This is a genomic window from Micromonospora sp. NPDC005220 (genome assembly GCF_040607895.1).
In the GTDB taxonomy this organism is placed as follows: Bacteria; Actinomycetota; Actinomycetes; order Mycobacteriales; family Micromonosporaceae; genus Micromonospora.
Window position 1 is genome coordinate 1 of the sequence record NZ_JBEXHP010000002.1, and the last position, 57,311, is coordinate 57,311.

At 72.3% G+C, this 57,311-nt stretch carries 48 protein-coding genes, 1 tRNA gene and 1 pseudogene (1 of these 50 running past the window's edge); 26 read left to right on the top strand and 24 right to left on the bottom strand.

The window, feature by feature from the left end:
- Positions 1-226: 226 nt before the first annotated feature.
- Positions 227-1,510: an MFS transporter gene (locus ABZU52_RS01000; RefSeq protein WP_354969055.1), complete on the bottom strand. Its 1,284-nt coding sequence runs from the start codon at positions 1,508-1,510 to the stop codon at positions 227-229.
- Between the two features lie 149 nt (positions 1,511-1,659).
- Between ABZU52_RS01000 and ABZU52_RS01005 the strand changes: the two genes are divergently transcribed.
- Entirely contained in the window at positions 1,660-2,133 is a 474-nt protein-coding gene (locus ABZU52_RS01005; RefSeq protein WP_354969056.1) for a hypothetical protein, read from the top strand.
- Positions 2,134-2,274: 141 nt separating this feature from the next.
- Here the strand turns inward: ABZU52_RS01005 and ABZU52_RS01010 are convergent, their stop codons facing one another.
- The 3 genes from ABZU52_RS01010 to ABZU52_RS01020 all read right to left on the bottom strand — a co-directional run bounded on the left by ABZU52_RS01010 (position 2,275) and on the right by ABZU52_RS01020 (position 4,447).
- Entirely contained in the window at positions 2,275-3,099 is an 825-nt protein-coding gene (locus ABZU52_RS01010; RefSeq protein WP_354969057.1) for a class I SAM-dependent methyltransferase, read from the bottom strand.
- A 164-nt stretch (positions 3,100-3,263) separates the two neighbouring features.
- Positions 3,264-3,340, bottom strand: a tRNA-Pro gene (locus ABZU52_RS01015).
- A 213-nt stretch (positions 3,341-3,553) separates the two neighbouring features.
- The gene (locus tag ABZU52_RS01020) at positions 3,554-4,447 is read right to left on the bottom strand and encodes a metallophosphoesterase (protein ID WP_354969058.1); all 894 of its coding nucleotides are present in this window, start codon (positions 4,445-4,447) and stop codon (positions 3,554-3,556) included.
- Between the two features lie 25 nt (positions 4,448-4,472).
- Here ABZU52_RS01020 and ABZU52_RS01025 point away from each other — a divergent pair, with 25 nt between their 5' ends.
- The gene (locus ABZU52_RS01025; RefSeq protein WP_354969059.1) at positions 4,473-4,928 is read left to right on the top strand and encodes a GatB/YqeY domain-containing protein; all 456 of its coding nucleotides are present in this window, start codon (positions 4,473-4,475) and stop codon (positions 4,926-4,928) included.
- A 115-nt stretch (positions 4,929-5,043) separates the two neighbouring features.
- Here the strand turns inward: ABZU52_RS01025 and ABZU52_RS01030 are convergent, their stop codons facing one another.
- A complete protein-coding gene (locus tag ABZU52_RS01030) occupies positions 5,044-7,476 on the bottom strand; it encodes a transglycosylase domain-containing protein (RefSeq protein WP_354969060.1) in 2,433 nt (810 codons plus the stop codon).
- 407 nt (positions 7,477-7,883) lie between these two features.
- Here ABZU52_RS01030 and ABZU52_RS01035 point away from each other — a divergent pair, with 407 nt between their 5' ends.
- The gene (locus ABZU52_RS01035) at positions 7,884-8,204 is read left to right on the top strand and encodes a WhiB family transcriptional regulator (RefSeq protein WP_030328078.1); all 321 of its coding nucleotides are present in this window, start codon (positions 7,884-7,886) and stop codon (positions 8,202-8,204) included.
- Between the two features lie 5 nt (positions 8,205-8,209).
- Here ABZU52_RS01035 and ABZU52_RS01040 read toward each other — a convergent pair whose 3' ends face one another.
- From ABZU52_RS01040 to ABZU52_RS01050, 3 genes and pseudogenes are all read right to left on the bottom strand, one after another.
- The gene (locus ABZU52_RS01040) at positions 8,210-9,361 is read right to left on the bottom strand and encodes an ArsA-related P-loop ATPase (protein ID WP_354969061.1); all 1,152 of its coding nucleotides are present in this window, start codon (positions 9,359-9,361) and stop codon (positions 8,210-8,212) included.
- Positions 9,362-9,414: 53 nt separating this feature from the next.
- Positions 9,415-10,392, bottom strand: coding sequence for an ArsA-related P-loop ATPase (locus ABZU52_RS01045; protein ID WP_354969062.1), 978 nt, complete (start codon positions 10,390-10,392; stop codon positions 9,415-9,417).
- A gap of 26 nt (positions 10,393-10,418) precedes the next feature.
- Positions 10,419-11,015, bottom strand: a pseudogene (locus ABZU52_RS01050) (hypothetical protein); the annotation flags it as partial.
- Positions 11,016-11,565: 550 nt separating this feature from the next.
- Between ABZU52_RS01050 and ABZU52_RS01055 the strand changes: the two are divergent.
- From ABZU52_RS01055 to ABZU52_RS01085, 7 genes are all read left to right on the top strand, one after another.
- Positions 11,566-12,048: a hypothetical protein gene (locus tag ABZU52_RS01055; protein ID WP_354969063.1), complete on the top strand. Its 483-nt coding sequence runs from the start codon at positions 11,566-11,568 to the stop codon at positions 12,046-12,048.
- A gap of 44 nt (positions 12,049-12,092) precedes the next feature.
- Entirely contained in the window at positions 12,093-12,248 is a 156-nt protein-coding gene (locus tag ABZU52_RS01060; RefSeq protein WP_007466198.1) for a DUF4177 domain-containing protein, read from the top strand.
- Positions 12,249-12,294: 46 nt separating this feature from the next.
- Positions 12,295-12,756 carry a RidA family protein gene (locus tag ABZU52_RS01065; protein ID WP_354969064.1) on the top strand — a complete coding sequence of 154 codons (462 nt, stop codon included), beginning with the start codon at positions 12,295-12,297 and terminating at the stop codon, positions 12,754-12,756.
- Between the two features lie 125 nt (positions 12,757-12,881).
- Positions 12,882-13,718 (top strand): MBL fold metallo-hydrolase, encoded by an 837-nt coding sequence (locus ABZU52_RS01070; RefSeq protein ID WP_354969065.1) that lies wholly within the window; start codon positions 12,882-12,884, stop codon positions 13,716-13,718.
- Entirely contained in the window at positions 13,715-17,350 is a 3,636-nt protein-coding gene (locus ABZU52_RS01075) for an adenylate/guanylate cyclase domain-containing protein (protein WP_354969066.1), read from the top strand. The genes ABZU52_RS01070 and ABZU52_RS01075 overlap by 4 nt, the downstream gene beginning before the upstream one ends.
- Positions 17,351-17,578: 228 nt before the next feature.
- Entirely contained in the window at positions 17,579-18,082 is a 504-nt protein-coding gene (locus ABZU52_RS01080) for a hypothetical protein (RefSeq protein ID WP_354969067.1), read from the top strand.
- Positions 18,083-18,112: 30 nt separating this feature from the next.
- Positions 18,113-19,609, top strand: a complete 1,497-nt coding sequence (locus tag ABZU52_RS01085) for a serine/threonine-protein kinase (RefSeq protein WP_354969068.1) — start codon at positions 18,113-18,115, stop codon at positions 19,607-19,609.
- On the opposite strand, the gene ABZU52_RS01090 is transcribed toward ABZU52_RS01085, so the two are convergent.
- Positions 19,596-19,937, bottom strand: coding sequence for a hypothetical protein (locus ABZU52_RS01090; RefSeq protein WP_354969069.1), 342 nt, complete (start codon positions 19,935-19,937; stop codon positions 19,596-19,598). The genes ABZU52_RS01085 and ABZU52_RS01090 overlap by 14 nt on opposite strands.
- Positions 19,938-20,104: 167 nt before the next feature.
- Here ABZU52_RS01090 and ABZU52_RS01095 point away from each other — a divergent pair, with 167 nt between their 5' ends.
- Positions 20,105-21,046 (top strand): transporter substrate-binding domain-containing protein, encoded by a 942-nt coding sequence (locus ABZU52_RS01095; RefSeq protein ID WP_354969070.1) that lies wholly within the window; start codon positions 20,105-20,107, stop codon positions 21,044-21,046.
- The gene (locus tag ABZU52_RS01100) at positions 21,043-22,257 is read left to right on the top strand and encodes a hypothetical protein (protein ID WP_354969071.1); all 1,215 of its coding nucleotides are present in this window, start codon (positions 21,043-21,045) and stop codon (positions 22,255-22,257) included. Before ABZU52_RS01095 ends, ABZU52_RS01100 begins: the two co-directional genes overlap by 4 nt.
- A 149-nt stretch (positions 22,258-22,406) precedes the next feature.
- Here ABZU52_RS01100 and ABZU52_RS01105 read toward each other — a convergent pair whose 3' ends face one another.
- The 9 genes from ABZU52_RS01105 to ABZU52_RS01145 form a co-directional block, all read right to left on the bottom strand.
- Complete coding sequence (locus ABZU52_RS01105) at positions 22,407-23,570, bottom strand: acyl-CoA dehydrogenase (protein WP_354969072.1); 1,164 nt, start codon at positions 23,568-23,570, stop codon at positions 22,407-22,409.
- On the bottom strand, positions 23,567-25,630 hold the full coding sequence (locus tag ABZU52_RS01110; RefSeq protein ID WP_354969073.1) for a biotin carboxylase N-terminal domain-containing protein: 2,064 nt from the start codon (positions 25,628-25,630) through the stop codon (positions 23,567-23,569). The genes ABZU52_RS01105 and ABZU52_RS01110 overlap by 4 nt, the downstream gene beginning before the upstream one ends.
- A gap of 68 nt (positions 25,631-25,698) precedes the next feature.
- Complete coding sequence (locus ABZU52_RS01115; protein WP_354969074.1) at positions 25,699-27,300, bottom strand: carboxyl transferase domain-containing protein; 1,602 nt, start codon at positions 27,298-27,300, stop codon at positions 25,699-25,701.
- Positions 27,301-27,355: 55 nt separating this feature from the next.
- Entirely contained in the window at positions 27,356-28,552 is a 1,197-nt protein-coding gene (locus ABZU52_RS01120) for an acyl-CoA dehydrogenase family protein (protein ID WP_354969075.1), read from the bottom strand.
- Positions 28,549-30,213: an acyclic terpene utilization AtuA family protein gene (locus ABZU52_RS01125; RefSeq protein WP_354969076.1), complete on the bottom strand. Its 1,665-nt coding sequence runs from the start codon at positions 30,211-30,213 to the stop codon at positions 28,549-28,551. Before ABZU52_RS01125 ends, ABZU52_RS01120 begins: the two co-directional genes overlap by 4 nt.
- On the bottom strand, positions 30,210-31,007 hold the full coding sequence (locus ABZU52_RS01130; protein ID WP_354969077.1) for a TIGR03084 family metal-binding protein: 798 nt from the start codon (positions 31,005-31,007) through the stop codon (positions 30,210-30,212). Before ABZU52_RS01130 ends, ABZU52_RS01125 begins: the two co-directional genes overlap by 4 nt.
- A gap of 37 nt (positions 31,008-31,044) precedes the next feature.
- A complete protein-coding gene (locus ABZU52_RS01135) occupies positions 31,045-31,650 on the bottom strand; it encodes a TetR/AcrR family transcriptional regulator (protein ID WP_091403316.1) in 606 nt (201 codons plus the stop codon).
- Positions 31,651-32,212: 562 nt separating this feature from the next.
- The gene (locus ABZU52_RS01140) at positions 32,213-32,956 is read right to left on the bottom strand and encodes a metallophosphoesterase family protein (RefSeq protein WP_354969078.1); all 744 of its coding nucleotides are present in this window, start codon (positions 32,954-32,956) and stop codon (positions 32,213-32,215) included.
- Positions 32,957-33,066: 110 nt separating this feature from the next.
- On the bottom strand, positions 33,067-33,744 hold the full coding sequence (locus tag ABZU52_RS01145; RefSeq protein WP_007466162.1) for a Crp/Fnr family transcriptional regulator: 678 nt from the start codon (positions 33,742-33,744) through the stop codon (positions 33,067-33,069).
- A 143-nt stretch (positions 33,745-33,887) separates the two neighbouring features.
- On the opposite strand from ABZU52_RS01145, the gene ABZU52_RS01150 reads away from it, so the two are divergent.
- The 6 genes from ABZU52_RS01150 to ABZU52_RS01175 all read left to right on the top strand — a co-directional run bounded on the left by ABZU52_RS01150 (position 33,888) and on the right by ABZU52_RS01175 (position 39,220).
- Positions 33,888-34,595, top strand: coding sequence for an adenosylcobinamide amidohydrolase (locus tag ABZU52_RS01150; protein ID WP_354969079.1), 708 nt, complete (start codon positions 33,888-33,890; stop codon positions 34,593-34,595).
- 11 nt (positions 34,596-34,606) lie between these two features.
- On the top strand, positions 34,607-35,785 hold the full coding sequence (locus ABZU52_RS01155; RefSeq protein ID WP_354969080.1) for a CapA family protein: 1,179 nt from the start codon (positions 34,607-34,609) through the stop codon (positions 35,783-35,785).
- Positions 35,786-35,826: 41 nt separating this feature from the next.
- A complete protein-coding gene (gene nth, locus ABZU52_RS01160; RefSeq protein WP_354969081.1) occupies positions 35,827-36,615 on the top strand; it encodes an endonuclease III in 789 nt (262 codons plus the stop codon).
- Positions 36,612-37,289, top strand: coding sequence for a redoxin family protein (locus tag ABZU52_RS01165; RefSeq protein WP_354969082.1), 678 nt, complete (start codon positions 36,612-36,614; stop codon positions 37,287-37,289). The genes nth and ABZU52_RS01165 overlap by 4 nt, the downstream gene beginning before the upstream one ends.
- Positions 37,286-37,978: a CoA pyrophosphatase gene (locus ABZU52_RS01170; protein WP_354969083.1), complete on the top strand. Its 693-nt coding sequence runs from the start codon at positions 37,286-37,288 to the stop codon at positions 37,976-37,978. The genes ABZU52_RS01165 and ABZU52_RS01170 overlap by 4 nt, the downstream gene beginning before the upstream one ends.
- A 63-nt stretch (positions 37,979-38,041) precedes the next feature.
- Positions 38,042-39,220: a MarP family serine protease gene (locus ABZU52_RS01175; RefSeq protein WP_354969084.1), complete on the top strand. Its 1,179-nt coding sequence runs from the start codon at positions 38,042-38,044 to the stop codon at positions 39,218-39,220.
- Between the two features lie 19 nt (positions 39,221-39,239).
- Here the strand turns inward: ABZU52_RS01175 and ABZU52_RS01180 are convergent, their stop codons facing one another.
- The 4 genes from ABZU52_RS01180 to eccCa all read right to left on the bottom strand — a co-directional run bounded on the left by ABZU52_RS01180 (position 39,240) and on the right by eccCa (position 46,227).
- A complete protein-coding gene (locus ABZU52_RS01180; RefSeq protein WP_354969085.1) occupies positions 39,240-39,950 on the bottom strand; it encodes a phosphatase PAP2 family protein in 711 nt (236 codons plus the stop codon).
- A 37-nt stretch (positions 39,951-39,987) separates the two neighbouring features.
- Positions 39,988-40,779 (bottom strand): phosphatase PAP2 family protein, encoded by a 792-nt coding sequence (locus ABZU52_RS01185; protein ID WP_354969086.1) that lies wholly within the window; start codon positions 40,777-40,779, stop codon positions 39,988-39,990.
- A 52-nt stretch (positions 40,780-40,831) separates the two neighbouring features.
- A complete protein-coding gene (gene mycP / locus ABZU52_RS01190) occupies positions 40,832-42,172 on the bottom strand; it encodes a type VII secretion-associated serine protease mycosin (protein ID WP_354969087.1) in 1,341 nt (446 codons plus the stop codon).
- A 74-nt stretch (positions 42,173-42,246) separates the two neighbouring features.
- The gene (eccCa, locus tag ABZU52_RS01195; protein WP_354969088.1) at positions 42,247-46,227 is read right to left on the bottom strand and encodes a type VII secretion protein EccCa; all 3,981 of its coding nucleotides are present in this window, start codon (positions 46,225-46,227) and stop codon (positions 42,247-42,249) included.
- Positions 46,228-46,328: 101 nt separating this feature from the next.
- Between eccCa and eccD the strand changes: the two genes are divergently transcribed.
- Positions 46,329-47,732 (top strand): type VII secretion integral membrane protein EccD, encoded by a 1,404-nt coding sequence (gene eccD / locus ABZU52_RS01200; protein ID WP_354969089.1) that lies wholly within the window; start codon positions 46,329-46,331, stop codon positions 47,730-47,732.
- 31 nt (positions 47,733-47,763) lie between these two features.
- Here eccD and ABZU52_RS01205 read toward each other — a convergent pair whose 3' ends face one another.
- The gene (locus ABZU52_RS01205; RefSeq protein ID WP_210780802.1) at positions 47,764-48,270 is read right to left on the bottom strand and encodes an inorganic diphosphatase; all 507 of its coding nucleotides are present in this window, start codon (positions 48,268-48,270) and stop codon (positions 47,764-47,766) included.
- Between the two features lie 515 nt (positions 48,271-48,785).
- Here ABZU52_RS01205 and dacB point away from each other — a divergent pair.
- The 3 genes from dacB to tilS all read left to right on the top strand — a co-directional run bounded on the left by dacB (position 48,786) and on the right by tilS (position 52,412).
- Complete coding sequence (gene dacB / locus ABZU52_RS01210; protein WP_354969227.1) at positions 48,786-50,255, top strand: D-alanyl-D-alanine carboxypeptidase/D-alanyl-D-alanine-endopeptidase; 1,470 nt, start codon at positions 48,786-48,788, stop codon at positions 50,253-50,255.
- Positions 50,256-50,347: 92 nt separating this feature from the next.
- Complete coding sequence (locus ABZU52_RS01215) at positions 50,348-51,418, top strand: zinc-dependent metalloprotease (protein ID WP_354969090.1); 1,071 nt, start codon at positions 50,348-50,350, stop codon at positions 51,416-51,418.
- Between the two features lie 10 nt (positions 51,419-51,428).
- A complete protein-coding gene (gene tilS, locus ABZU52_RS01220) occupies positions 51,429-52,412 on the top strand; it encodes a tRNA lysidine(34) synthetase TilS (RefSeq protein WP_354969091.1) in 984 nt (327 codons plus the stop codon).
- Between the two features lie 9 nt (positions 52,413-52,421).
- Here the strand turns inward: tilS and ABZU52_RS01225 are convergent, their stop codons facing one another.
- Positions 52,422-53,384: a helix-turn-helix domain-containing protein gene (locus ABZU52_RS01225; RefSeq protein ID WP_354969092.1), complete on the bottom strand. Its 963-nt coding sequence runs from the start codon at positions 53,382-53,384 to the stop codon at positions 52,422-52,424.
- 150 nt (positions 53,385-53,534) lie between these two features.
- On the opposite strand from ABZU52_RS01225, the gene ABZU52_RS01230 reads away from it, so the two are divergent.
- From ABZU52_RS01230 to folE, 4 genes are all read left to right on the top strand, one after another.
- Positions 53,535-53,672, top strand: a complete 138-nt coding sequence (locus ABZU52_RS01230) for a hypothetical protein (RefSeq protein ID WP_354969093.1) — start codon at positions 53,535-53,537, stop codon at positions 53,670-53,672.
- A gap of 100 nt (positions 53,673-53,772) precedes the next feature.
- Positions 53,773-54,348, top strand: a complete 576-nt coding sequence (gene hpt / locus ABZU52_RS01235) for a hypoxanthine phosphoribosyltransferase (protein ID WP_354969094.1) — start codon at positions 53,773-53,775, stop codon at positions 54,346-54,348.
- Positions 54,349-54,876: 528 nt separating this feature from the next.
- Positions 54,877-56,895 carry an ATP-dependent zinc metalloprotease FtsH gene (ftsH, locus tag ABZU52_RS01240; protein ID WP_354969095.1) on the top strand — a complete coding sequence of 673 codons (2,019 nt, stop codon included), beginning with the start codon at positions 54,877-54,879 and terminating at the stop codon, positions 56,893-56,895.
- Positions 56,896-56,930: 35 nt separating this feature from the next.
- On the top strand, positions 56,931-57,311 hold the 5' portion of the coding sequence (gene folE / locus ABZU52_RS01245) for a GTP cyclohydrolase I FolE (protein WP_354969228.1). It continues 285 nt past the right edge of the window; 381 of the gene's 666 nt are visible here — the first part of the coding sequence; it begins with the start codon at positions 56,931-56,933; its stop codon lies off the right edge, out of view.

The following is a 57,311-nucleotide window of genomic DNA, read 5'->3' on the forward strand; positions in this document are numbered from 1 at the left end:
GCGCGGGGCGCGGGGCGCACGGCGCGGGGGTAGCGGGTTGCGGGGGTAGCGGGGCGTGGGTGCGCGGTGCGGGGTGCGGTGCGGGGTGCGTGCGCGGTGCGCGGTGCGGGGGGTAGTGGGGACGGTTGGCGGCCGGCGGGGCGGTGCGGGACACACGGCAGGGCCGGGCGGTGCCCGGTGTGGCGCGCGAGGGTTGGGCATGTCAGGTGACTCGAGGAGGGGATGCTCAGGCGTGGGCGGGCGCGGCGGTGGGGGACGCCGGGGCGGGCGTCGCTAGGCCGTCCTGCTCGGCGGTGAGCAGTCGGCGCAGGGAGAGCGCGACCAGTGAGGCGACCAGGCAGCCACCGACCACCGTCGCCACCCAGACCATGCCGTTGGCGGCGCCGATGAGCGGGCCGGCGGTCACCGGGCCGATCACACCGCTGATTCCGAAGATCATCGAACTCATCGCGTTGTACCGGCCGCGCAGCTCGTCGGTGGCCAGCGCGTTGGTCAGGGCGGGCATCACCGGGGACAGCATCGTCTCGCCGAAGCCGAAGATCGCGGAGCAGAGCACCACGCACAGGGCGGCCAGCACAGCGCTCTCGCCGCTGACCAGGCCGGCCGCGCCGAGCACCAGCCAGGCGGCGGCGAAGACCGCTCCCACCACGGCCAACGCCCGGGTGCGACTGCGACCTTCGATCCGGCGGATCACGAGCAGTTGGGCGAGCACGATCATTACGGTGTTGGCCGCGAGCGCCCAGGCCACGACCCGAGGGTTCACCTCGGCCACCCGCACCGCGTACGCGGCGAAGCCCACCTCCACCTGTGCGTACCCGCAGGTGGTGAGGATCAGCCCGAAGATCACCAGCCGCCGGAACGGGCGGTCACGGAGCACCGTCAGGTAGCCGCCGGGTGATGGCTCGTCGACGCCTCGACGTTTGCCGAGTCGGTGCCCGACGCCGGGCAGGGTGAGCAGGATCAGCGCCGGCATCAGGTAGGTCACCGCGTCCAGCAGGTAGATCGTCTGGAAGGTGCCGGGCCGGGCGGTGTCGACGATCGCGCCGGAGGTCATGCCGCCGATGCCGATGCCGAGGTTGAGCAGGGCGAAGTTCAGCCCGAAGACGCGTTGCCGCTCATCGTCGTCGGTCAACGACGCGAGGATGGTGTTCTGCCCGGACCAGATCGCCGAACTGCCGATGGCGATCACCGTCATCACCAGCAGGGCCGAACCGGTCGAGTGAACCAGCGCGAGTGAGCCGGTGCCGATCGCTTCGATCACCAGGCAGGGCACCACCACCCGGCGGGCGCCGATTCGGTCGATCAGCGTCCCGCCCAGCGGTGACAGGGCCAGGGTGACCACGCCGTACCAGCCGATCACGAGCCCGGCGCGGGTGTCGGTGAGGCCGCGTACGTCGGTCAGGTAGATGAAGAGGAACGGCAGGGTCAGACCGCGCCCGATCGCCGACAGCAGGGTGCCGATCAGGAGTCGGCGAGCTTCCGAACGGCGGGGCAGGGCGCGACGCAGCATGCCGGCATTCTGTTCGGTGGGTCTGACGCCGCGCGATCCGTTTTGGCCCGCCTCGCGGTCATCAGGACCGCCGAGTGACCAAGCCCACGTTGATCCACTCGCCGTGATCGCGGCCGGTCGGTGTCCGCCGGGTCTGCGATGCTGGCTCGATGACCGGCACCTGGCGACATCTGCCCGCTACCGCCCGCGCCATCGCGGTGACCGCCACGACGGCCGTCGCCGCAGCCCAGGCACGTGACGCTCGGGCGTACGACGAGGCGGTCGGCGGGCTCGCCGCGGATGAGCGTTCCGGCCTGGTGCTCGGCGCGGTGGTCCGGTTGTTGCTGGAGGAGAGCCATCCGGACGGGTTGACCGGCGACGACATCCGCCAGGTGCTGACCCGCTGCGTGCAGGGCGCGACGCGCTGGCGTCCGGACCTCGACCCGCACGTGGTGCTCGTCCTGCTGGCCGGCGCGTTGGGCGTGTACGACCCCGACGGCGACGAGTCTCCGCCGGACGCGTCAGCGCTGGCCCGACACGCCCCGCTGCTCGTGGCCGATCTGTTGGCGGTGACGGGCGCGCCGTTGGACGACTACCTGGCCGCCGCGTTCACCGAGATCGAACGCACCGAACGGCAGGACTGACAGCGCAACGTGCCCGAGGGCGGCCACCCGGTGGGATGGCCGCCCTCGTCGACGCGTCAGGCGGCGGAGGCGGCCACCTCGAAGGAGTACCAGTTGGCGTAGTAGCTGACCGTGCCGTCGTCGTGGCGGACCGGCACACTGTCAGGCGGAGGTGGTCGTCCGCTGGGCCACCACCTCCAGGTACTCCGCCGGAATTCGTACGGTGGCGTCGGTGGACCGGTTGCGCGACCGCGCCAACTCCACCAGGTCGGCGTGCAGCTGCGGTCGCTGTTCGGCGGGCATGGCCTCGAACGCCTTCAGCGTCGGCCCGTAGTTGGCCCGGAAGAAATCGGCGAACTCCTCCGGTGCGCCGAAACGGAAGACGAACTCGCGGCGTACCGCTCGCAGTTCGTCCACGGACTCGCCGAGCAACTCGCGGACCCGTACCTCGTCGCCCCACTGCACCGGCGGGCGAAGCCCTGCCGGTGGCGGTACGTGCCGCCCCACGGTGCGGAACAGCTCGCCGATGAACCCCTGGGGTGTCCACGATGCCAGCGCCAGCGTGCCGCCAGGGCGGCAGACCCGGACCAGCTCCGCCGCGGCCCGCTCCTGGTCCGGCGCGAACATCACGCCGACCACGGAGAGCACCGCGTCGAACGACCCGTCGTCGTACGCCAGGCGCTCCGCGTCGCCGGTCACGAACGTGACGGGCAGTCGCTCCGCCGCCGCCCGGGCGTGGCCCCGCTGCAACAGTTCGGGTACGTAGTCGACGCCGGTCACGACGCAGCCGCAGCGGGCGGCGGCGATGGCGGCGTTGCCGGTGCCGGTGGCGACGTCCAGCACCTGGGCGCCGGCCGACAGGTCCGCCGCCGCCACCAGCGACTCGGCGATGGGGTGGATGAGTGCGGCGACCGCGCCGTAGTCGCCGCTGGCCCAGGTCACCTGCTGGCGGGCCTTGACGGCGGTGAGATCGATCTCGATGGTCATCGGTGCTCCCCTCGAAGGGATCGTGTGTCACCGGTGACGCTAGAAAACGAGCGAGTGCCGGGGATCCGCAGAAACACCTATTTGACGGCACCGACCCCTGCTGACTGGGCCGATCGGGAAACGCCAGAGGGCACACCCACCAAGTGGATGTGCCCTCTTACCTCTGGTCGGGGTGGCCGGATTCGAACCGACGACCTCTTCGTCCCGAACGAAGCGCGCTACCAAGCTGCGCCACACCCCGAGGCGTGCCGACAAATAGTAGCCCACCCGCCCCGATGGTCAAACTCGGTACCCCCGCCGCTCGTCCCGCCCGGTGCAGCCAAGATCCGCACAACTTCCGGGATGTTGCTGCCTCACGACGCGCCGAGACAGCAACATCCCTGAAGGTGCGCGGATCTTGAAGCGGGCTGCGGGCCGCGGGACGCGAGCAGCGAGGGCGGCGGGGCGAATGCGGTCAGCGGGGAATGAGGGTGAGGATGCTGGCCTCCGGGGGGCAGGCGAAGCGGACCGGGGCGGTCGGGTGGGTGCCGAGGCCGGCGGAGACGTGCAGCCAGGAGTCCGAGCCCGGCCACCGGTGCAGACCCTGCGCCATCGAGCGGGGCAGACCGCAGTTGGTCACCAGCGCCCCGAAGCCCGGTACGCAGACCTGACCACCGTGGGTGTGCCCGGCCAGCAGCAGCCCGAAGCCGTCCGCCGCCATCTGGTCGAGCACCCGTGGCTCGGGTGAGTGGGTCAGCGCGATGGAGAGGTCCGCCGAGGAGGACACCGCGCCGGCCACGGAGGGGTAGTCGTCCCGTTCGATGTGCGGGTCGTCGACGCCGACCAGGTCGAGTTGTCGGCCGCCAGCCTTGAGCATGGTCCGGGCGTTGTTGAGGTCGGCCCAGCCGGCGCCGGTGAAGACCTGACGCAGCTCCTCGTAGGGCAGCTCGACGCCCTCGGTGTACTCACGGTCGGGCAGGAAGTAGGTGAAGGGGTTCTTCAACACCGGCCCGGTGTAGTCGTTGGAGCCGAAAACGAACGCCCCCGGGTAGTCCAGCAGCGGTTGCAGGGCCCGCAGCACCCCGGGCACCGCGCCGGGGTGCGCCATGTTGTCGCCGGTCACCACCACCAGGTCGGGGTCGAGGGCGGCCAGCGACGCCACCCAGCGCTGCTTGCGCGCCTGGTCGGGCATCATGTGCAGGTCCGACAGATGCAGTACGCGCAGCGGCTCCGCGTCGGCCGGGAGCACCGGCACGTCGTACCGCCGCAGGGTGAACATGTTGCGCTCGATGAGCGACGCGTACGCGAGGGTGGCCGCGCCGACCGTGGCGGTTCCGGCGGCGAGCCGGAATAGTGTGCGCTTTCGCATGGCGTTCAGGGTAGTTTGACCGTCCATGAGCACGCTGAAGGACCGCCTCACTGCCGACATGCGTTCCGCGCTCAAGGCGCGCGACGAGCTGACCACCTCCACGCTGCGGATGGCCCTGGCCGCCGTCGGCACCGCCGAGGTCGCCGGCAAGGCCAAGCGCGAGCTCACCGATGACGAGGTGCTCGCGGTGCTGACCAAGGAAGCCAAGAAGCGTCGGGAGGCGGCCACCGCCTTCGCCGACGCCGGCCGCGCCGAGCAGGCCGCGAAGGAGAGCGCCGAGGGTGAGGTGTTGGACCGCTACCTGCCCAGGCAGCTCTCGGACGCCGAGCTGACCGAGCTGGTGTCGGGGGCGCTCGCCGCGGGCGGCTTCACCGGTAAGGCCCAGATGGGCCCGGCGATGAAGGCAGCCCAGGCCGCGGTGGCGGGCCAGGCCGAGGGTGGCCGGGTGGCCGCCGAGGTACGCCGACAGCTCGGTCTCTGACCAGCGGGGTCAGCGGCGCGGCAGGACGCTTGTCGTAGCCGCTCGCCGGTCCGGACAGACGAAACGGGGCGGGCACCCGAGGAGGGTGCCCGCCCGTTGTGTGCTACTGGTCGGCTCAGCCGTTCGGACGGCCGTTGCCTGGTCGGCCGGGTGAATTGCCGGGCGGGTTGCCCGGATTGCCGTCGGTGTTGCCCGGCGTGCCGCCGCTGCCGCTGCTGACCTCGATGGTGACCAGGCCACCCTTGATCGTGCGTCCGTCCGGGCTGGTGCCGGCCGCGTCGCCCGCCTTGCAGGAGGACGGCACCCTCGCGCTGGAGACGACCGGCTCGAAGCCGGCGCCCTTGAGCCGGGACTTCGCCTGATCCACCGACACGCACTTCACGTCGGGGATGCTGCGCTGGTCACCCTGGGAGATCTTCTGGCCCGGCGCCTCGAAGTCGATCTTCGGTTTGCCCTTCATGGCGTCCCGCAGCGTCTCCCAGACCGGCGGGTTGATGCCGTCCTTCTCCCCGTGCTTCATTTTCACGTTGGTCTGCGGCCAGTCCGGGTCGGCCATGATGCCGGCGACCGCGTACTGCTTGGTCATCGCGACCAGGGCGGCGGTCTTTTCCGAGTCGGTGGTACCGGACTTGCCGGCCACCGGGTAGCCGACGTCGTCGCGCACGTTGCCGGCGGTGGCCCCGGCGCACTTCGAGGACGACGACCTGTCACCGACCGGGCAGCGGGCGGCGTCCACGGCGGCGCGGGCCACGTCGGTGCTGAACCGCTTCTCGCACCGTGGGTTGGCGATGTCCAGCTTGTTGCCCTCCGGGTCGCGGATCTCCTGCACCGGGATCGGTTCGCAGTACTTGCCGTCGGCGGCCAGGGTGGCGTAGGCGTTGGCCAGGTCCAGCGGGGTGGTCTGTGAGACGCCCAGGGTGAAGGCGCCCCACTGGTGCGCACCCTTCTCCAGGTCCAGGTCTTCCTGGGCCCGGAAGTTGATGCCCAGCCGCTTGGCGGCCTTGACCACGTTCTCGGCGCCGACCTGCTGTTGCAGCGGCACGAAGAAGGTGTTCACCGACCGGCCGAACGCGCTCCACATGTTGTGGACGCCGGCCATGCTCTCGGTCGAGTTGGTGGGGCAGTAGAAGCTGGTCCCCGGGCAGGCCGCCGGGCCGGGCCGGATGATGTATTCCGACTTGAACTGCTTCGGCGCGTTGATGGTGTAACTGAGCGGGATGCCCTTCTCCAGCGCCGCGACGATGGTGAATATCTTGAACGTCGACCCGGCCTGGTAACCGGTGATGCCGTCCCCACCGGTGAGCAGCGGGTTGACCGTCGCCGGGTAGTTGCCCCGGATCTTCTTCCTGCTCTTCGCCGGATCGCTGGAGAGCTTGTTCTTCGGGTTCTTCGGGTCGTCCAGCTTGAACTGCCGGTTGACCGCGAGCGCCCGGACCCGACCGGTGCCCGGCTCGACCACCGCGACCATGGCCGCTTCCTTGCTGTTCACGCTCTTGGCCTTGCGGACCGCCTTGTCCGCGGCGCGCTGCGCCTGGACGTCGATCGTGGTCACCACGTTGTAGCCGCCGCTCTTCAGCCGGCGCTCACGGTCGTACCTGGTCGAGCCGAACGTCTCCTGATCCATCCACCAGCGGTAGAAGTAGTCGCAGAAGAAGCCCCACTCGTTGACGTTCGCGGCGACGCAGCCGTTCGGAGTGCGCTTGTCCTTCACCACCAGCTTGACCGCCTTGGCGGCGTCCGCCTCCTGCTGGGTGATGGCCTTGATGTCGACCATGTTCTGGATGACGTAGTCGCGCCGATCCAGTGCGAGCGGGTAACCCGCCTCGGTGGTCGGATCGTTCGTCGTCGGCGCCTTGACCATGCCGGCCAGCAACGCCGCTTCCTCGATCTTCAGCTTGCTCGGCGGCTTACCGAAGTAGACCTGGCTGGCGGCGAAGATGCCGTACGCGCCGTTGCCGAACGAGGCGAGGTTGAGGTAGCGGGTGAGGATCTCGTCCTTGGAGAATTCCTTGTCGACCTGGAGGGCCAGCCGCATCTCGCGGAGCTTGCGGGCGCTGGTGTCCTCGGTCGCCGCGACGACGTCCGCCGGGTGGGTGGCCGAGTAGGCGATGGCCAGCCGGACGTACTGCATGGTCAGCGTCGAGGCGCCCTGCCGACCGGAGCCTTCGCTCTGGTTGTTGACGAACGCGCGGGCGACACCGTTGATGTCGACGCCGTTGTGCTTGTAGAAGTCATGGTCCTCGGCCGCGATGATGGCCTTCTGCATGTACGGCGAGATGTCGGGGAGCTTCACGTCCCGTCGGTTCTCGTCGTACATCGTCGCGAGCGGTGTCTTGCCGTCCGAGGCCAGCAGGTAGCTGATCTGTGGCGCGCGGGCCACCGTCAGCTCCGTGGGCAGGGCACCGAATGTCTCGGCGCCGGCCTTCGCGGCCAGGCCGGACATCGCTACCGCGGGGAAGGCCGCCGCAGCGACCACCACGCCGGCCAGCAGGCCACACACGGCTAGCGATGCGGCGTTGGTCAGCACATTGTGGTCACGTTTCCGCATCCAGGTCACCTCGACAGGGTACGCGAGTAGGGAACGAGGGGCGCTGGGGCGTTCTTTCCCCATTTCCTGCGCGCGCTGCCCTCGTTGTGCTAAACGCACGACCCCCGGTGCTTGGTTGCGTGTGACCTGGCATGAGTCTCCTCCGATTCAGTGAGGCGGGGCAGCGTTATCGCTGACCTCGGCGGGGTAACCGGCGGTCGAAGGCCCGGGAAGCCGGGAGTGTCCGGAATGATGGATTTAGCCGACAACGTTGCGTAATCAGTCGACTACAGAGCATGATGAGGGCGGCGACAGCGCCACATGTCGTCCGCGCCGCCTTGGGGAAGGCAGGCCGGGCGATCGGGGGGAATTGCCGGCTGGCGTGCATCGACGAGGTCGGTAGGTACTGCAAGGGGGGACGTGTACACATGGGCATGATCACTGACTGGCCGTCACTGGCGGCATGTCAGAACGGGGACCCGGACGCGTTGTTCGTACAGGGCGCCGAACAGAACGTGGCGAAGCGGATCTGCCGGAGCTGCCCAGTTCGGTACGAGTGCCTGGCCGACGCGCTGGACAACCGGATCGAGTTCGGTGTGTGGGGCGGCATGACCGAACGCGAACGGCGGGCGCTACTGCGTCGTCACCCGCAGGTGACGAGCTGGCGCAAGATGTTCGAGGCCGCGATGAAGAAGAACAGCAAGGACAAGGCCGGCAAGGACAAGATTCTTGTCAGCGCGGCCAACTGACGCGGTCACGGCCGGCTGATCGCCGCGCCGATCGTCCGTAGCCCGTCGACGTCGTGCACGTCGGCGGGCTGCGCCGTAACCGAAACCGCCGGCACGGCCGGGAACGCCTCGGTGAAGCGCGCGGCGACCTGCTGCTCGCGTACCGCCTGGCGAGCCAGCGTCGCGTGCGCCCGCAGCACGTCGGCGGTGGCCTCGTGCCCACCCAGCTCGGTCAGCCGCTCGGCGGCTGTCCGGCTCTGCTCGGCGTCCAGCTGCGGGACCGCCGGGCGGTGCACCCGGTTGAGCACCAGGCCGGCCAGCGGCATCCGCTCGTCCCGCAGTCGGCCGGCGAAGTAGGCGGCCTCCCGGACCGCGTCCGGCTCCGGCGCCGCGACCAGCAGAAAGGCCGTCTCCCGCGCCTGCAGGATGCGGTACGTCTGCTCGGCGCGCTGCCGGAAACCACCGAACATCGAATCCAGTGCCGCCACGAAGCCGGACAGGTCGGTGAGCAGTTGCGCGCCGAGCACCTTCTGCACCACCTTCGAGAACATCCCGAACGAGGCCGTGACCAGGCTGAACATGCTCCGGCCGCCGGTGCGCGCGGGGGCCAGCAGCAGGCGCAGCATCCGGCCGTCGAGGAAGCGGGAGAGTCGGGCCGGCGCGTCCAGGAAGTCGAGTGCCGACCGGGACGGCGGCGTGTCCACCACGATCAGGTCCCATTCGCCCCGGGCGTGCAGCTGGCCCAGCTTCTCCATCGCCATGTATTCCTGCGTGCCGGCGAAGGTCGAGCTCATCGCCTGGTAGAACGGGTTCGCGAAGATCTCCGCGGCCTTCGCCGGGTCGGTGTGCTGCAACACCACGTCGTCGAAGGTGCGCTTCATGTCCAGCATCATGGCGTGCAACTCGCCGCCGCTGCTCTCGACGTCGATCCCCTTGACCTGGCGAGGGGTGTTGTCCAGCTCGGTCAGGCCCAGCGACTGGGCCAGCCGGCGGGCCGGGTCGATGGTGAGCACCACAGTGCGCCGACCGTGCTGCTCGGCAGCCCGCAGCGCCAGCGCCGCGGCGGTGGTCGTCTTCCCCACTCCGCCGGCACCGCAGCACACGACGATCCGCACGCCCGGGTCGGCGAGGATCTGGTCGACGTCCAGCTGCGGCGCCGCGTCTTCGGAAGGCACCAATCGAGCGTATCGGGCCGGCGGGTCCGCGCGCCCGTGCTGCGCTCAGGTGTGAGTCATTCGGCGCGGACGAGGGCCTGGGCCAGCGTCGTGAGCCCGGCCCGATCCACCCCGTCGGGCAGCAACGGCAGCTCGATCATCGGCAGCCCCAGCTCCACCAGGTCGGCGCGGAGCGAATCCTCCAGCTCGCGTCGGATGAGCTGGTCACGTGCCTCGTTGTGCAGCCCGGCCACGATGTCCCGATCGGCCGGCAGCCCGGCGGCGACCAGCCCGCGCTGCAACTCCGCGGCGGTGACCACCGGCCCGGCGAGCAGTGGAGGTCGGACACCGTTGACGAGCACCTTGCCGATGCCGAAGCCGAGGGCGGTCAGGTCGGCGATCGCGTCGACCGTCTCCTGGATCGGCATCTCCTCCAGCAGCGTGACCACGTGCACCGCGGTCATCGGGGAGCGCAGCAACGCGGCGACCCCCTCGCTCTGGGTCTTGATCGGGCCCACCTTGGCCAGCCGGGCGGTCTCCGCCGTCACGTTGAGGAACCGGCCGATCCGCCCGGTCGGCGGGGCGTCCAGCACCACCGCGTCGTACGCGCGCCGCTGCCCGATGGTGCGGGTGGTGGCCTCCTTCACCTTGCCGGTGAGCAGGACATCGCGCAGACCGGGCGCGATGGTGGTGGCGAAGTCGATGGCCCCGAGCTTGCGGAGCGCCCGGCCCGCCGCGCCCAGTTTGTAGAACATGTCCAGGTACTCGAGCAGCGCCTCCTCGGCGTCCACCGCGAGTGCGCGCACCTCACCGCCGTCCGGCGCGTCGGCGAGGTGCCGCTCCTCGTAGGGCAGCGGGTCGATGCCGAACAGCTGGGCGATGCCCTGCCGCCCCTCGACCTCGACCAGCAGGGTGCGCCGGCCACCAGCGGCGAGCGCGAGGGCCAACGCGGCCGCCACGCTGGTCTTACCGGTGCCGCCCTTGCCGGTCACCACGTGGAGACGGGCGGGCCATCCGGTTCCGGCCGGGTCGATCGGACGCTCAGCTGCACACACCCGTCGAGCCTATCCAGGCTGGGCGGTCACGCGACCTCGCAGACCCACCAACCCGTCTTCTGCACCACAGTGAAGCGCAACTCCTGGTCGGCCACCTTCTCGTCGGCGGTGGTCATGGTGAGCCGGGTGGAGACGGTGGCCCGATCCCCGGTCTGGTTGTCCACCTTCGGGGTGGTCCACCGGAAGCGCGGGTTCTGGTAGGTGGAGGCGTACTTCTCCACCTCGGCCACCTTCGCGGCGATCTTGTCGTCGTCACGGGAGGCGGCGCAGACGCGAGTGGCCGCCTTGGTCGCGTCGCGATCCTTGTAGACCGCGGTGAGGAACTCGTCGACGGCGACCGTCGGCTCCTTGGCGCCCTCGCCGGTCTCGGCATTGCGCAGGGTCAGGAAGGCCACCACCCCGCCGCCCACGCAGAGCACCATGATCACGACCAGGGCGATCGCGGCGATCAGCAGGCCGCGCTTCTTCTTCGGCCCGGCCGTGCCCGGGTAGGGCGGGTAGGCCGGCGGGGGTGGGGGGATCGACGAGGGATTCGGGGTGCCCGGCGGTGTCGGTGCGGCGGCCGAGGTGGGGCCGCCGGGTCCTTCCGGCTGCCCGCTGGGCTGCCCGGAGAAGGCTGGCTGCCCGGCAAAGGCCGGTGCGGTCGGGTCGGCGGGGAGCGCCGGCTGGGCGGGGGATGCCGGGAGGGCGAGCTGCCCGGGCGGCGCGGCGGGGGTTGGTTGACTGGGGATGGCTGGCGTGCGGGGCTGACCGGCGGGATCCGGGTGGGCCGGCGGGTGAGCGGGTGTGCCGGCCTGGTCGCCGCTGGGCGGGTGGGTCATGTCGTTCCCCCAGGGGTGCGGCGCCCGCCGCCACCCCTGGCGCCGAGCGTGATCGAGCGGGCGGCCGGGCGCTGCGCGACCGTCCGACCGGAAGGGTAGCGGTCGATGACCGGATCGTGTCTCCGCGGCCGTGCCGCACCGCTCCAGCGATCCGCTGGTGGTACCCGGCTCGAATTGGGTGTCGGGCCCCCGACCTGCGGTGTGTCGCATATATGACTGTTAGTGGCCTCTTGTGCGCGTCCTGTTGGCGGGACTGCGGCCGCAGACCTACCTTCGTCCCGTGCGGGGGCCGGAACGGACGAATGGGTCCGGGCCGGAAGTATGGTCCGAGAGGTACGACCGGAGGCAGTGCATGCGCGACGCGGAGAACATCCCTCGCACCCAGTTCCCGACGAACGACCGGCCCCGCCGGCCCGGGTCCCTGGTCGAGGCCGGCGGGCAGGTCACCAACCAGCCGATCAACGAACGGTCGTACCGCCGGATGCCGGACCAGACGGAGGCGGCCCGGGTGCCGAGCCCGCCCGCCGAGCGGACCCGCGACGACGACGAGCCGGGCTTCGTGATCCACCTGCCGATCCGGGTTTCGAATCTGGCGGCGGCGACGGTGCTGGCCAGTCGGGTCGCGGTGTCCCTGGGCTTCCTGCCCGAGTTGGACGCCGGCGAGACCACCGTGTCCAACGCCGATGATCAGAACAACCGCCACCGGGTCTTCTGTGACCTGCTGCTGCCCGACCGGTCCCGCTGCCCCCAGAGGTACGAACACGAAGGTCGCTGCGGGGAGTTGCCGGCCGCGCCGGAGCAGCGTCCCGTACCTCGCCCGGCCAGCGGACCGTAGGCTGTCCCTCGAACAATTCCGCACCGAGAGGGAGCCCTTCAGCGATGCAGAAGTGGGAATACTCCACGGTCCCGCTGCTGGTCCACGCGACCAAGCAGATCCTCGACAACTGGGGCGAGGACGGGTGGGAGCTCGTCGCCGTGGTCCCCGGCCCGAATCCGGATCAGCTGGTCGCCTACCTGAAGCGGCCGAAGGCGTGAGTGCGGCGAAGCGGAGCTCCGCGGTCGCGAACAACGGGGTGGCGCAGTGAGCAACGGTCCGCACGCGAAGCTCGCCGAGCTGGGTCTCGAACTGCCCGAGGTCGTGCCGCCGGTGGCCAGCTACGTCCCGGCCGTGCAGTCCGGGCAGCACGTGTACGTGTCCGGCCAGTTGCCGATGGCCGAGGGCAAGCTGCTCGCCACCGGCAAGGTCGGCGCCGGGATCTCCGCCGAGCAGGCGAAGGATCTGGCCCAGCGGTGCGCGCTCAACGCGCTGGCCGCGGTCGACTCGCTGGTCGGCTTGGAGAACGTGGTCAAGGTGGTCAAGGTGACCGGGTTCGTGGCCTCCGCGCCCGGCTTCACCGGTCAACCCGCCGTGATCAACGGCGCCTCCGATCTCCTCGGCACCGTCTTCGGCGAGGCCGGCCGGCACGCCCGCAGCGCGGTGGGCGTGGCAGAGCTGCCCCTGGACGCCCCGGTGGAGATCGAACTGATCGTCGAGGTCGCCTGACCCAGCCCTGACCACCCCCGCGATCTTGCACTTCCTGTCGCGACGAATGCCGTGAAGCGGTATGAATCAGCAGCAGCAAGTGCAAGATCGTGGGGTGTGGCGGGCGGGGTCGTACGATCGCAGCCATGAGCGGGCACGTGACGGGGGCGGTGGCGGCGCTTGCCGACGAACTGCCCCGCTGGGTTTCCCTGCTGCGTGCGCCGAACCCCGGGCCGATGACCCTCGACGGCACCAACACCTGGGTGCTGCGCGCCCCGGCAGCCGAGCACGCCATCGTGGTCGACCCGGGGCCGGCGGACGAGGGGCATTTGACCCGGATCGCCGAGCACGGGCCGGTCGGGCTGATCCTGATCACCCATGGCCACCCCGACCACACCGAGGGCGCCGCCCGGCTGAGCGAGCTGCTCGGCGGGGTGCCCGTCCTCGCGGTCGACCCGGCGCACACCATCGGTGCCGCGCCGCTGACCGAGTCGGGCGAGCGTCTCGGTGACTTCGGCCTGGCGATCCGCCTGCTGGCCACGCCGGGGCACACCGCCGACTCGGTCTGCTTCCTGGTCGAGCACGACGGCGAGAGCGTGGTGCTGACCGGGGACACCATCCTCGGCCGGGGCACCACCGTGGTCGCCCACCCCGACGGGCACCTCGGTGACTACCTGAGCAGCCTGGAGCTGCTGTCCGCGTACCGGAGAATCCCGGCGCTGCCCGGGCACGGCCCGGCGCTGGCCGACTGCGCCGCCGCCGCCGACTTCTACCTCGCCCACCGCCGGGCCCGGCTGGACCAGGTCCGGGTGGCGGTCGCCGCCGGCGCCCACACCCCCGCCGACGTGGTGGCGACGGTCTACGCGGACGTGGACCGCTCGCTCTGGTGGGCGGCCGAGTGGTCGGTCCGTGCCCAGCTGGAGTATCTGGGCGTCGGCACCGGGGAATCCGCGCCCGGGGTCAGTGGGTTGGAGCACACGTGACCTGCCCCGTGTGTGGAACCGTTGCCGTTCCCGGCGCGCGGTTCTGCCACAACTGTGGCGCCGCGCTGCCGGCCGCCGCCACGTTGCCGGCGGCCGAGCGCCGGGTGGTGACTGTGCTCTTCGGTGACCTCTCCGAGTTCACCTCCTGGTCGGAGGACCTCGACCCGGAACGGGTCGGCGCGGTCACCGACCGGGTGCTGGCCGCCCTCGCCGGCGCGGTGAAGACGTTCGGCGGGCACGTCGACAAGCTGACCGGTGACGGCATCATGGCGGTCTTCGGCGCCCCGGTGGCGCACGAGGACGACGCCGAACGCGCTGTCCGGGCCGCCCTGTCCATGCAGCGGGCCGTCCGCCGGGTGCTCGACGACGAGCGGGGCGGCGGCGCGCCGCTCGGGCTGCGGGTCGGGCTGAACACCGGCGACGTCATCGCGGGCATCCAGGCGGCCATCGAGTACACGGTCATCGGCGACACGGTGAACACCGCGGCCCGGCTCGCCGACGCCGCCGCCGTCGGGGCCGTCTACGCCGGTGCCCGCACCGCCGCCGCCACCAGGCACGTCTCCTCCTGGCGAGCGCTGCGTCCGCTGCGGCTCAAGGGCAAACGTGAGCCGGTCGAGGCGTACGAGCTGCTGGGTCTGCTGGACGCGCCGGGCACCCGGTCGGGGCTCGGCGACGAGGCGCCGTACGTCGGCCGGGAGACGGAGATCGGCCGGGTCGCCGGCCGGCTCGCCGAGGTGATCGACCAGGGTGACCCACGGGTGCTGCTGATGACCGCCGAGGCGGGCATCGGCAAGTCCCGGTTCGCCGCCGAGGTGGAGCGCCTCGCCGCCGGGTACGACGTCGGCTCTGGCCGGTACGCGGCGCACACCGGGGCCCGGGTGCTCTCGGTGCGCTGTGCCGCGTTCGGGGAGCGGCGACGGCTCGCACCCCTGGCCGACCTGGTGCGGGCCGCTGTCGGTCTGCCCAGCGACGCGTCCACCGCGTTGGCCCGTCCGGCGGTGGAGGAGCGGCTGCGCCGGCTCGGGCAGCGGCTCGCCCGCTCGGCTGCGGAGACCGCGCCGATCGCCACCGAGCAGCTGCTCGCCCTGCTCGGCTACGCCGAACTGCCGGCACACGGTGGCACCGACAGCGGCGAGTGGGGCGGATCGGGCACGCCGGCCGCGGATGCCGAGGTGGTGCCGAACGCGGTCGCCGACCTGCTCAGCGGACTCGCCTCGGAGGCGCCGCTGGTGATCGTGGTGGACGACCTGCACGATGCCACCGCCGAGACGATCAGCGCCCTCGGGTTGACCCTGTCCAGGCTCAGCGGCCCGGTGCTGGCGCTGCTGCTCGGCCGCCCCGAGTTGGTGCGTACCGCTGGCGCGCTGACCCGGGTCGCGGACGCCGAGGTGCACTCGCTGCCGCCGCTGCGCGGCGCCGACGCGGCCCGGCTGCTCACCAGTTACCTCGGCGGTGGCAAGCTGCCGCAGGCCGACGCCGACCGGTTGCTCGCCACCGCGCAGGGCAATCCGTTCTACCTGGCCGAGTTGGTCACCCTGCTGATCGAGCGGGGGGCGCTCACCACGGAATCGGTCCGTGCTGGCGGTGCCGCCGCGGAACGGCCCGGCTCCGGCGAGCGGGAGCAGGGCGGGTCGACCAGTTGGCGGTTGGTGCCGGGTTCGCTGGGCAGCCGGCTGCTCTCCCGGGACCTCGCCGCCGTGCTGGCGGCCCGCATCGACGCGCTGCCGCCGGACGCCCGGTCGGTGCTGCGCGACGCGGCGGTCACCGGTGACACGGTGCCGACCGGCGCGCTGGAGGCGATGCGGGAGCAGCGCGGCGGGCGCGACGGCCGGCCGTCGGCCGTGGTCGCCGTCGAACTCGACCGGGCGGTCGAGGAGTTGCTGCAACGCCGGATGCTGCACCGATCGCGTACCGGCTACTCGTTCGCGACACCGCTCATGCGGGAGGCCGCGTACGCCGGGGTGAGCAAGGCCGAGTTGGCCGAGCGGCACGCCGCGCTGGCCCGCTGGGCGGCGCCGACCCACGAGGCCACCGCCAGCACGGTGGGCGGCTTCACCGCCGAGGCCCGGGACGACTTCGTGGCGACGCACGTCGAGCGGGCCGCCAGGCTCGCCGACGCGGTGAAGCTGCGTCCGGACGCGGCTGCCCGCGCGGTGGTTCCGCTCGGCATCGCCGCGCTCGGTCGAGCCGCCCGCCGGTCGCTCTCCGCCGGTGAGCCGGCAATGGCCGTCGAGTACGCCGAGCGCGCCACCGAACTGGCCCGCGACGGTGTGCCGGCAGCCGATCAGGTGGTGCACGCCCGGGCGTTGCTCCAGGTCGGCCGGGTCTCCGACGCGTTGGCGTACGCCGAGAAGATCGCCGCGAACGCGGGCGACGAGGCCACCCGGGTCAGTGCTCTGCTGCTGGCGGGGCAGGCCCAGGAGACCCTCGGCGATCAGGGCCGGGCGGTGACCGCCTGGCAGGAGGCGTTGCAGGTGGCCACCGAGGGCCGGCTGCCCACCCAGCGTGCCACCGCGATGCGCCGGCTCGGCATGGCCGACTTCGTGGCCGGGCGGCTGAGCCAGGCGAGCAGCCGGTTGGCGGCCGCGTACCAGGTCAGCCTGAGCGCGCAGGACCGGCGCGGGCAGGCGTGGTCGTTGCAGAACCTGGCCTGGGTGACCACCACCCGGGGTGACTTCGCCGGCACCGATGCGGTGCTCGGCCGGGCCGCCCGGCTCTTCGCCGAGCTGAAGGACCCGTACGGGCGGGCCTGGCTGCGCGGCACCACGGCGTTCGCCCGGCTGCTCGCCGGCCGACTGCGCGAGGCGTGTCGGATGGCGCAGGTGTTCCTGCCGTTCGGCGAGCGGGTCGGTGAGGCGTGGGCGGTGGGCACGTTGCGTGCGGTGGCGGCGTTCGCCACTGCCGAGCTGGGTGACCTGGCCGAGGCGGACCGGGAGGCCCGGCGGGCGTACCGGGAGTTCGCCGCCGCCTCCGACGACTGGGGGCGCGGGTTCGCCCTGGTGGTCCGGGCGGTGGTGGCGCGCGGGTTGGGCGAGCCGGAGCACGCGGCGGACCTGCTCACCGACGCCCTGGCGTACGCGGAGCGCACCTCGCATCCGCTGCTCACCGGGATGGCCGGGACACTGCGCGGCTTCGTCGCGTTGGACATGGGTGACTGTGAGACGGCCGAGCGGATGGCCCGCGGGGTGCTGACCGCTGTGGAGCCGCACAACCCGCAGGCCCCGGCGCAGGTGGCGCCCCGGGTGTTGCTGGCGACGGCCCGGCTCGCCGCCGGTGACTCGGCGACCGCGGTCGGGCTGCTCGCCCCGGTGGCGACGGCCGCCGCGAACGCGCCCTCGCTGCTCTTCTCCCGCCGCCAGACGATGGCGCAGTACGCTGCGGCGCTGCTCGCGCACGGTCAGCGGGAGCAGGCGTTGGACTGGGCTCGCCGAGCGGTCACCGCTCCGGCCGAGGACGTGCGCAGCCAGGTGATCGCGGCGAGGGTGCTGGCCGAGGCGTTGGCCGCCTGCGAGCGCCCGGAGGAGGCGCTGTCCTGTGCGCGGGAGGCGGTCCGCCTGGCGTACGCGACCGAGCAGCGCAGCGAACGAGCCGCAGCCGACGCCCTGCACACCCGCCTGACCGCCCTGCTCTAACCGCGCCACCCCCCTGCCGTTGATCATGAAGTTATTGCCCTGCGCGTCGGCGTGTCGTGGCAATAACTTCATGATCAGCAGGTCTGGGTGGGGGTGGGTCGGGGGTGGGGGGTTGGGGGGCAGGTTTTGGCGGTTCTGGGGATGTGGTGGTCGGGGTGAGCGGCTAGCGTGTCACCACCGCGTACGGGTCCACAGTGGTGACCGTCGCCGTGCCTGGGGAGGCCCTTCATGAAGCTGCCGCGATCCATCGCGGGCTGGACCATCGCGGTCTTCGGCGTGTTGGCGCTGGTGATGGGCGCGGTGGGGCTGCTCTGGCCGGAGGCGCAGCTGCGCATGCTCGGGTTCGAGGTGCCGGCGACCCGGGCCGTCGGTGACCACACCGGGACGTTCCTGCTGGCGTCCTCGATGGCGGCCTTCAACATGGGCGTCTACTACCTGCTCGCCACGGTGACCGAGTGGCGGGTGTTCTACCGGTTCACCGTGGTCTTCCGGCTGGTCACGTTCACCGTGTTCACCATCGCGGTGCTGGCCGACATCGCGCCCGACCGGTTCTTCGGGGTGGCGGCGTGGGAAGGGCTGGGAGCCGTGGCCACCGCCATCGGTCTGTGGCTGGATGCCCGTCGGGGCATCCCGGCCGGTGGGGTCGGATCGTCCGAGGGTGCCGGGACGGCTGCGGTCGCCGAGGAGGGTACCGGTCCCGCCGGTGCGGCTCCGACGGACGCGGTGCGCTGAGCCATCGGTCGGGTTGGGTATTTTCGAGCGGTGACCGACAACCCGACCGGCGGCCCACCAGTGCCGATCGTGCCCGGCCTGACTGATTTGCGGGTCTTTGCCCGGGGCGGGTACGCGACCGTCTACCAGGCCACCCAGATCTCGGTGGGTCGCGAGGTCGCCGTCAAGGTGGAGAACCGGACGCTGGACAGCGAGCGCGATCAGGCCCGCTTCCTGCGCGAGGCGCGGGCGGCCGGCCGGATGTCGTCACACCCGCACGTGGTGGACCTCTTCGACGTGGGGGTCACCGTCGATCAGCACCCCTACCTGATCATGGAGCTCTGCGACGGCTCGTACGCGGAACGGATGCGCACCTCGCCGCTGGGCCCGGTGGAGGCCCGCGACCTCGGCATCAAGATCGCGGACGCGCTGGCCCACTCGCACGCCGCCGGGGTGCTGCACCGGGACGTGAAACCGGCCAACATCCTGTACTCGCACTTCAACTCGGCGGTGCTGGCCGACTTCGGGCTCGCCGTCCTCGCCGAACACCGGGACGCCTCGGTCACCCTGGAGGTGCTCACTCCGGCGTACGCGCCGCCGGAGATGTTCAGCCACAGCCCGCCGTCGCCGGCCGTCGACGTGTACGCGCTCTGCGCCACCCTCTACGCGGTGATGCACGGTCGGCCGCCGCGCTGGCAGTCCGAGCGCAACCCGAGCCTGGTCACCGTGCTGGAGATGTTCAACCAGCCGCTCCCCGCCCTACCCGGGGTGCCGGACGAGCTGATCGACGTGCTGCGCGCCGGCATGGCCAACGACCCGGCCGAACGTCCCTCCGCCCTGGAGTTGCACGACCTGCTCGCCAACCTGCCACTCGGCTCGCCGGCGGCACCGGTCAGCGGCGCTCCGGTCAGCGGTGCCGCGACGCTCTCCGGCCCGTACGCGGCCAGCCAGCCGGTGCCCCGCCCGCCCATCGAGGACACCCAGCGAACGGTGCCCGTCGGGCAACGTTGGCGGCGCTGGCTCTTCGGCGGCGCCGGGGTGCTGGCGCTCGCCGCCTCCGCGACCGCCGGGGCCTGGGTCGCCGACCGGGCGCCACCACCCACCCCGTACCCGTCGGCGACCCAGATCGCCGCGCCGGCGACCGGTCCGCTGCCCGGCTGTGCGACCGGCAGCGGTGCGCCCACCGCGCTGCCCGAGGGTGCCCGGTGCCTGCCCGAGCTGGAGTGCTTCGGCCCGGTGCGGATCCGCGGCAGTCGCGCCGAGGCGGCTCGGCTGTCCTGCGCCGGCCGACACACCTGGGAGACGTACGCCGAGGGCATCCTGCCGGTGTCGCTGGTCGGTGCCGACTACGACGAGGTGGTCGCCGCTGAGCCGGTACGCCAGGTGTGCAGCGCCACCACGTTCCGGCTGACCACTGGCATCGCCGAGGCGACCGGCTGGCACCTGGAGGTGCTGCCACCTGTCGACGGCAGCATCGACCGGACCTACCGGTGTCTGGCGGGGCGCGGCGTGGACGCGCTCACCGCGCCCACGCTCACCGGCCGCTGAGCCCGTTCGACCCGCGTCGACGGTCACGCACCGCACGCAGCGCGTCCCGGCTGTCCAGCGCGTCGAGGGTGTCCGCGTCGATCCCGTACGGCATCAGCTCGGGCGGCCCGAAGGCTGCCGACCGGTCCGCCGGCTCCGGATCGTCGACCTGACGAGCGGCGGAGACCGCGACCCCGGTGACCATGGTCATCAGCACGCAGAGCAGCGCGAGAACCACGCCGAGGAGATCCTGTCGGCGCCACACGAGCAGTATGACCAGCGGCGCAAGGGCTCCCAGCGCAGCGAGCACCGCCATTGTGCGGGCATCGGGTCTGGACAGTCGGCTCACCCGTCCAGCATGTCGCGACGAGGCCCGCTGTCAACCGCAGAGCCGGCCGCCGCGCCGATTGACGTCGATTCGAGCGACCCGTCCGGCGTGGCCCACAGCACCCACACGGGTTGGACAAGAACGGCTACTCTCGGTGTCCCGCAGGCTCTTCCGGCAGCGAGGTCGCCATGAACTCAGGCAGTTCGTCGTCCCGGCTCCGCTCGATCGCGTCGACGCTGGCGGTCGCTCTCACTCTCGTGCTCGCCGCCGCCGCCGGCTGCGACAGCCGGGAGGAGCCGGCCCTGCCCTCCGTGCAGGAGAAGATGCGCGAGACACACATCTACGGTCAGTCGAAGCTTCGGATCGGGGTCGCCACCAACGAGCCGCTGATGGGGGAGCTGCGGAACGGCCAGCACGTCGGGTTCGACGTCGAGATCGCCCGGTACATCGCGGCCTCCCTCGGCTACGAGGGGGACCAGCGGCTGGAGTTCGTGTCGGTCGCGACCGAGGACCGCATCCCGTCGCTGCAGGGCGGCACCGTCGACCTCGTGGTGTCCAGCTTTTCCATCACGGAGGACCGTAAGAAGCTGGTCAGCTTCGCCGGGCCGTACTTCGTCACCACGCAGGAGGTGATGGTGCCGGTCCGGCTGAAGGACAAGGTCCGCACCATTGAGGATCTGCGCGACCCGGCGTACAAGGTCTGCACCAGCGGCGGCTCCACCACCGAGGCGGAGTTGGAGAAGCACCAGGTCAGGACATTCGTGGTCAAGGACGTCGGGGACTGCGTCGACGGCATCCGTAAGGGCCGGTACGACGCGGTCAGCTCCGACGAGTCGATCCTTGCCGGTTTCCTGGCCAGTTTCCCCAAGGAGTTCGAGATCGTGGACATGCCGTTCGGCACCAGCGAGTTGCTGGGCATCGGCGTGCCGATCGGCGACCCTGCGCTGCGCGACCTGGTCGCTTATTTTCTGCAGAAGAGCTACGAACAGGGCCGGGACGGCGACGCGAGCCCCTGGCAGACCGCGTACAACCGGACCCTGGGCCCGTGGCTGAAGGCCGAGAAGCGCCAGCCGCAGCCGCTGGAGGTGCCGAAGCTCGTCGACTTCGACGACAAGGCGCCCGCGAAGTGAGCACGACGTCGACCGCCACCGGTGGCGACGGGCCGGTCCCGCCGCCCCGCACGTCCGCGTCCGGCGCCGCCGCCGACTCGCCGACATTCGACGGTACGGCCCCAGCGCCGCCGGTCCTGGTCGGCCCGGCGGCCGACGCGGGAGGTGACGTCGCCTGGCCAGCCGGCGTGCCGGTCGCCGAACCGACCGCGCCGGTCGTCGCCGACGTCGAGCCCGGTCGGGTCCGCTGGGATCCGGCCGAGAGGCGCGCTCGGGCCAGCCAGTCGTTCTGGACGGCCTTGGTGGGCGTACCGGCGATCTTCTCGGTGCTCCGCCTCGGTGTGGAGGCCGGCGGGGAGCTCCAGACCACGCTGCTGCTGGTGGCCAACGTCGGGCCGGTCAACCTGCTCGCCGGTTTCCTGACCACGGCGGCCCGGCTGCTCTCCGCCGGCCTGGTGGCCGTCTTCGCGCTCGGCGCGGTGCTGGCCGTCAGCGCGGATCGACTTCCGCCGGGCAGCCGGCGCCGCCCGCTCTTCGCCCGCTGGGCCGACATCACCCCGGCCTGGGTGGTGCTGGCGAGCTTCCTGCTCGCCCTGATCACCTGGCCGTTGCTCTACCTTCCGCTGCTGTTGCCGGCGTTCGTGGCCGCGTTCCAGCTGCGCCCCGGGCGGCTGCACGACCGGGTCGTGCCCCGGCTGCTGCTGATCGGCGCGCTGCTCGCCGGGTACGGCTGGCTGATGCTGCCGACCCTTCGCGCGGCGGTGCAGCAGGGCGATGAGTCGCTGGTGCTGGCGCTCATCGTGGTGCCTCCGCTGCTGGCTCTGTTCATCGCGGGGCCGCTGCCGGGCATGGTGATCCGGCCGCTGGCGTCGGTGACCGAGGTGGCGGTGCTGGCCACCCTGGTCTGGGCCGCGGTGCCGGTGATCAGCACACCGGTGTTGCCGCTGACCGTCACCACTGTTGGCCCGGAGAGTGGGCCCACCGAGGACGTACGCGGGCACGTGGTCACCACCGACGACGTCAACATGGTGATCCTTCAGGAGAAGGGCGGCGTCCGGTACGTCCCGGTCGGGCTGGTCCGCGCGCAGGTGCTCTGCCCGAGCGAGGAGGAGCTACCCCGCCACCAACTGCGCATTCACGACTTTCACGTCGAGGACTCACTGTTGGAGGGCATGGGTCGTCGGGTCCGACCGGTCCACCGCATCGACGCCGCCTGCCGTACCCCGGCCTGAGCGCCGTCACCGGCACCTCGCCTGCACCTGATCGACTCGGATTTCAGGAAATCGGGGTATTGCTGGCCCTCGAACACCCCGGAATCAAGAAAGCCGAGTCGATCATGGAGCGCGGCCCGAGCGCGGCAGGCGGGCCGGCGGGCCGGGCGTCAGTACGACTTGTCCTGGCCGAGGACGTGTTGGGCCACGAAGTTGAGGATCATCTCCCGGCTGACCGGGGCGATCCGGCCGGCCCGGACCGCGCCGAGCAGGGTCGCCACCCCGTACTCGGTGGTCATGCCGGCCCCGCCGAGCACCTGGACGGCGGTGTCCACGGCGAGCGCGGCGGCCTCCCCGGCCGCGTACTTGGCCATGTTGCCGGACACGCCGGCCTCCAGGTCGCGGCCCGCGTCGTACAGGGTGGCCGCCTTCTGGATCATGAGGCGGGCCAGCTCCACCTGCACCGCCGCGTGCGCCAGCGGATGCGACACCCCCTGGTGGGAGCCGATGCTCCGACCACCCCAGACCTTGCGGGTGGCGGTGTACTCACTGGCCCGCTCGATGGCGTACCGGCCGGTGCCGGCGCCCATCGCGGCCACCGTGATCCGCTCCGGGTTGAGCCCGGCGAAGAGCGCCGGCAGCCCGGCGTCCAGCGACTCACCGAGCAGCGCGTCTGCGGGCACCCGCACGTCGTCCAGGTAGAGCAGGAACTGGTTCTCCGGGGACACGATCTCCATGTCCAGCTTGGACCAGGTAAGCCCGGCGGCGTCGGTCGGCACCAGGAACAGCGCCGGCTTCAGCTTGCCGGTGGAGGAATCCTCGGTACGGGCCACCACCAGCACATGACCGGCCTCGTCGACCCCGGAGATGTAGCACTTGCGGCCGTTCAGCACCCAGTCGTCGCCGTCGCGCCGGGCCACCGTGCCGAGCCGGTGGAAGTTGGAACCGGCCTCCGGCTCGGTGATCGCGAAGACGATCTTCTGCGAGCCGTCGGCGAGGCCGGGAAGGTGCCGCTTGCGCTGCTCCTCGGTGCCGTGCCGGTTGAGCACGGTCGCCGCGATGGCGGGCGAGACCACCAGCAGCAGCAGCGGGCAACCCGCGGCGGCCAGCTCCTCACAGACGATGGCCAGCTCGGTGATGCCGCCGCCTCCGCCGCCGTACTCGGTGGGGATGTTGACCCCCAGGTAGCCGAGCCGTCCCGCCTCGGCCCACAGCTCGGTGGTGTGTTCCCCCGATTTCGCCTTCTCGACGAAGTAGGAGTGACCGTAGCGACGGCCCAACGCCCGCACGGCGTCGCGGAGCTGGTCCTGCTCGGGGGTGAGGTCGAAGGTCATCGGGGGTCCTCCTCGGGGTTCGACGGCTCCAGGTCGTGCCGCGGCGCAGTCGAGTCGTCGACAACGGCCAACACGGCGCCGGTCTGCACCTGACCGCCGGTCGGCACCGGCAGCTCGGCGACCACGCCGTCGATCGGGGCGAGCACGGGATGTTCCAGCTTCATCGCTTCCAGCGTGAGCAGCGGATCGCCGGCCGAGACCCGCTGACCGACCTCGACGTGCACCCGAGTCACCACGCCGGGCAGCGGCGCGAGCAGCGACCCGGCCGCCACCGCCGTGGTGGGCAGCGGGAGGCGCGGCAGCTCGACCAGGCTCGCCGCCCCGTCCGGGCCGTCCACGAAGACAGCCGACCCCACCCGGTGTACGCGGTACCCGCGCCGAACCCCGTCGACGTCGAGCACCACCCGGTCCGGGGTGGCCTCGACCAACTCGACGGCCGGCCGCTCGGCGCGGTCATCAACGGCACCGGGTTGGCCGGTGGAGTGGCGCTCGTCGGCGTCGTGCTCGGCGGACCACTCGGCGAGCCGGCCGGTGCGGTCGAGCCGGTAGCGGACCTCGATCTCACCGTCCGGGCCGGCGAAGCGGGTGACCTGCGGAACGGCCGGCACGTTGCGCCAGCCGGAGGGGAGGCCGGAAAGCACAGGTGCGGTCGCCCGTCGGTGCGCGGCAGCCGCCAGCGCGGCGGCGAGAGCGGTGAGCGGGACCTGGTCGTTGGGGAGCAGCGGGTCGAAGACCTCCGGGTGCCGATCCAGGAAGCCGGTGTCGATCTCCACGGCGGCGAACGCGGGGCTGCGCAGCACCCGGACCAGCAGGTCCCGGTTGGTGGTCACCCCGTGCAACTCGGCCCGGAACAGCGCGCTGGCCAGCAGCCGGGACGCCTCGGCGCGGGTACGACCCCAGACGATCAGCTTCGCGAGCATCGAGTCGTAGTGCACCCCGACCACCGAGCCGGCCACCACACCCGAGTCGAGTCGCAGACCCGACCCGGCCAGCCCACCGAACTCGCTCGCCACCGCGCCAACGCTGAACCGGTGCAGCGTCCCGGTGGCCGGCCGCCAACCCGCCGCCGCGTCCTCGGCGCAGAGGCGTACCTCGATCGCGTGCCCGCCGCTCGCCGGCAGGACCGCCGGCAGCGGCTCACCCTCGGCGATGAGCAGTTGCCACCCCACCAGGTCCAGACCTGTGCACAACTCGGTGACCGGGTGCTCGACCTGGAGCCGGGTGTTCATCTCCAGGAAGAAGAACTCGCCGCCCGGAGCGAGCAGGAACTCCACAGTGCCCGCGCCCAGGTAGTCGACCGCGCGCCCGGCGGCTACCGCCGCCTCGTGCAACGCCGTCCGCACCCCCTCGGGAACGACCGCCGGCGCCTCCTCGACGATCTTCTGGTGTCGCCGCTGGATCGAACACTCCCGATCACCGAGGGCCACCACCCGGCCGTGCGCGTCACCGAAGATCTGCACCTCGACGTGGCGACCCCGCTCGACGTACCGCTCGATGAAGACAGTGCCGTCGCCGAACGCGGCGGCCGCCTCCCGGCTGGCGCTGGCGACGGCCTCGGCCAGTTCGTCGGCGTCGCGCACGATCCGCATGCCCCGGCCACCACCGCCGGCCGACGCCTTGACCAGCACCGGGAAGTCGGTGACCTGGCCGGCGTCGGTCCAGCTCGGCAGCATCGGCACGCCCGCCTCGGCGAGCAGCGCCTTCGCTGCCAGCTTGTCGCCCATCGCGGCGATCACCTTGGCCGGCGGCCCGACCCAGGTCAGGCCGGCGTCAGTCACCGCCGCCGCGAACTCGGCGTTCTCGGCGAGGAACCCGTAACCCGGGTGGACGGCGTCCGCGCCGCTGCGCCGGGCCGCGTCCAGGATGAGATCCACCCGCAGGTACGTCTCGGCCGGCGTGGCGCCCGGCAGCCGGACCGCCTGGTCGGCCTCGGCGACGAACGGCGCGTCGGCGTCCGGGTCCGAGTGCACGGCGACGGTCTGCACGCCCATCGCTCGGCAGGTGGCGAAGACCCGACGGGCGATCTCGCCCCGGTTGGCCACGAGCAGTCGGTTGATCATTGGCGGTGAGCCTGCCTTTCGTTCGCGACTGCGGGACTCCGCTTCGCTGCGTTCCTCGCGCTCACGGTCTACATCCGGAAGACGCCGAAGCCGTCGGCGCCCTTCACCGGTCCGTTGTGAATCGCCGAGAGGCAGAGCCCGAGGACGGTCCGGGTGTCCCGGGGGTCGATCACCCCGTCGTCGTAGAGCCGGCCGGAGAGGAAGAGCGCGCCGGACTGCGACTCGATCTGCTGCTCGACCATCATCCGCATCGCCGCGTCGGAATCCTCGTCGTAGTCGCGCCCCCGGGCGGCAGCGGCCTGCCGGGCCACGATGGACAGCACCCCGGCGAGCTGCGCCGGCCCCATCACCGCCGACTTCGCGTTCGGCCAGGTGAACAGGAACCTCGGTTCGTACGCCCGGCCGCACATGCCGTAGTTGCCGGCCCCGTACGAGGCGCCCAGGTTCACCGTCAGGTGCGGCACCGTCGAGTTCGACACCGCGTTGATCATCAGTGCGCCGTGCTTGATGATGCCGCGCTGCTCGTACTCGGTGCCGACCATGTAGCCGGTGGTGTTCTGCAAGAAGATCAACGGGGTGTCCGAGGCGTTCGCGAGCTGGATGAACTGGGCCGCCTTCTGCGCCTCCGCGCTGAACAGCACCCCTCGGGCGTTGGCCAGCACCCCCACCGGGTACCCGTGCAGCTCGCCCCAACCGGTGACCAGCGCGTCCCCGTACGCCGGCTTGAACTCGTCGAAGTCGCTGCCGTCCAGGACCCGGGCCAGCACCTCCCGGGGGTCGAACGGCACCTTCAGGTCGGCGCTGGCGATGCCGAGCAGCTCCTCCGGGTCGTACTTCGGCGGCTGCGGCACCGCCGTCCGCGGCGACGGGCCCTGCTTGCGCCAGTTCAACCGGCGTACGCACTGCCGGGCCAGCCGGATGCCGTCCCGCTCGTCGGCGGCCAGATAGTCGGCCAGCCCGGACGTGCCGGCGTGCATCGCCGCGCCACCCAGCGACTCGTCGTCGGTGACCTCGCCGGTCGCCATCTTCACCAGCGGCGGACCGGCCAGGTAGACCTGCGACCGGTTCCGAATCATGATCACGTGATCGGACATCCCCGGCACGTACGCGCCACCGGCCGTCGCGTTGCCGAAGACCACGCTGACCGTGGGGATGCCCGCCGCCGAGAGCCGGGTGAGATCACGGAACACCCGACCACCCGGAATGAAGATCTCTGCCTGGGTGGGCAGGTCCGCCCCGGCCGACTCGACCAGGTTGACCATGGGCAGCCGGTTGGCCAGGGCGATCTCGCCGGCCCGCCGGGTCTTCGCCAGCGACCACGGGTTGACCGCGCCGCCGCGTACCGTCGGGTCGTTGGCGACGATCAGGCACTCCACGCCCTCGACCACCCCGATGCCGGTGACCACGCTGGCCCCGACCGGGAAGTCCGAGCCGTACCCGGCGACCGGCGACAACTCCAGGAACGGGCTGTCGGCGTCCACCAGCAGCTCGATCCGCTCCCGGGGCAGCAACTTGCCGCGGGCGTGGTGCCGGGTCACGTACTTCTCGCCGCCACCCGCCCGCGCCTGGTCCAGCGCGGCGTCCAACTCGGTCAACCGCTCCAGCAACGCCGCCCGGTTTTCCACGTAACCCGGTGCGGCCGGGTCGACCGCGCTGTCCAGGATCGTCACCGTGCCTCCTTCGTTCGCGACTGCGGGGCTCGCAAACCCGGCTCACTCCTCGCGCTCACAGGCCCATGCCTTTCGCGATGATCTCGTTCATGATCTCGGTGGTGCCGCCGCCGATGCCGAGGATCCGCGCGTCGCGGTAGTGCCGCTCCACCTCGGCGTCGCGCAGGTAGCCGAAGCCGCCGTGCAGTTGCAACGCCTGGTCCACGACCTGGTCGCAGGCGGCTACCGCGACGTTCTTGGCCATCGCCACCTCGGTCACCACCGGCTCGCCCGCCGCCACCCGGATGGCCACCTCGTGCACGTACGACCGGGCCGCCTCGGCCCGGGTGTGCATCTGGGCCAACCGGTGCCGGATCAGCTGCCGGCTGGCCAGCGGACGCCCGAAGGTCTCCCGGTCCCGGCACCAGCGCACCGCCAACTCGACGCAGCGCTGCGCCGTCGCGTACGCCTGGGTCGCCAGCGACAGCCGTTCCGCCGCGAAGTGCTGCATGATCGCCAGGAAACCGGTGTTCTCCGCGCCGATCCGGTTGGCGACCGGTACCCGTACGTCGACGAAGGACAGCTCGGCGGTGTCCGAGCAGTGCCAGCCCAGCTTCTCCAACCGGCGTCCCACGGTGAACCCGGGCGACCCCTTGTCGATGACCAGCAGGGTGAGTTCACCGCTGCCGGGGAAGTCGGTACACACCGCAGTGGTCACGAAGTCGGCCCGGTGCCCGCTGGTGATGTACGTCTTCGACCCGTTCACCACGTAGTGGTCGCCGTCGCGGCGGGCGGTCGTGCGGATGCCGGCCACGTCCGAACCGCCGTCCGGCTCGGTGATGGCCAGCGCGCCGATCATCGTGCCGGACAGGGTGGGCCGGACGTACCGCTCGATCAGGCTGTCGTCGCCCGGCGACGAGACGCCGCCGAGCCGACCGCCCAGCGACCCACCGGTGCGGGCACCGGCCGCCGCGACCATGTGCGGCAACGCGATACCGTGCGTGAACAGGGCCGCCACCAGCCCGGACGAGCCGCCGGAGCGGATCAGCTCCTCGGTCACGATGATCGAGTCGAGCAGGTCACCGCCGCTGCCACCGACCGACTCCGGGAAACCGATGCCGAGCAGGCCGAGCTTCGCGGCGGTCGCGTGCAGCGCCCGGGGCACCTCCCCGGCCCGCTCCCAGTCGTCCAGGTGCGGCAACACCTCCCGGGTCACGAACGCCCGGGTCAACTCGCGCAGTTGCCGCCGCTCGGGAGTGTCCACAATGGTCATGGCGCTTCCCCGGTAGGTAGGTCGACGATTCGGGCGCGCAGCAGCTCGCCGAGCGCCTTGGCCTGTGGGTCGAACCGGGTGGACGCGGCCACCCCCGCCCCGAGCAGGCCCTCGATCACGAAGTTGACGGCGCGCAGGTTCGGCAACTCGTAGCGCCGCACGGTCAGCGGCGCGGTCTCCGGCAGCAGCTCGGCCAGTCGCTCGACGGTAAGCCAGCTCCGCAGCCACGCGTACCCGGCGTCGGAACGCGCCCAGACACCGAGGTTGGCGTCTCCGCCCTTGTCCCCGGATCGCGCGCCGGCCACCTCGCCGAGCGCCCCGCGCCGGGTCGGACCGTCGACGGCCGTGCCGCCGCCCGGGGTGGTCTCGTCCTGCACTGTGCGGGCGGTGCGGATCGGCGGGGCGATCGGCACCCGCTCGCCGCCGGGTAGCACCGCGACGTGCCCCACCGCGTCCTGCGGCACCGTGTCGGCGGTGAACACGCCGTACGGTGTCGCGTCGCCGGGCACTGTGGTCAGCGTGCAGCCCGGGTACGAGGCCAGGGCCAGTTCCACGGCGGCGGCCGAGAAGGCCCGCCCGGCCCGCGCCTTGTCACCGTCGCGCAGGTGTACGTGCAGCAGGGCGCTGGCCGCCTCGGTGTCGGCGGCATCCGGATGGTCGGTCCGGGCCAGCGTGAACTCCAGCCCGTCCTTGCCCACCGCCTCCTCGATCTGCGCCCGGACCAGTGCCGCCTTCGCCTCGATGTGCAGACCGCAGAGGACGAACGTCATCGAGTTGCGGAAGCCGCCGAGGTTGTTGACGCCCACCTTGAGGGTGGGCGGTGGCGGTGTGCCCCGTACGCCGGAGACCCGGACCCGATCCGGCCCGTCGGAGTGCAGCGTCACCGTGTCCAGTCGGGTGACCACGTCCGGCCCGAGGTAGGACGGCCCGCCGATCTCGTAGAGCAGTTGGGCGGTGACCGTCTCCACGGTGACCGCGCCGCCGGTGCCCGGATGCTTGGTCAGCACGGATGAGCCGTCGGAGTGCACTTCGACGATCGGGAATCCGGGCCGGTGACCGCCGTCGGGCAGCTCGGTGAAGAAGCTGAAGTTGCCACCGGTGACCTGTGCGCCGCACTCGACGAGGTGCCCGGCGACGGTGGCCCCGGCCAGCTCGTCGAGGTCGTCGCGGCCCCACCCGTACCGGGCGATGGCCGGGCCGACCACCAGCGACGCGTCGGTGACCCGGCCGGTGACCACCACGTCCGCACCGGCGTCGAGGCAGGCGGCGATCCCGAACGCGCCGAGGTAGGCGTTGGCGCTCAACGCGTCCGCCCGCTGGATCGTGTCGCCCTCGACGTGGCCGACCTGGGCCGGCAGGCCGAGCCGGTGGGCGAGCTTCTCGATGGCGGCGGCAAGGCCGGCCGGGTTCAACCCGCCGGCGTTGGTCACGATCCGTACCCCTCGGTCGAGGGCGGTGCCGAGGCAGGTCTCCAGTTGCCGCAGGAACGTCTTCGCGTAGCCCAGGTCGCTGTCGCGCAGACGGTCGCGAGCCAGGATCAGCATGGTCAACTCGGCCAGGTAGTCGCCGGTCAGCACATCCAGCTCACCGCCATCGAGCATCTCCCGCCAGGCGGTGAACCGGTCGCCGTAGAAGCCGGAGGCGTTGCCGATGCGGATCATGCCCGTACCCCGTTCCCGGCGGCCGGCTTCCGGCCGTCACCCGGCGGCCCGGCGAAGGCCTGCGCCACGTCGAGCCACTCGTCGGCAACCGGCCCGGTGGCGACCAGCGCGAGGTCCGCGCGGTGTCGGCGCTGGGTGACAAGCTGGCAGAAATCCCGAGCCGGGCCGGTGACCCGGTCGGCGGCGTCCGCCGGACCCCAGCTCCATGTGTCGCCGCCGGGCCCGACCAGCTCAACCCGGACCGGCGCCGTCGGTGCCTCCCGGCCGTGCGCGACGAAGCCGTGCCCGAGGGTACGCACGCCCAGGTGCGCCACGTGCCGAAGTCGTTGGCTGTCGGGGCGGACCACGTCGAGGGCGTCCGCCACGTCCGCGCCGTGCGCCCAGGTCTCCATGATCCGGGCGGTGGCCATCGACGGGGCCGACATTCGGGTGCCGTACCAGGGCAGCTTGCCGCCGGCCGGAACGGCGGCCAGCGCGTGGAGAAGCGCGGTTCGGCCGGCCCGCCAGCGGGCGAGCAGTTCGGCCGGCGGGGCGAGGAATTCCTCGGCGCCCACGTCGACGAGTCGGGTCACGTCCGGCGCGGCGGTCACCGTCGCGTAGAACGCCTCGGGATCGGTCGCGGCCAACAGCGCGACGTGGTCGGTCCAGGCGAGGTGGGCGATCTGATGCCCGATGCTCCAGCCCGGTGCGGGGGTCGGCCTCGCCCAGTCGACCGCCGGCAGAGGTGCCACCAGGGCGTCCAGCTGGGCGGACTCGTCGGCCAGGTCGGTGAGCAGGTCGCTGAGGTCGACCATGGTGCCTCCGGTCGGTGGTGGCCGGTGCGGCCGGCGGTCAGGGGGTGAGCAGGGTGGCGAGCTGGCGCTTCCAGGTGGTCAACAGGGCGGCCCGGCGGGCGGAGTCGTCGCTGAGCAGGTTGGCCACCCCGAGCCCGCGGAGCAGGTCGAGGGTGGCCTGCACCGCTTCACGGACGCCGGGTCGACGCTCGTCGACGCCGAGCAGCGCGACGGTGAGCCGGTGCATCTCTCGCCCGACCGTCGCCTCGAGCGGCACCAGGGCGTCCCGGAGCTCGCGATCGGTGCGGGCGGCCACCCAGAGCTCGAGCGCGGCCACGAACAGCGGCCCGGTGAACGCCACGGCGAGCAGGTCGACCACCCGGTCCAGCCGCTGCGGGCCGGCCGGTAGCGCCTCGGCCTCGGTGCGCAACTCGTCGGCCCGGCGCTCGGCCAGATGGGCCACCGCGGCCGTCACCAGCGCCGCCTTCGTTGGGTAGTGGTGCAGCTGAGCCCCACGCGAAACACCGGCCCGCGCCGCGACGACTGTGGTCGTGGTGCCGGACCAGCCGTGCTCGATCAGGCAGTCGACGGTCGCCTCCAGCAGCCGGGCCTGAGTGGCGCGGCTGCGTTCCTGCTGAGGGACGCGCGTCGATGCGGTGGGCACGGGGACAGCCTGCGGCCTACGAAACAAACAGTCAAGACTGACTTTTTCTGGGCCTTGGCGTGGGCGGCGGTGCGTGGGCTTCGCCCGTCAGTGAAGACTTGCACCGGGCGGGGACGCACCGGGCCGGGACGCACCGGGCCGGAACGACCGGCACAGGTGCATGGCAGATCCTGTAGAGCTGCCCCGTCTATGGGGCGTGCCGGCCTCGACGTGCCGGCCCCGACGTGCCGGCCCCGACGTGCCGGCCCCGACGTGCCGGCCTCGACGTGCCGGCCTCGACGTGCCGGCCTCGACGTGCCGGCCTCGACGTGCCGGCCTCGACGTGCCGGCCTCGACGTGCCGGGCCCGCACATGGCAGCGACCGGGTTGGCCGGGGCAGGTTGACCGGACGGGTTGGTCGGACCGGGATCGCTTGACCGGGGCCGCCCCAAATCTGGGGCAGCTCTACAGGCAGCGAGTAGGGACCTTCCCCCTTGCCCGACGCGCCCTCGCTGATCCGATGCGCGTATCCCGACCTCGCTCAGCAGCCGTCGCTCAGCGGCCGTCCTTCGGCAGCCGTCGCTCAGCGGCCGTCGCGGGGGCCGAAGGCGGTCAGCGCGTCGGCGTCGCTGTGCTGGGAGCGCAGGTACTCGTCGGCCCAGGCGGCGGCGTCGGGAAAGGCCGACTCCGTCGCCACCCGGGCGCAGGCCGCGTCCACGTCGAAGGCGGTGCGGCGCAGTTGGACACCCGGCCCGAGCAGTGCCCACCACGCGCCCGCGCCCCCGTACGGCATGCCAATGCTGCCCGGGTTGACGACCAGCCGTCGGTCGACCAGCCGGGCGAAGGGCATGTGGGTGTGGCCGCAGACGACCGTGCGGACCTCGGCCGGCAGGCCGGCGAACACCTCCGTCCAGCGCCCCATCCGGGAGTCGACGAGCACCATCTCCTCGTCGTCGCGGGGCGTCGCGTGGCAGAACAGCGTCGGGCCCAGGCCGTCGATCTCCAGCGTCACGGTCGCGGGCAGCGCGGCCAGCCGGGTGACCTGGTCGTCCCGGAGCTGGCCGGCGGCCCAGTTCGACACCTCGATCGAGGCGGGACGGCCCGCGCGGGCCTCGACCAGCTCCCGTTCGCAGTTGCCGCCCACCCAGGAGGCCCGGTCACCGAGGTCGGCGAGCAGATCCAGCACCTCGACCGGCTGCGGGCCGGCCGCGATGTCGCCGGTCAGCACGATGAGGTCGGCGGCGGCGACGTCCGGCTCGGCCAGGACGGCCTCCAGCGCGGGCAGTACGCCATGGATGTCGGACAACACGGCGACGCGGTTCAGCATGGGCCCACCCTTCACCCCGCCAGCCGTCCCGAACCAGCGATTCTGCGCCGGGCAGACGAAGACGTCCCCGCCTTGCCGTCGGTGACGGAAGGCGGGGACGTACCGATGTCTCAGACGCGGGCGCGGCGGGCCAGGCGCTCCGGGTCCAGGATGATGATGCTCTTGCCGTCCAACCGCAGCCAGCCGCGCGAGGCGAAGTCGGCCAGCGCCTTGTTGACGGTCTCCCGGGAGGCGCCGACCAGCTGGGCGATCTCCTCCTGAGTGAGGTCGTGGGTCACCCGCAGAACGCCGCCGTCGCGGGTGCCGAAGCGGCCCGCCATCTGGAGCAGGTTCTTGGCGACCCGGCCCGGCACGTCCGTGAAGATCAGGTCGGCGAGCGAGTCGTTGGTCCGGCGCAGCCGCCGGGCGAGCACCCGGAGCAACTGCTCGGCGATCTCCGGGCGGTTGTTGAGCCACGGCCGCAGCGCCTGCTTACGCAGCCGCACCAGCCGGGTGTCGGTCACCGCGGTGGCGGTCGCCGTACGCGGACCCGGGTCGAAGAGCGACAGCTCACCGACCATGTCCGACGGCCCCATCACCGCGATCAGGTTCTGCCGGCCGTCCGCCGCGCGGCGACCGACCTTGATCTTCCCGGACAGCAGGATGTAGAGGCTGTCACCGGGCTCGCCCTCATTGAAGACGATCTCGCCCTTGCGGACCTCGATCGTCTCCATCTCCTTGGCAAGCGCCTCGGCAGCTTCCGGGTCAACACCCTGGAAGATCCCGCTGCGGGCCAGTACCTCGTCCATTGCGCACCTCCGGTTGCGCGTGCCGTCCGTCGGCCGGGGCCGCCGTCCGCTGATCCCCTCGCGCGCCGCCAAGTCTAGGCGCACGTGAGCATGAATCAGAGGTCGCCCCTGGAATCTTGATCGGTGGGCGTAACCTGCCCGACGTGCTGAGCGAGCCGATTCTGACCAGCCGCCCCGAGGACGGGCGGCACGTACCGCTGCTTGTCTGGCGCGCGGACGCGCCAGTGCGGGCAGTCAGCAGTGCCCCGGTGGGCGGCGGCATCGGGGTCCGGCGGTGGGTGCTGAACGCGACCGTGCCGATGTCGTACGACCGGGATGACCCCGCGGCGCACCTGGCCTCGCTCGCCGCTGAGCTGGCCCTCGACGGGCCCGGGGTTGGTCTGCTGACCGGCGTCGACGTGACCGAGGTGGTGGCGCGGACCGACACCGGGGTGCGGGCCTGGGCGACGGTCGGGCTCGGCACGCCGGTGCCCGCGGCCGCGCCGACGCCGGCCGCGCTCGCCCAGCGCGTCGGTACGGTCAACATCGTGGTGTACGTGCCGGCCCGGCTCGCCGACTCGGCGCTGGTCAACGCGGTGGCCACCGCGACCGAGGCGAAGACCCAGGCGATCACCGAGCTGGGGCTGCCGGGGACCGGCACGCCCACCGACGCGGTCACCGTGCTCTGCCCGGTGGACGGGCCGGAGGCCGCGTACGGCGGCCCGCGCTCCACCTGGGGTGCGCCGCTCGCCCGGGCGGTCCACGCGGCGGTGCTGGCCGGTGGCGCCCGGCCGGTCGTGCCGTGGTCCGAGCAGCTCTACGGCGCAAAGTCCGCCCGATCGGCTGTCGTTGGCGCGTTTGACGACCGGTAAGGTCGCGGGCGATGTACGCTCCCGCCCCCCTCGCGTCCCGCCCGCGCCGCCGCGTCGCCCTCGGCCTCGCCGCGCTGCTGGCCGCCCTCCTCGTGGCCGGCTGCGCCGAGCCCGACGGTGAGGCGCCCGTCTGGCAGCCCGGCGCGGGAGGTGGTGGCACCGGCGCGCCGGTCTCCACGGCCGGCCCGAAGGCCACCGGGCCCGCCTCCTCCGGTCAGGGCGGCGCGATCTCGCTCTCCGCCACCGGCGACATCATCATGGGCAACGCGCCCAGTCGGCTGCCCGCCGCCGGCGGTAAGGGCTTCTTCAGCTCGGTCACCGAGGCGCTCAAGGCCGACCTGGTGATGGGCAACCTGGAGGAGCCGCTGACGGTCGACACCGGCACCGGCAAGTGCGGGGCGAACTCCACCCGCTGCTATCAGTTCCGGGCCCCGCCGGAGTACGCCGCGCACCTGCGCGACGCCGGCTTCAAAGTGCTCAACCAGGCCAACAATCACGGCTACGACTACGGGCCGAAGGGCTACGAGAACACGCAGAAGGCGCTGGAGAAGTACGACCTGGAGCACACCGGCGCACCGGACGAGATCACCGTCGTCGACGTCAAGGGCGTCAAGGTCGCCGTCGCTGGCTTCTCGTCGTACGTCTGGTCCAACAGCCTGGTCGACATCGCCAAGGCGAAGACGGTGGTCGCCAAGGCGGCCACCATGGCCGACCTGGTCGTGGTGCAGGTGCACATGGGCGGCGAGGGCGCGGACCAGACCCGGGTGAAACCCGGCACCGAGATGTTCCTGGGTGAGAACCGGGGGGACCCGGTGAAGTTCTCGCACGCCATGATCGACGCGGGCGCGGACCTGATCGTCGGGCACGGCCCGCACGTGCTGCGCGGGATGGAGTTCTACCAGGGGCGCTTGATCGCGTACAGCCTGGGCAACTTCGCCGGCGGCAGCAACACGTTGATCAACACCGGCCGGCTGGGCTGGGGCGGGGTGCTGAAGGTGTCGCTCAAACCGGACGGCAGTTGGGCCGGCGGCACGTTCACCTCGACGTACATGAACTCCACCGGCAAGCCGACGATGGACCCGGACGACCGGGGTCTGGGTCTGGTCACCGAGCTGAGCCGCGCCGACTTCCCCAAGGGCGGCGCCCGGTTCGACGGGCAGGGGAAGATCTCGCCGCCGACCGCCGGCTGACCCGAGCGGGACCGTCCGGGGTGCGACGTAGGCTGACCGTCGTGACCAGTAGCCCTCCCGGTGCCAGCGAGACCGATCTCGGGCGCAAACGCCGTGCCCGCAAGATCGGCCGGGTGCTGGCCGAGACGCATCCCGACGCGCATTGTGAGCTGGACCACTCCAACGCTCTGGAGTTGGCCGTCGCCACGATCCTGTCCGCGCAGTGCACGGACAAGAAGGTCAACGAGGTCACCCCGAAGCTCTTCGCCCGCTACCCGAGCGCTGCCGCGTACGCCGGCGCCGACCGGGGCGAGATGGAGGAGCTGATCCGGCCCACCGGCTTCTACCGCAACAAGACCGACTCGCTGCTCAAGCTCGGTCAGGCCCTCCTCGACCGGTACGACGGCAGGGTCCCGGGCCGGCTCGTCGACCTGGTGACGCTCCCCGGCATCGGCCGCAAGACCGCCAACGTGATCCTCGGCAACGCCTTCGACGTCCCGGGCATCACCGTCGACACGCACTTTCAGCGGCTGGTCCACCGGTGGCGGCTGACCACCGAGACCGACCCGGTCAAGATCGAGCACGCGATCGGCGCGCTGTACCCCAAGCGTGACTGGACCATGCTGTCGCACCGGATCATCTTCCACGGGCGACGCGTCTGCCACGCCCGCAAACCGGCCTGCGGGGCGTGCACGCTCGCGAAGCTCTGCCCCTCGTACGGCACCGGACCGACCGAGCCGGCGGCCGCCGCCAAGCTGCTCAAGGGCCCCCGGGCGCGCGACCTCGCGGTGGCGGCCGGCGTCGACCCGGAGCTGGTGTCCGCCCAGGCGATCACGGCGGAGGTGCCGTGAACCGCCGCCTCGCCCTCGCCGTCCTGCCGCTGCTGCTGGCCGTCACCGGTTGCACCAGCGGCCCGGCCGAGGACGATCCAGCCCCCCGCCCGGCCGCGGCCCAGCGACCATCCCCGTTCCGGGACTGCGCCACCCTGAACACGCCACCCACGGTCGCGGCACCCGGCTCCGGCACGGCGACCCCTGCGTCGCCTGGCTCGGACACCACGGCCCCTGGCCCGTCCGGCACGCCGACTCCCGCCGCTGGCGGGCAGGGGCTGCCGGAGCTCACGCTCTCCTGCTTCACCGGCGGCGCTCCGGTCGCGCTGCGCTCGGTCGCCGGTCCAGCCGTGATCAACATCTGGGCGTCCTGGTGCGGGCCGTGCCGCAAGGAGCTGCCGGCCTTCCAGCGACTCAGCGAGCGCGCCGCCGGCCAGCTCCAGGTCGTCGGGGTCAACACCCGGGACAGCCGGGGCGGCGCCCAGTCCATCGGGGAGGACTTCGGCGTACGGTTCCCGATCCTCGTGGACCAGGGCGACGCGCTGCAACGCGAGCTGGAGCGCAACGCCTTCCCGCTGACCCTCTTCGTCGACGCGCAGGGCCGGATCCGGCACGTCGACGCCACCGGGGCTCTCGACGACGCCTCGCTCGCCAAGCTGGTCCGCCAGCACCTCGGCCTGACGGTGCCGGCGTGACCCGCCGGCCGCCCGACTGGATCGAGCCGCTGCTGACCCGGCTGGGCACCGCCCGCGCCGAGGACTTCACCCGGCTGACCACCCCGGCCGAGGGCGGTCGGGAAAGCGCGGTGCTGGTGCTGCTCGGTGAGCAGCCCGGCGTGGGTCCCGACGTGCTGATCCTGCAACGCGCCGCCACCCTGCGCAACCACGCCGGCCAGCCGGCCTTTCCCGGCGGCGCGGCCGACCCGGAGGACGTCGACGTCCGCGCCACCGCCCTGCGCGAGGCGAACGAGGAGGTGGGCCTCGACCCGGCCAGCGTGACAGTGCTGGCGGAACTGCCGAAGCTCTGGATCCCGGTCAGCGACTTCGTGGTCACGCCGGTGCTGGCCTGGTGGCACGACCCGCACCCGGTGCATTCACGGGAGCCGGCCGAGGTGGCACACGTCGCCCGGCTGCCGGTCAGCGAGCTGGTCGACCCGGCCAACCGACTGCGGGTCCGCCACCCGAGCGGCTGGATCGGGCCGGCGTTCTCGGCCCGCGGGATGCTCGTCTGGGGGTTCACCGCCGGGGTGCTCTCCACCCTGCTCGAGATGGGCGGCTGGGCCCGTCCGTGGTCGCGCAACCGGGTGGTGGAGCTTCCGCCGACCGGGGCGACACCGGCCCCGTCCGCCGGCACCGACGAGGCTGACGAGAACGCCCTGCGCTGACTGCACGGTCACCTTCCGCAAGCGATGGTCATCCGGCGGGCGGACTGCCCGTACGCTTGACCCGTGTCCGTCGTGGATCTCGTCCTGCTGCTGCTCATGCTCGTGTTCGCGATCAGCGGATACCGCCAGGGTTTCGTCATCGGCGTCACGTCGTTGTCCGGCTTCTTCCTGGGTCTGTTGCTGGGTCTCCAGCTCGGGCCGCTGTTCGCCAGACAGTTCGTGGACGCCGGCACCCGCGTGTTGATCTCGCTCGTGGCCATCTTCGGGTTGGCGGTGGTCGGGCAGGCTCTCGCCGGTTGGCTCGGCTCGCACCTCCGCAAGACGATCACCAGCGACGTGGGCAAACGGGTCGACGACGTGGGTGGCGCGTTCGTCTCGCTGTTCGCGGTGCTCCTGCTCGCCTGGCTGGTCGCCGTGCCGCTCGGCTCGTCGTCGGTGCCCTGGCTCGCCGCCTCGGTCCGCAACAGCGCGTTGATCACGGTGGTCAACCGGGTCCTGCCGGAGCAGGCCCACCGGTTGTCCACGGCGTTGGAGGACACCGTCGACACCGACGGGTTCCCGGACGTCTTCGGTGACCTCGCGCCCACCCGGGCCCGGCAGGTCGACCCACCGGATCCGGCACTGGCCGGCTCGCAGGTGGTGGTCAGCGGCCAGCAGTCGGTGGTCAAGGTGCTCGGCTCCGCGCCCAGCTGCTCACGGCGGATCGAGGGTTCCGGCTTCGTGTACGCGGACGACCGGGTGATGACCAACGCGCACGTGGTGGCCGGCACCCGCTCGGTCGCGGTGGAGTTGGGCGGCGAGCGGTACGACGGCAAGGTGGTGGTCTACGACCCGAGCCGGGATCTGGCGGTGCTGCTGGTGCCCGGGCTGCCCGGGCCGTCCCTGCGGTTCGCCGCCGGCAACGCGGGCAGCGGCTCGGACGCCATCGTGCTCGGCTTCCCGCTCGACGGCCCGTACAACGCGCAGTCGGCGCGGATCCGGGACGTGGACCGGATCAAGGGCCCGGACATCTACTCGTCCAGCGACGTGACCCGGGAGATCTATACGATTCGGGCGCTGGTCCGAAGCGGTAACTCGGGCGGTCCGCTGCTCTCCGCCAACGGCCTGGTGCTCGGCGTGATCTTCGCGGCGGCGTCCGACGACCCGAACACCGGCTTCGCCGTGACGGCGGCCGAGGCCCGCCCGGTGGCGCTGGCCGGGGCCGAACGTAACCGGCAGGTCGGCACCGGAGAGTGCACCTGAGCGTCGCCGCCGGGTCAGCTCAGCCCCGGGCCGGCAGGGTGGGACGACGCTGGATGGTCGGCAGCTTCGCCCGGCCCCACCGCAACCCCCGGTCCAGCACGGCCCGCGCCATGATCGCGACGCAGGTGCCGCCGTTGAGGAAGGACGCCACCACGTCGCTCGGGTGGTGCATGCCCCGGTACATCCGGGTCAGCGCCACGCCCAGCGGCACCATCAACAGCAGCGTCCACCAGGCCACCTTCGCGCCGGTGCTGCGCGCCCGCAGCGCCATCAGCACGGCGATGCCGACGTAGAGCGCCACCGCCGCCGAGGTGTGCCCGGACGGAAAGCTCGACGTGGGTGGCGAGACGTCCATGTGCTCCACCGCCGGCCGCTGCCGGTCGATCGCCACCGTGGTCAGCAGGAACACCAGTGCCTGGGCGGTCACCGCCGCACACAGGAACAGCGGCTCCCGCCAGCGCTTCAGCCAGAGCCGCAGGGCCAACGCCACCAGTACGGTGACCACGACGATCAACTGGGTGCTGGCCAGCGTGCTGAACACCAGCGAGACGTTGTTCCAGGCACCGGTGCGGTCGGCGGCCAGTTCCCGGTTCACCGCGTCCTCCACGGTGAACGGCCAGGTCCGGGCGAACACTCGGGTGACCAGCACTCCGAGCAGCACCATGAACCCGAGCAGGAGGGACACCGGCAGCAGCACCCGCCGGACGATCTGGACCACGGTCTCGGACATGGGTCGGCCAATACCCTGCCGACCCCGTCGTCACTCCTCAGGCAGCTCCCGGGTGCCGCTCGACCTCCGGAGCGACGCCGTCGCGGGTCGGCTGGACCGGCCGGAGACCGGTGTGTGCCCGCCAACTGGTGAAGGCGGCGGTGGTGGCCGCGACCACCGCGACCCCGAGCAGCCAGCCGCCCACCACGTCACTGGTGAAGTGCACGCCGAGCGCCACCCTGCTCAGCCCGGTCACCACGGTGAGCAGCACCGCCGCGACCCAGAGCGCGGCCCGCGCCGCCCCCCGCCCGACGTACGGCAGGAGCACCAGCACCAGCACGCCGGCGGCCAGGGTGGCGTTCAGCGCGTGCCCCGACGGGAACGAGTAGCCGGCGGCCCGGGCCACCGGGTCCAGCAACTCCGGCCGGTCCCGGCCGACCAGCAGCTTGAGCAGCGGGCCGACCAACCCGCCGACGACCATGGTGGTGGCCGCCCAGAGGGCCAGCCGGCGGGCACCCCGGCGCAGTAGCCAGACCACCAGGAGCAGGACGACGGCGCGCAGCGGCATCGGTGCGAACACCTCGGTCCAGACCCGCATCAGCACGACCCAGGCCGGGTGGTCCTGGGCGTAGCTGTGCAGCGCGTCGGTGACCGTCGCGTCCAGCCGGTGCAGTGGCGCCCAGGCGCCGAGCACCAGCAGTGTGAGCAGCGCGAACGGCACCAGCACCAGGAACGCCGCCGTCGCGGCGAGAGTGAGTCGCAGCCCCAGCGCGTGGTCCGGGTCGAATCGGCGGCGTTGCCAGGACGGCTGGCCGGTGGGGGCGACGGTGGGCGGCCGGTGCGTACTCATGGGTCTGTTCTACCCGGCCGGGCGGCCGGTCAGGCCTGCCGGACGGACGCGATCAGCGGGTCCGCTGACGCAACCGGCGGACCATCAGGGCCGCACCGCAGACCAGGGCGACGAGGAGCACGACCGTGATCCACAGTCGCTCCGACCCGGACGTGTCCGGACCGCCGGCGGCCCGAGCCGTCCACCGGCTCTGCTGGCCGGCAGCGCCGAGACCGAGCGGATCGCTACCGGCGCCAGCCACCGGATCGTCGTCGACCGAGCCGGGCGCCGGACCGAAACCGGTCACGCCCGGCGACGTCTGGTCGTCCAGCGGGTTGACGGTTACCGGCGGCACCTGAGCGGTCAACGCGGCCACCGGGTCGACCATCCCGTACCCGAAGCGGTCGTCCCGACCAGTCGGGCCCAGGTCCCGGGCGGTGGCCAACAACCGGTTGACCACCTCGCCCGCGGGCATCTGCGGATAGCGGGACCGGACCAGCGCGGCGGTCGCCGCCACCAGGGGCGCGGCGAAGCTGGTGCCCTGCACCCGCCAGTACCCGCCGGGGGGCTTGGCGCCGACCAGCCCGCTGGCCGGAGCGGTGAGCACCGTCGCCCGACCGGTGATCGAGCCGGACCACAAGTTGTCGCTGCTGCGTTCGAGACCGGCGACCGCGATCACACCCGGCTCCCGAGCCGGATACCAGACCTTGGTGCTGCTGGAGGTGGCCAGGTTGCCGGTGCAGGCCACCACGACCACGTCCCGGACGAACGCGTAGTCCAGGGCGGCGGCCAGTGCCGGGCTGTCGCCACTGCCGCCCAGCGACAGGTTGATCACGCGGGCGCCGTTGTCGACCGCCCAGCGGACGCCCTGAGCGACGATCAGCGCGTCGTCGTAACGATTCTCCTCGTCCAGCACGCGGACCGGCAGGATCCGGGCGTCCGGTGCCAGGCCGACCACGCCCCGCTTGTCGTCGCTGCGCCCGGCGATCAGACCGGCCACCGTGGTGCCGTGGCCCACCGGGTCCGGGCCCGGGGCGCCGCCCGGGGCGACCAGGTCCTTGCCGGGCAGCACCTGGCCGACCAGGTCGGGGTGGGTGCCGTCCACTCCGGAGTCGACCACCGCCACTGTCACACCCCGACCGGTCGAGCTGCGCCACGCCGTCTCGGCCCGCAACTCGTCGAGCTGCCACTGCTCGTCGCGAACCTGGTCGGTGCGGGCGATGGTGTCACCGGGGGCGAACGCCATCGGCGCGCCGGCGAGCTGCCCGCCGTTCGTGGGCGCGGCGACGGGCACGACCGCCGCGGTCGGGGCCACGACGGCGAGCGCCGCGGCCACACCGAGCAGCGCCCGGCCGGTCGCTCGTCGGGCCGCTGACGGACCGCTGTACCGCACCCCAGTCACATCCCCAGCCATTCATCCCGACGGAACCATGACGATCGGAGATTACCGGTTTCCCCACCCGTCACGGGAAGAACCGGCGAGTCAGGTCACTGTGGCGGCAATTGCGCCAACTGAACGAGGCGTACGCCCTCCCGCCGGGTGACCAGCCGACCACGCCCCGGCGGCAGCGGTCCGGGCCGTACCGGCCCGACGAGTGCGCCCTCCTCGGGGCTGCCCGCCATCACCAGGCCGGCGGTGGACAGCTCCCGCAGGCGCTGCACTATCGGCTCGTACTGGGCGCGGCCCGCCCCACCGGACCGGCGGGCCAGCACCAGGTGCAGCCCGATGTCCCGGGCGTGCGGCAGGTGCTCCTCCAGCGCGCGCAACGGGTTCGCCGGCCCCGCCGCCACCAGGTCGTAGTCGTCCACCAGCACGAACAGTTCCGGCCCGGACCACCAGGACCGGTCCCGCAGTTGTTGCGGGGTGACCTCCGGCCCGGGAGCCCGCCGCTCCAGGTAGCCGGCGGCCGACTCGACCAGGTCGGCGGTGTGCGCCGCGGCGGTGCCGTACCCGATCAGGTGCGGCGTCTCGATGGCGCCGAGCAGGCTGCGCCGGTAGTCGACGAGGATCACCCGGGCCTGCTCGGGAGTGAACCGGGTGATGATCGACGTGGCCAGCGCGCGCAGGAACGAGGACTTGCCGCACTCCGAATCCCCGAAGACCACGAAATGTGGCTCGGTGGCGAAATCGAGCAGCACCGGGCGCAGGTCCGCCTCCGCGATCCCGATCGGTAGCCGCAGCCCGGTCGTCGAGGCGAGGTCCAACTCGGCGTACGGCAGCACCGGCGGGAGCAGCCGCACCCGGGGCGCCGGCGCACCCGCCCAGCCGTCGGCGGCTCTCTTGACCAGGTCGGCGGTGTCCCCGCTGGCGGTGCCGAGCTGAGGCAGCGCGGTGAGGAAGTGCAGGCCCTCCGCGGTCACCCCGCGGCCGGCGCGCTCGGGCACGTTCGCGGCCGCACGGCGAGCGACCAGCGAGTCGGCCGGGTCACCGAGGCGCAGCTCCAGCCGGGAGCCGAACAGGTCCCGGATCGCCGGGCGGAAATCCAGCCAGCGCAGCGCGGTGGCGATCACGTGCAGCCCGTACGACAGACCCCGGGTGGCCAGGTCGGTGACGAGGGGTTCCAGGTCGTCGTACTCGCCGCGGATGGTGCTCCACCCGTCGATCACCAGGAACACGTCACCGTACGGGTCGGCGCCCGGCTGACCGGCCGCCGCCGCTGCCGCCCGACGCTGCCGGTACGCGGCCATCGACTCCACGCCCAGCTCCGCGAAGCGGCGTTCCCGATCAGTCAGCAGTGTGGTCATCTCGCCGACGGTGCGTCGTACGGCGGTCGGGTCGGCGCGACCGGTCACCCCACCGACGTGCGGCAGATCGCGCAGCGCGGCCAAGCCGCCGCCACCGAAGTCGAGGCAGTAGACCTGCACCTCGGCCGGCGTGTGGGTGAGCGCCAGCGCGCAGATCAGCGTACGCAGGGCGGTGGACTTTCCGCTCTGCGGCGCACCGACCACGGCGATGTGCCCGGCGGCGCCGTCCAACGCCAGCCAGAGCAGGTCCCGGCGCTGCTCCAACGGTTTGTCCACGACAGCCATCGGCACGCCGAGTGCGCCGTGCAGCTCCGGGTTGCCCACGGTGAGCCCGCGCTTGGGGTGCACCTCGACCTGGCCGAGCAGCTCGTCCAAAGCCGGCGGCTGACCGAGCGGCGGAAGCCAGACCTGGTGCGCCGGCGGGCCCTGCCCGACGAGCCGATCCACCAGCAGGTCGAGCAGCGTCCTGCCGCCCTCCTCCGCTGCCGCGACGGGCACGACCGGGGTCGCCGGCTCGGGCACCGGTACGACGTGGGTGGTGAAGGTGAGCAGCCGCGCGCCTCCGTCGGCGGCGACGCCGCCCGGCACGGCCCGGCGACGGACGGCACCGGAGACGTACGCGGCCTTGAACCGGGCCAGTGGGTCGGTGCCGGCACGCAGGTAGCCGTGGCCCGGTGAGCGGGGCAGTTCGTGCGCGTCCGCCACGCCGAGCACCGTCCGGGACTCCAGCGCCGAGAACGTGCGCAACCCGATCCGGTACGAGAGGTGGGTGTCCAACCCGCGCAGCCGGCCCTCCTCCAACCGCTGGCTGGCGAGCAGCAGGTGCACGCCGAGCGACCGGCCCAGCCGGCCGATCTGCACGAACAGGTCGATGAAGTCGGGCTTGGCGGAGAGCAGTTCGGAGAATTCGTCGCAGATCAGCAGCAACGACGGCAGCGGGGCGAGCGGGCTGCCGGCCGTCCGGGCCCGCTCGTAGTCGCGCACGCTGGCGAAGTTGCCGGCGCGGCGCAGCAACTCCTGGCGGCGGACCAGTTCCCCGTTGATCGCGTCCACCATCCGGTCGACCAGGGGCAACGCGTCGGCCAGGTTGGTGATCACGGCCGCGGTGTGCGGCAGCCGCTCGAACGAGCTGAAGGTGGCGCCGCCCTTGAAGTCGACAAGCACGAAGTTGAGCTGTTCCGAGCTGTGCGTGGCGGCGAGCCCCAGCACCAGCGTGCGGAGCAGCTCGGACTTCCCCGAGCCGGTCGCCCCGATGAGCAGGCCGTGCGGGCCCATGCCGTCCTGGGCGGACTCCTTGAGGTCCAGCTCGATCGCGCCGCCGTCCGCGCCCACCCCGATCGGCACCCGCAGCCGGTCCCGCGTCGAGCGCGGCAGCCAGCCCTGTTCCGCAGTGAAGCTCTCCGGGTCACCGAGGCCGAGCAGCTCGGGGAGGCCCAGGTCGGCCTGGAGCGGGGCGCCCGGTCCGCGGGCCGCGCCGGCGAGCCGCAGCGGCGCCAACCGTCGGGCGACCGCCTCGGCGTCGGCCAGGTCCAACTGGTCGGCGGTGCCCACCTCGGCGTGCCCGTCGGAGGAGAACGAGTGCAGGCGCCGGCCGTGCAACTCCAGCAGCAGCGCGTACCGGTCCAGCAGTCGGGGCGGCGGGGTGTCCAGGTCCAGCACGGTGACCGCGTCGATGCCGCCGTCGCCGGTCAGGTCACTGGCACCGGTCAGGTCGCCGCCGTCGAGGACCACCACCACGTGCGGACCATCGGTGGCCGGGCCGGCCGGGCTGAACCGGGACCGGGTGGCCAGCACGTCGGCCAGCAGCGACTCCAACTCGGCGGCGGAGCTGGTGACCAGCCGGACCGGGCCGAGCGCGTCGGTGCGGCCGGGATGGTGGGCGTGCGGGAGCCACTTCACCCACTCCCAGCAGGCTCGGCGCTCCGGCCCGGCGCAGACCGCGATGAGCAGTTCGTCGGGGGCGTGGAAGACCGCCAGCTGGGTCAGCACGGCCCGGACCAGGGCCTGAGCCGCCGGGTCGCCGGTGGGTGGGCCGCCGGTGGTCGGGGTGGTCGCCCGTCGGCCCGCAGGTCGGACGTGCACCCGGGCAAAGCTGCGCAGCGACAGCGCCACCGGCAGGTCCGGCACCACGGAGTACGCGTCCAGGAAGCGGCGTAGCGCGCCGGCGGTCATCGGCTCGAGCTCCTCCAGCGGCCGGGTGACCGGTGGGACGAGTGGGGTGGCCAGGGTCTGCGGCCCGACGGCGACGCGCACCACCGCGAAGTCCGGGTCGGCGGGGCGCCGCTCCCAGACCCGGTGGCTGTCCACCGTCGACCAGAGCAGACCCGGATCCGGGTGCCGGTAGAAGAGCCCGGCCCGTTGCTGGCCCGCGGTCCGCCGGACCCGCCGCCGCAGCGTGGCCAGGTGGCGCAGGTACTCCCTGCGGGCGGCCATCATCTCGGACTTCTTCGGGGTGCCGGAGGCGCTGCCCCAGGACGTCACCAGCATCGCCAACGAGGAGAGCCCGAACATGCCGCCCACCACGTACGAGTAGGCGCCGCCGCCCCGGCCGAACATCATCGCCATCGCCACCGTGCCGCCGAGCATGGGCAGCAGCATGAGCATCTGCTGCCAGCGTCCGCCGGCCAGCACGGGGATCTCCGGCGGTGCCTCGACCGACAGCTCACCGGCGGGAATCTCCGGCGCTGGTCGGCGCGGCGGGCGCTTGATGACGACGGTGGACACTCGGCCTCCTGACAGCGCTGGGTAACCCGAGCCTGGCTCATGGTAGGTAAAGTCCTGTCGTCCGCGCAGCCTCCGATCCCCCTCGATATGGAGACCAGTCGATGACAACCGGGCTGGCCCGCGTCACCATCAGCGCGCCGCAACGACGGGTGGACGTCGCCCTGCCGGAGCAGGTGCCCCTGGCTGAGCTGCTGCCCGACGTGCTCCGGCACGCCGGTGTCGGGCTGGCCGACGACGGCGAGCAGCACGGCGGTTGGGTGCTGCGCCGCACCGACGGGGCGTTGCTGGTGACGGCGCAGGCGCTGCTGCCGCAGGGCGTCCGCGACGGGGAGGTGCTGCACCTCGTGCCGGCCCGCGCGCACTGGCCCGAGTTGGAGTACGACGACGTCATCGAGGCGATCGCCGACGGTGCCCGCCGACGCGGCGGCGCCTGGTCGCCCACCGCCACCAGGGCAGCCGGTCTGGCCGGTGCCGCCGTACCGCTCGGGGTCGGGCTGCTCGCGCTGCTCGCCGGTGGCCCGACACAGCGGGTCGGTTGGCTGGCGGCCGTCGCGGTGGCGCTGGTGCTCACCGTGGCCGGCACGGTGGCCTCCCGCGCCAACGGCGACGGCGCCGCCGGCGCGACGCTCGGCGGCTACGCGCTGCCGTACGCGTTCGCCGCCGGCGCCCTCGCGGTCGGCTCCGGCGACCCGGTCGGGCCGTTCGGGCCGGCCCGCTGGGTGGGCGCCCCCGAACTGCTGGCCGGCTCGGTCGCGCTGCTGCTGGTGGCGTTGATCGGCCTGCTCGGGGTGGCCAGCCGGTTGCGGGTCTTCGTGGCCGGGGTCACGGTCGGCCTGATCGGCGCGGGGGCCGCGCTCGGTGGGCTGCTGATGACCACGGCCGGTACGGCGGCGGTGCTGCTCAGCGCACTGGTCTTCGCCATCGGCGTGATCCCGCTGCTGGCCATCCGGCTGGGCAAGCTGCCCCTGCCGCCGATCACCCTGCCGGCCTCGACCACCGCTGAGGAGCCGGAGCGGGCCCGGGACCTACCGGACCGGAGCCGGGTGCACGCAGCGGTGATCCGTACCGAGGAGATGCTGACCGGAATGCTGATCGGCCACGCCCTGCTGGTGGTGGCCACAGCGGTCGTACTCGTGGTTGCCGGCGGCACGGCCGGTCGGGTGCTGGTGGCGGTCACCTCGGCCGTGCTGCTGCTGCGGTCACGGCTGTTCGTGGCGTTGCGACACCGGGTGCCGACGGTGCTCGCCGGGCTGGCCGGCTACGCGGTGCTGGGCGCGGTGCTGGTCGGTCGGGCCGATGAGGCCGGGCGGTTGGTGCTGGTCCTCGGCGGGGCGGCGCTTGCCCTGGTGGCGGTGGCCAGCGGCACCGCCTACGCCCGCCGGCCGGTCTCGCCGTACCTCGGCAGGGTCGCGGACCTCACCGACACGGCCCTGGTGGTCGCCGTGGTGCCGATCGCCTGCGCGGTGCTCGACCTGTACGACCGGGCCCGAGGGTTGCTCGGTTGAGCGACCCTCGGGCCCGGTGCGTCAGTGGTCGTCAGTGGGTGGATTCGCCGCGCGCCTCGGCGTCCCTGGCCCGCTGGTAGGAGGCGTGGATCTCGGCCTCGGCCTCGGTGCGGCCGACCCAGGTCGCGCCCTCCACCGACTTGCCGGGCTCCAGGTCCTTGTACACCTCGAAGAAGTGCTGGATCTCCAGGCGGTCGAACTCGCCCAGGTGGTGGATGTCGCGCAGATGCTCCTGGCGGGGGTCCTCGTAGGGCACGCAGAGGACCTTGTCGTCCCCGCCCTTCTCGTCGGTCATCCGGAACATGCCGATGGTGCGGCAGCGGATCAGGCAGCCCGGGAAGGTCGGCTCGGGGACCAGCACGAGGGCGTCCAACGGGTCGCCGTCCTCGCCCAGCGTGCCCTCAATGAACCCGTAGTCGGCCGGGTACTGGGTGGAGGTGAAGAGGGTGCGGTCCAACCGGATCCGTCCGGTCTTGTGGTCCACCTCGTACTTGTTCCGGTGACCTTTGGGGATCTCAACCGTCACGTCGAAATCCATCTGCACGCTCCCTCGTCTGCCCACGCTGGCTAACGGAACCACTGGCGGCCCTCCGGACAGGTGAATGCCCACCCGCCGACTCCGGCCGCCGCATAGTCTTCGGACCGAAGTAGTGTCACCCAAGCCGATTTTCGCTGGGGGAGGAGGGGGTCGTGGGGAGGGAAGATTCACACTACCGCCCGGACGGGGGCTCCGCGCACGGTACCGGACGATCCGGCTCCGGCAGTGCCAAGGGGCGGGTTCCGGTGCCGGAGGCGCACCTCCCCCGGGCCCCCGAACCACCGACTCCGGCACCGGAGACGGTGCCCGAGCGGCCCCCGCCGCTGCCCTGGCGTCCGCCGGCCGGCTCGGCATCGCCGACACCCCCGAACATCGGTCACCCCCCGGCCGCCGGCGGCGACCAGCCGGTGAGCGGCCCGCCGCGCGGCAGCGCCACGGTCCCGGTCAGCCCGTCGTCCGGGCCGGCCGCCCCCGACCCGGGCGGGGTCCCCCCGTTGGGCCCACCGATCTCCGCGTTGCCGGCACCCGCCGACGCCGCACCCGCACCCCCGCCCGCCGCGCCGCGCCGGCGGAGGCGGCTGCCGGTGGTGCTGGCCGCCGTGCTCGTGCTGGTGCTCGCCAGCGTCGGAGTCGTGATCACCCGTCCCGGCCCGGTAGCCGGGTGGCTGGGCGACGACGCCGGGTCCGGGCCGAAGGCGGCTGGCGTGACCCCGGAACCCGCCCCGTCGGACGTGCTGGCCGGCCCGGATGCCAACGCCCCGCTGCCCACCCCGGACGGGGTTCGTGCCGTGCTCGATCCACTGGTCGGGGTCGCCGCTCTGGGTGACCGGGTGAACGTCTCGGTCGCCGACGTGATCACCGGTCAGACGCTGTTCGCCAAGGGGGCGGACGACGGCACCGTCCCCGCCTCGGTGACCAAGCTGGCGACCGCGGTGACCGTGCTGGCGGCCCGGGGGCCGGGCTACCGGATCCCCACTCGTGCGGTGGCCGGCGCGACGGCCGGCGAGGTGGTGATCGTCGGTGGGGGCGACCCGACCCTCGCGATCAACAAGAAGGGCTACTACCCGGGTGCGGCGCGCCTCGACGACCTGGCCGCCCAGGTGCGTACCGCGCTCGGTGGCACACCCCCGACCAGCGTCACCGTGGACGGCTCGGTCTACTCCGGCCCGGTCTACGGCCCTGGCTGGGACTCCGACATCCCCACCGGCGGGTCGGGCGGCGCGGTCACCGCGTTGATGACCGACGGCGCCCGGACGGACCCGGGAGTCGAACACGGGTCGGCCCCGCGGTTCGCCGAGCCGGACCTGGCCGCCGGCAAGGCGTTCGCTCGGTTGCTCGGTGTGCCGACCGACGCCGTGAAGCGCGGTACGGCTCCGGCCCAGTCGGCGGCCGGCGGCAACCCGGCACCGGGCACCGAGCTGGGCGTGGTGCAGTCTCCGCCGCTGATCCGGCTGGTCGACGTCATGATCAGCGAGAGCGACAACCTGGTGGCCGAGGCGCTCGCCCGTCAGGTCGCGTTGGCCCGCAATCAGCCCGCCTCGTTCGACGGAGGCGCCGCCGCCATGGACGCCGAGGTGGCGGAGTTGGGCCTGCCCGCCGACGAGATCAGCGTCTCCGACGGCAGCGGCCTGTCCCGTCGTAACCGGATCAGCCCGTCGCTGCTGACCGATCTGATCCGGCTGGCCGCCAGCCCGGACCATCCGGAGTTGGCAGGCGTCTTCGGTGGTCTGCCGGTGGGCGGCTGGTCCGGCACCCTGAACGAGCGCTACCGCAACACCGCCGGCACCGCCGCGGGCGAGGGCAGCGTCCGGGCCAAGACCGGCACGCTGACCGCCGTGCACTCCATCGCGGGGCTGGTCACCACCGCCGATGGCCGGCTGTTGACCTTCGCGGTGCTCACCGACAACGTGCCGGGCGACCGGGACACCGCCCAGCCGGCGCTGGACCGGATCGCCGCCGCGCTGGCCGGCTGCGGCTGCGGCTGACCGTCGCCGGTCCGGGGTGACGCGGTCGCCATCGGTGTCGATCGAGGGCGCGAGCCCGGGCCGGGGTGTCGCGGCGCGGGTACGGTGGGTCCATGGCGCAGTTCGTGGACTGGGATCTGGCCGCCGCCACGGCGGGGGCGTTGAGCAAGTCTGGCCCCCGCGTGTCGTACGCCGAAGCCACCGACGTGGTCGGCGACCTGCGCCGGCTGACCGACGAGGCGGCCGGGCACGTGGCCGACTACACGGGGCTGCGGGCGCAGGTGTCGCATCCGCCGGTCCGGGTGGTCGATCGCCGTGACTGGGCGGCGACCAACATCGCCGGGCTCCGCGAGGTGATCACTCCGCTGGTGAGTCGGCTCTCCGGCGACAAGCAACCGGGCGTGTTGACGGAGGCGATCGGGTCCCGGCTGACCGGGGTGCAGGCCGGCACGGTGCTGGCCTACCTTTCCGGCCGGGTGCTCGGCCAGTACGAGGTCTTCTCGGCTGAGCCGGGCCAGCTGCTGCTGGTCGCCCCGAACATCGTCGAGGTGGAGCGCAAGCTCGGCGCCGACCCTCGGGATTTCCGGCTCTGGGTGTGTCTGCACGAGGTCACCCACCGCACCCAGTTCACGGCCGTGCCGTGGATGCGGGCCTACTTCCTCAGCGAGGTGCAGGCGTTCGTCGACGCCTCGTCCAGCGGGAGCGAGCACCTGGTCGAGCGGTTGCGGCGCGGGGTGGCCACGTTGTCCGAGGCGGTCCGTGACCCGGACAGCCGCACCAGCGTGCTGGACATCGTGCAGACCCCGGCACAGCGGGCCGTACTGGACCGCCTTACCGCGTTGATGACCCTGCTGGAGGGGCACGCCGAGTTCGTGATGGACGGCGTCGGCCCGCAGGTGATCCCGAGCGTGGAGCGGATCCGGGCGTCGTTCAACCGACGCCGGGAGGCGGGCAACCCGCTGGAGAAGGCGATCCGCCGGCTGCTCGGCGTGGACGTCAAGATGCGCCAGTACGCCGAGGGGCGCAAGTTCGTGCACGGCGTGGTGGAGCGGGTCGGCATGGACGGGTTCAACTCGATCTTCAACTCGCCGCTGACCCTGCCTCGACTGTCGGAGTTGGGCGACCCGGATGCGTGGGTCGCCCGGGTGCACGGCCCGGCCGGCACCATCCCGGCCGCCGGCTGACCGCCCGCCGGTGGCCGCGCTCGCTGCGCCGGTGGCCGCGATCCGGGTGGCGGTCCGCCGTGCCCTGACCGGTCTGCCGTCCGGCGGTCCGGTGCTGGTCGCCTGCTCCGGTGGTGCCGACTCGCTCGCGCTCGCGGCGGCCACCGTGTTCGTGGCACCTCGGCTGGGCCGCGCCGCGCTGCTGGTCAGCGTCGACCACGGCTTGCAGGACGGCTCCGCGGAGCGCGCCGAGGCGGTGGCCGCCTGGGGGCGGGGGGTCGGTTTCGGGTCGGCGACGGTGGTCCGGGTGGAGGTGGCCGGGCGTCCCGGCGGGCCGGAGGCGGCTGCCCGCGAGGCTCGCTACCAGGCGCTCACCGAGGTGGCCCGGCAGCGGAACGCGGTGGCGGTGCTCACCGGGCACACCCGCGACGACCAGGCGGAGACGGTGCTGCTCGCGCTCGCCCGGGGCGCCGGCCCACGGGGGCTGGCCGGGATGCCCGCCCGGCGCGATCTGGGCGGGGTGCCGCTGCTGCGCCCGCTGTTGGAGATCGGTCGGGAGCAGACCCGCGCCGCGTGCGCGGTGCTCGGGCTGAGCCCGTGGCAGGACCCGCACAACACCGACCCGTCGTACGCCCGGTCGAGGGTGCGGGCCGACCTGCTGCCGGCGCTGGTGCGGGCGCTCGGCCCCGGCGTGGTGGACAACCTCGCGCGTACCGCCCGGCTGGTGGCCGCCGACAACGCCGCGCTCGACGAGTTGGCGGGGACGGCGCTGGCGGCGGCCCGGTGTCCCGACGGTGGGCTGTCCGTGCCGGTGCTGCTCGACCTGGTGCCCGCCGTCCGCGGCCGGGTGCTGCACGCCTGGGCCCGCGAGCTGGGCGCGCTGCCCGGTGCGCTGTCCCACCGGCACGTCGCCGCTCTGAACGCCCTGGTCACCGATTGGCACGGTCAGGGTCCGACCGAGCTGCCCGGGGGCGTCCGGGTGCTCCGCCGCGACGGCCGGCTGGCCCCGGGCTGAGGCTCCTGGTCAGCCGCTGTGTGCCCGGTCCCGGAAGGTGGTCCGGTAGCTGTGCGGGGTGGCGCCGACCCGGCGGCTGAAGTGGTGGCGCAGCGCGGCCGCGTCGCTGAAGCCGGACTGGTCGGCGACCGCCTCCACGCTCAACGGGGTCTCCTCCAGCAGCCGCCGGGCGAGCAGCACCCGCTGGTTGGTGAGCCAGTCGTGCGGGGTGGTGCCGGTCTCGGCGCGGAACCGGCGGGCGAACGTGCGGGGCGCCATGCCGGCGCGGGCGGCCAACTCTTCCACGGTGATCGTCCGGTCCAGATGCCCCATCAGCCACTCCAGCACCGGTTCGAGGGTGGGCGCCTCGGGCGCCTTCGGGATGGGCGCCTCGACGTACTGGGACTGGCCGCCGTCGCGGTGCGGCGGGACCACCATCCGACGGGCCAGCCGGGTCGCGGTGGCCGAGCCGTGCTGCTGGCGGACCAGGTGCAGGCAGGCGTCGATGCCGGCCGCCGTGCCGGCGCTGGTGAGCAGCCGACCGTCCTGGACGTAGAGCGAGTTGCAGCGCACCCGGGCGCGTGGGTGCCGGCGTTGCAGCTCGTCCACGTACCGCCAGTGGGTCGTGCACTCCCGGCCGTCGAGCAACCCGGCCGCACCGAGCAGGAAGGCCCCGGAGCAGACGCTGAACAGGTGTGCTCCCCGGGCGTCGGCCCGGCGTAGCGCGTCGAGCACCGGGCCGGGGACGGTGGTGCCCTGGCTGTGCGCGGGGACGGCCACCAGGTCGGCCTCGTCGACCGGGCCGAGGTCCGCGTGGGGGGTGAGGTGGAAGCCGGACGAGGTACGCACGGGAGCGCCGTCCGGGCTGCACACCTGGAAGCGGTAGGCGGGGAAACCGTCGGCTGTCCGGTCGGTGCCGAACACCTCGGCGAGCACGCCGAGCTCGAAGGGGGCGACCTGGTCGAGAGCGAGGACGGCAACGGACCGCAGCATGTGACGAGGGTAACCCGACAGGTGGCAGTAAATCGATGACCAATGGCATTCCTGCCACTGTCCGGTCGCTACGTCAGGTCGCAGACTGGTCTCAGTCCGGTGCGCACCGGCGGCGAAACCAACAGCAATCATGCGAAAGCGAGCGCCGCCATGGAGTTCCTGCTCTTCCTCCTGTTCCTCGTCCTGCTTGTCGCCGCCTCGGCCGCCGGCCTCACCGTCGACAGCCACGACTCGGCCGACTGGAAGCCCAGCGACGGTGGCCGCCGGTGGCGGTCGCGCACCAACTGATGTGATTAGCGCCGATTGCGCCGAAAATCCTTGGCCGGACCGCGCCAAAAGGTGCGGCCCCGCCGACGGAGGCCATCCGACGTACGGCAGGCTAGGAGTCATGGCTGACGGCTCCTGGTACGACGCCGACATCGACCACGTGATCATTTCTGAGGCGCAGATCCGCGAGAAGACGGCGGAGCTGGCCAAGCAGGTCTCCGCCGACTACGCCCACGTGGGCGACGGGCTGCTGCTGGTGTGCGTACTCAAGGGCGCGGTGATGTTCATGGCGGACTTCGCCCGGGCGCTGGGCCGTAACGGCCCGCCGGCGGAGCTCGACTTCATGGCCATCTCGTCCTACGGCCAGGGCACCACCTCCTCCGGGGTGGTGCGCATCCTCAAGGACCTGGACCGGGACATCGCCGGTCGGCACGTGGTCGTCGTCGAGGACATCGTCGACTCCGGGCTCACCCTCTCCTGGCTGCTGCGCTACCTCGAGTCGCGCTCGGCGGCGAGCGTCGAGGTGGTCGCCCTGTTCCGTAAGCCGGACGCGGTGAAGGTGCCGGTCGGAGTGAAGTACGTCGGCTTCGACATTCCCACCGAGTTCGTGGTCGGGTACGGCCTCGACTTCGCTGAGCGCTACCGCGAGCTGCCGTACGTCGGGGTGCTCAAGCCCGAGGTCTACGCCCGCTCCTGACGCCGGGCCCGACCTGTCCGGCGGCCCGCCGGTCGGCATGAGCCGGACTCGCATCGGCATCCATCAAGCCGACGTTCAGCGCGCTCTCAGCTGATGCGGTTACCGTGTAGCTCGGTGGCCCGGAGGTTACTCCGCGCTCGACCCCCTCGATCGCGTGACCGGGCGTTCGGGTGGCCGAGCCGGACTCCCCGCCACGCCGGCTCCACCCGGGCTCGTCGTACGTTGGCTGCGGGGCTGGTGGGCCTGCCCACGGTGCGTGTCGTCGATGTCGAAGGCGCGCCGAGTGTGCGGGCTCGCAGACTCGCTGCTGGCGTGCACGGTCTTTTGACGGTGTACGACTGCGGGGCTCGCAAGCTCACTCCTCGCGTACACGGTGTACCGTCGAATGACCGCGGCGCGGCAGTTTTCGCGCCTCGGGGTCGAGGCCGGCCCGCACGGCGGCTCCGGCCGCCGCTCACCGCGGCGACACCATCAGACGGTCAGGACGTCGATCAGGAGGATGCGGGCGCTCCGGCGCTCGACAACAGTATGGAACGTACGCGTTTCTTCCGCCGACCGGTGGTCTGGATCATCCTGGTCATCCTCGGCGCCGTTGTGCTCAGTCAGCTGTTCACCGCTGGTCCCAGCTACCACCGCGTGGACACTTCCGTTGCGCTCGATCAGCTGCACACCGCCAAGATCAACAAGGTGGTCTTCCAGGACAAGGAGCAGACGCTCCAGCTGGACCTGGCCCAGAAGACCAAGTTCGGCAAGACCGAGACCAACAAGATCGAGGCCCAGTTCCCGTACCAGGTTGGTGACCAGATCTGGAACGAGGTGCTGGACGCCAAGGCGGCCAACCGGGTCACCGGCCCCGCCGACGCCAAGGTCTCCTCGGACAGCATCTGGGTGAGCCTGCTGGTCAACCTGCTGCCGATCGCGCTGCTCGTGCTCCTGCTGCTGTTCTTCATGTCGCAGATGCAGGGCGGCGGCTCCCGGGTGCTCAACTTCGGCAAGTCCAAGGCCAAGATGATCACCAAGGACACTCCGAAGACGACCTTCGCGGACGTCGCGGGTGCCGAGGAGGCCGTCGAAGAGCTGTACGAGATCAAGGACTTCCTGCAGAACCCGGCCAAGTACCAGGCCCTGGGCGCCAAGATCCCGAAGGGTGTGCTGCTGTTCGGCCCGCCCGGCACCGGCAAGACGCTGCTGGCCCGCGCGGTCGCCGGCGAGGCCGGGGTGCCCTTCTACTCCATCTCCGGCTCCGACTTCGTGGAGATGTTCGTGGGCGTCGGCGCCAGCCGGGTCCGCGACCTGTTCGAGCAGGCCAAGACGAACGCCCCGGCGATCGTCTTCGTCGACGAGATCGACGCCGTCGGCCGGCACCGTGGCGCCGGCATGGGCGGCGGCCACGACGAGCGGGAGCAGACGCTCAACCAGCTGCTCGTCGAGATGGACGGCTTCGACACCAAGGGTGGGGTCATCCTCATCGCGGCCACCAACCGGCCGGACATCCTCGACCCGGCGCTGCTGCGCCCGGGCCGGTTCGACCGGCAGATCCCGGTGGACGCCCCCGACATGGAAGGCCGCAAGGCCATCCTGCGGGTGCACGCCAAGGGCAAGCCGTTCACGCCCGACGTCGACCTCGACGCGGTGGCCCGTCGCACGCCGGGCTTCAGCGGCGCCGACCTGGCCAACGTGATCAATGAGTCGGCCCTGCTCACCGCTCGCAAGGAGCAGCGGGCGATCTCCAACGACTCGCTCGAAGAGTCGATCGACCGGGTGGTCGCCGGTCCGCAGCGGCGGACCCGGGTGATGAGCGACAACGAAAAGAAGATCACCGCGTACCACGAGGGTGGCCACGCGTTGGTCGCCTGGGCGCTGCCGCACGCCGCGCCGGTGCACAAGGTGACGATCCTGTCCCGTGGCCGCTCGCTGGGCCACACCCTGGTGCTCCCGACCGAAGACAAGTACACCCAGACCCGCGCCGAAATGATCGACACCCTGGCGTACGCACTGGGCGGTCGGGCCGCCGAGGAACTGGTCTTCCACGAGCCGACCACCGGCGCCGGCAACGACATCGAGAAGGCCACCCAACTGGCCCGCGCGATGATCACCCAGTACGGCATGAGCTCCAAGCTCGGCGCGATCAAGTACGGCACCAGCGGGGACGAGCCGTTCCTCGGCCGCAACATGGGCCACGAGCGGGACTACTCGGACTCGGTGGCCGCCGAGATCGACGGCGAGATGCGGGCACTGGTCGAGCTGGCGCACGACGAGGCCTGGGAGATCCTGGTGGAATACCGGGACGTCCTGGACAACATCGTGCTCGAGCTGATGGAGAAGGAAACCCTCTCCACGGCCGACATGGCACGGATCTGCTCCCGGGTGGTCAAGCGCCCGCCGCTGGCGCCGTACAACGGCTTCGGCAAGCGCCAGCCGTCCACCGAGCCGCCCGTGCTCACCCCCGCGGAGAAGGACAAGCTCAAGGCGCAGGCCCAGGCCGACGGCGCGCAGGCGTCGGTCGGCGGTGGCGTGCCGTCCAACAACTCGGACGGCACGCACTGAGCAACGACCCGACGGCCAGCTCCCCGCACCGGGAGCTGGCCGTCTCCGCGACCGAACCCGACGGCGACGACGGGCTGGACTACGTTGCCGCCCGGCTGATCAGCGGCCGGTTGACCGGGCGCCCGATCGAGGACGCGGTCGACCTCGGCCGGATCGAGAAGGCCGTCCGCGAGATCCTGATCGCGGTCGGCGAGGACCCGGACCGCGACGGACTCCAGCAGACCCCGGCCCGGGTCGCCCGCGCGTACGCCGAACTCTTCGCCGGCCTGCGGGTCGACCCGGCCCAGGTGCTCAGCACCACCTTCGAGGCCAACCACGAAGAGCTGGTCATCGTCCGGGACATCGACGTGATGAGCCTCTGCGAGCACCACCTGCTGCCGTTCCGGGGCAGCGCGCACATCGGCTACATCCCCGGC

Excerpts from the sequence above, each read along its gene's own strand:
- ABZU52_RS01000 (WP_354969055.1), bottom strand. The coding sequence starts at position 1,510 with ATGCTGCGTCGCGCCCTGCCCCGCCGTTCGGAAGCTCGCCGACTCCTG.
- ABZU52_RS01005 (WP_354969056.1), top strand. The coding sequence starts at position 1,660 with ATGACCGGCACCTGGCGACATCTGCCCGCTACCGCCCGCGCCATCGCG.
- ABZU52_RS01010 (WP_354969057.1), bottom strand. The coding sequence starts at position 3,099 with ATGACCATCGAGATCGATCTCACCGCCGTCAAGGCCCGCCAGCAGGTG.
- ABZU52_RS01020 (WP_354969058.1), bottom strand. The coding sequence starts at position 4,447 with ATGCGAAAGCGCACACTATTCCGGCTCGCCGCCGGAACCGCCACGGTC.
- ABZU52_RS01025 (WP_354969059.1), top strand. The coding sequence starts at position 4,473 with ATGAGCACGCTGAAGGACCGCCTCACTGCCGACATGCGTTCCGCGCTC.
- ABZU52_RS01030 (WP_354969060.1), bottom strand. The coding sequence starts at position 7,476 with ATGCGGAAACGTGACCACAATGTGCTGACCAACGCCGCATCGCTAGCC.
- ABZU52_RS01035 (WP_030328078.1), top strand. The coding sequence starts at position 7,884 with ATGGGCATGATCACTGACTGGCCGTCACTGGCGGCATGTCAGAACGGG.
- ABZU52_RS01055 (WP_354969063.1), top strand. The coding sequence starts at position 11,566 with ATGCGCGACGCGGAGAACATCCCTCGCACCCAGTTCCCGACGAACGAC.
- ABZU52_RS01060 (WP_007466198.1), top strand. The coding sequence starts at position 12,093 with ATGCAGAAGTGGGAATACTCCACGGTCCCGCTGCTGGTCCACGCGACC.
- ABZU52_RS01070 (WP_354969065.1), top strand. The coding sequence starts at position 12,882 with ATGAGCGGGCACGTGACGGGGGCGGTGGCGGCGCTTGCCGACGAACTG.
- ABZU52_RS01080 (WP_354969067.1), top strand. The coding sequence starts at position 17,579 with ATGAAGCTGCCGCGATCCATCGCGGGCTGGACCATCGCGGTCTTCGGC.
- ABZU52_RS01095 (WP_354969070.1), top strand. The coding sequence starts at position 20,105 with ATGAACTCAGGCAGTTCGTCGTCCCGGCTCCGCTCGATCGCGTCGACG.
- ABZU52_RS01105 (WP_354969072.1), bottom strand. The coding sequence starts at position 23,570 with ATGACCTTCGACCTCACCCCCGAGCAGGACCAGCTCCGCGACGCCGTG.
- ABZU52_RS01110 (WP_354969073.1), bottom strand. The coding sequence starts at position 25,630 with ATGATCAACCGACTGCTCGTGGCCAACCGGGGCGAGATCGCCCGTCGG.
- ABZU52_RS01120 (WP_354969075.1), bottom strand. The coding sequence starts at position 28,552 with ATGACCATTGTGGACACTCCCGAGCGGCGGCAACTGCGCGAGTTGACC.
- ABZU52_RS01125 (WP_354969076.1), bottom strand. The coding sequence starts at position 30,213 with ATGATCCGCATCGGCAACGCCTCCGGCTTCTACGGCGACCGGTTCACC.
- ABZU52_RS01130 (WP_354969077.1), bottom strand. The coding sequence starts at position 31,007 with ATGGTCGACCTCAGCGACCTGCTCACCGACCTGGCCGACGAGTCCGCC.
- ABZU52_RS01140 (WP_354969078.1), bottom strand. The coding sequence starts at position 32,956 with ATGCTGAACCGCGTCGCCGTGTTGTCCGACATCCATGGCGTACTGCCC.
- ABZU52_RS01145 (WP_007466162.1), bottom strand. The coding sequence starts at position 33,744 with ATGGACGAGGTACTGGCCCGCAGCGGGATCTTCCAGGGTGTTGACCCG.
- ABZU52_RS01155 (WP_354969080.1), top strand. The coding sequence starts at position 34,607 with ATGTACGCTCCCGCCCCCCTCGCGTCCCGCCCGCGCCGCCGCGTCGCC.
- ABZU52_RS01180 (WP_354969085.1), bottom strand. The coding sequence starts at position 39,950 with ATGTCCGAGACCGTGGTCCAGATCGTCCGGCGGGTGCTGCTGCCGGTG.
- ABZU52_RS01185 (WP_354969086.1), bottom strand. The coding sequence starts at position 40,779 with ATGAGTACGCACCGGCCGCCCACCGTCGCCCCCACCGGCCAGCCGTCC.
- mycP (WP_354969087.1), bottom strand. The coding sequence starts at position 42,172 with ATGGCTGGGGATGTGACTGGGGTGCGGTACAGCGGTCCGTCAGCGGCC.
- eccD (WP_354969089.1), top strand. The coding sequence starts at position 46,329 with ATGACAACCGGGCTGGCCCGCGTCACCATCAGCGCGCCGCAACGACGG.
- ABZU52_RS01205 (WP_210780802.1), bottom strand. The coding sequence starts at position 48,270 with ATGGATTTCGACGTGACGGTTGAGATCCCCAAAGGTCACCGGAACAAG.
- ABZU52_RS01215 (WP_354969090.1), top strand. The coding sequence starts at position 50,348 with ATGGCGCAGTTCGTGGACTGGGATCTGGCCGCCGCCACGGCGGGGGCG.
- ABZU52_RS01225 (WP_354969092.1), bottom strand. The coding sequence starts at position 53,384 with ATGCTGCGGTCCGTTGCCGTCCTCGCTCTCGACCAGGTCGCCCCCTTC.
- ABZU52_RS01230 (WP_354969093.1), top strand. The coding sequence starts at position 53,535 with ATGGAGTTCCTGCTCTTCCTCCTGTTCCTCGTCCTGCTTGTCGCCGCC.
- hpt (WP_354969094.1), top strand. The coding sequence starts at position 53,773 with ATGGCTGACGGCTCCTGGTACGACGCCGACATCGACCACGTGATCATT.
- ftsH (WP_354969095.1), top strand. The coding sequence starts at position 54,877 with ATGGAACGTACGCGTTTCTTCCGCCGACCGGTGGTCTGGATCATCCTG.